Source organism: Furfurilactobacillus milii (assembly GCF_021654115.1).
Taxonomy (GTDB): domain Bacteria; phylum Bacillota; class Bacilli; order Lactobacillales; family Lactobacillaceae; genus Furfurilactobacillus; species Furfurilactobacillus milii.
Window position 1 is genome coordinate 1 of the sequence record NZ_JAIWJF010000008.1, and the last position, 57,671, is coordinate 57,671.

A 57,671-nucleotide genomic window follows, 5' to 3' on the forward strand; every position below is an offset into this window, starting at 1 on the left:
CTAGAGAAGTGCTGCTTTTACCGGTCAGGTACTCAGTGACCACCTTTGTACGAAACTCGAAAGTGAATTTAGACATAGTAAAACCCCCAAGGTTGAATTTGTTGTCCAACCTTGGGGGTTCACTTCAGTTGTGTTAAATCTTTTTTTATCGCATTAAGATTAATAGTCCAGTCAAGATCAGCAGAATAAGGACAAACGCGCCATCGCGTCCATGAAATTGCTGAATTCGAAACTTGGTTCGGTTGGCTGTCCCGGAGTAACCACGTGCTTCCATGGCAGTACCAAGTTCATCTGCTCGGCGAAAACTGGTCACCAATTGAGGAATTAACAGGGGGATGAGCGCTTGCATTTGTTGAAAGACATTGCCCTCGCCAAATTCGACTCCGCGTGAACGTTGAGCGGCCATTAATTGACTGGTTTCATCCATGAGGTTAGGGACAAACCTGAGTGCCAAAGCAAGCATGAGTGCCACTTCGTCTACTGGAAAACGAAACCAGCGCAAGGGGCGCAACAATGATGCTACGGCATCTGCCAGTGCTAATGGGGCAGTGGTCAGCGTCAGCAGTGTTGAGACAAATACAATAAAGACGAAACGAAGGAACACGTAAAGCCCATTTTGAAGTCCAGTTTGTGAAATGATCAGCCAGCCCCATTGCCAATAAACAGTGCCGCCATGAGTAAACAGTAGCTGCATAGCAACTGTAAAGATGATGAGCCAGAACATTGGCCGCAGACCTCTGAAAAAGAAGCGCAAGCTGAGTCTAGCACACAACACCCCAATCAGAACAAAACTGTATAGCAACAAATTCGTTTGCCAGTTATCGGCTAGAAAAATGATTAAGATGAGGTATAACGTTGTCAACAGTTTGACTCGCGGATCCAGCCGATGGATGATGCTGGTTCCGGGAATAAAGCGGCCTAACAGAAGGGCGTTACTCATGTATCGTGCCTCCCTTCATCGGAAAGTAACAATTCTGCTAGGATTGACGATTTAACAATGAACTGGTGAGTTGTGACAAGATGGCGCGAACGGGCATGTCCGGCAATTTCTCAATGGCAGTTAATGCAGTGTCGGTGTAATCTTTGGCTAGCTCTTGTGCCTTAACAACACCACCGTGGTCACGAACGAGTTGATCAACTGTTTTAGCGTCATCGTCTGTCATTTTTAGTCGTTTGCTAAGGTATGGTGCAAAGGCATCGGGCGCTTCACGTAAGGCGAGAATCAGGGGCGCTGAGTAAACACCTTGGCGCATGTCTTCTTGGACAGGCTTGCCAAACTGACTGCTGCTGGCAGTGTAATCGAGGATGTCGTCCAACAACTGGAAAGCAACCCCAATGTTGAGACCAATCGTTTGAGCATTGCGGGCAAAACGTAGGCTGTTGCCAGATTCATACGCACCGAGAAAGGTACTGAGCGCGAATAACTGGCCTGTCTTGCCGGAAACTTGGTTCAGGTATTGGTCGATGGTGATAGCCATGTTATACCGCGTGGACATTTGTGCTAACTCACCGTTTAAAATGGCTTCCATGTGTTTGCCATCCTGTTGCACACTGCGCAGATCACTGGCATAACCGGCCAACAGTTTGAAGCAGACGGTAAAAAGGTAGTCACCCGCATAGACGGCGGTATCTTTACCAAACGTTGCTTGAATAGATGGTAGTCCACGACGCATGTCAGATTCATCGATGATATCGTCGTGAATTAACGTTGCAGTGTGTAAGGTTTCGACAGCAGCGGCCAATGCAATTATCTTGTGACGATCCGTTTGCTTAAATTGTGAAAATAAGAGGCAGTACGCTGGCCGTAACATTTTGCCGCCGGCGTTAATCATGTCTAAAATAGCGTCTCTTACCGGGACGTTATTGGTGGTAATGTTCTGATCAATTAAAGTTAGCACCTGTTCAAGTTCCGTTTGGAGAGCCGGGTACTCACGCCACATTGGGTGAATTTTCATGATTGGTTCCTCTCTAGTGAGTGTTGATGGTCGTACCGAAGTCGACTCAGTGTGTCGACATGTTCAAATAAAAAGTTTGCGGTAATACCAATCGCAATTCCGGCAAGAATACCGATAACCGCTAGAATTGGTAGGTAGAGCATGACGGTCCAGCTTTGTGCGACCAAACTGGCAACAGCTAGTTGACCGACATTAAATAAAATTCCGCCACTGGCTGAAATGCCAATCATGCTGACCCGTTTCTCACCGAGCTGTTTGATTAACAGCATGCCCAGCCAAGATAGAAGGGCACCAGCTGCACTATACATAAAGGTAGCCACGGTACCACCAAGCAAGGTCGTCAGTAACAAACGCATACTCATGAGTAAAAAGCTGTCGCCAACAGGCATTGTGAATAATGAAACCAGGGTGATAATGTTTGAAAGGCCTAATTTTGCGCCTGGTGCGAATGCAAACGGAAACGGGATCATTCGTTCAAGTAAACCGATAATCACGCCCTGAGCGCACAAGAGGGCAATGTAGATGTACTGTCGTGTTCTTGATGACTGAACATTCATGGTTTAACAAGTCCTCCCGTAGAGTTGCTGTGTGTGGCACCGTTTGAACTCTTCACTTCTACCAACACTTTGTGCGGTAGACAAACGATGGTTTGACCAGGTTTGCTGATGGCTGAGTGGTGAACACAAATTTGATCGGGACAGTTGGCATCACTGATTTGAATACGATTATCAGTAACCAACGTGTCGTTATAGGCACCGTGACCCATGGTGAAATGATAATGTGTTTTACCTTGATGCCCAGTCAGTCGAATCCGTTTAAGTACGTGACCATTGTGGGAAACCACAGCGGTATACACTTCGTGACTTTTGGCCGTTGTTTGAGCGGCTGCTTGATGATGTTGGCTAGTGGTGAAGACCATCAGGGGGATGAAGGATCCGATAATCAGTAGGGTCACGATGATGATGTCAAACGGTCGGATCATTTTCAAATACCGTTTGACTGTGGGAGAAAGCTTCACGTAATCACACTTTCTTTCATTATTAAAACCGTTACATATTTACCTATAGTAGTTGGACGCCTGTCGTTACTTCGGTCAGAGATGCCGTTCCATGGGACCGGTTTGAGCCCTGAAAAGCGGTCTCGCACCTCGACTTTGAGCCCCAACACCGGTCTCAAAGCTCGTCCAGCACCACTGAGTAGCCCAAAGCGCTACTTAGTGGTGCTATCACGGAACTCTACCTCTGACCGAATCCACTACTTTGAGGCATATCAATTAATCAGTAGCATCAGACCGAAAACGGGGTTAGTGGTACTAAAAAGTAGCGACATATTTTTCATAACGCGCTCTCAAGTCGGACTTGATCACGTTTACTTTTCAAAAAAGAGCCCTAGGGCAAGTCTACCCTAGAACTCTACCACTGACAATATAAGCTATGAATGATTACTTCATGACATCGCTGCCATACAAGGCTTTCGGAGTTCCATATCGCCACTTACCGAAGACCCGTTGTAGGTAAGGCACTACCCACTTGTCGAGGCCAAATGCACGACCGGAACCATTCATGCAGGCAATTGCGACGAAGAAGATCCACATGTTAACCCAGTAGAACATGCCACTAAGACTGAAGACAACAACCATGGCTGCTGAAGCAGCTGACATCACCCAAGTGAACAAACCGAGAACCAAACAAACCCCAATAAAGATTTCAATAATGGTCATAAACTTTTGCATGAAGAAGGCTGTTTGTTGGTTTGGAACAAATACTTGAGTTACAGCTTGGAACCAGTGTGGCATCTTGGAGAAGACCATCTGTGGGTCATGACCGTAATCGTAGGAAAGAGAGAACATTGTTGGATTTGCAGTAGCTGTGGTGCTTGCTGCGCCACTTGCACCGCTAGCTGCACTGGTAGCCGTAGCACCGCCACCGCCAGATCCAGCAGCACTAGCACCGCTAGTTGTTGCTGGCTTTAACCATGCGAATGGTAACCGCAGCTTAGGTAAGAACCATGAGCCTTTACCTTGAATCTTTGGCCAAATATCAACCAACCACATCATACCTAGGAAAATCCGTGCAGGGACAGTCCACAATACGTTACCTTGACGAGAAATGTGACCGCGGAAGAGATTCCGATTATGACGGGTCCGGAAGAACTCGTGCATACAGTACTGGAAGAGGTAGTAGGCTGAGTAAACTTGAATGAAGTAGAGGATATTAACCAAATGCTTCATCAAAATGGCCCAGAAGTTAGATAGGTGAATCTTACCCATCAAATTGGCAACCCCATATTGAGAACCCAAGGAAACCATGAAGCCTGAATAGTTTGGCTTGAATTCGACTAATGGTTTGCCATCCTCTGTGTTAATGATGTTGGAAACGGCAGCTTGAGCTGTTTCTTCAGCACCTTGGACAATTTGTGGTTGACCTTTACCGGAACCGTCTTCGTCAAGTAAAGACACGTCACCAACGACGAAGATGTTTGGATCTTCTGATTGAGTGTACTTATTAACCTTGATTCGGCCGGCACGACCTTGTTCCAAACCGAAGTTGGCGGCCTGATCAGTTGCTTTAACCCCGGCAGTCCAAATTAACGTGCAAGTTGGGAAGGTGGAGCCGTCTTTGAGGTCAACGTGATCTTCATGGACACCGACAACACCGGTGTTCTTCATGATCTTGATACCACGTTTGGTCATGTAACGTTCCGCTTTATCGGCATCGCGGCGGTCCAACATGTTCATGATGGTTGGCGCCATTTCCATCAAGGTAAACTTGATTTCAGTTGGATCAAGTTTGTTATCCTTGGCCAATTGATCACGCCAGTCACGCATTTCACCAATCGTTTCAGTACCAGTGAACCCGGAACCAACGACAACAAACGACAGTAATGCTTTACGTTTGTCTGGATCGGTTTCGATAGCACCTGCACGAACAGATTTTTCAATGTGTTCTTTAAGGGCTACGGCTTGTTCCCAAGAGCCAAGGGTGAACCCATGTTCCTTAACGCCAGGTGTACCGAAGTCGTTTGGCTGTGACCCAATGCCTAAGATGACATAGTCGTAATCAAACGAACCGTGTTCAGTAACAACTTTTTTATCGGTTCGGTTAATTGACTTAACCGTATCCGTCACTAACTTAACGTTCTTACGACGGCAGAACAAACGCTGTAAATCGTACTGAATAGCGGTAGCATCCACCCGGTTGGCGGCAATTTCATGTAACTCCGTCATGTAGGTGAAGTATGAATGCTTATCGATCAGCGTGATCTTAACGTTGGAATCTTTTTTGAAATGCTTGGCCAGATGCTTGGTGGCGTAAACGCCAGCGAAGCCGGCACCGACGACAACAATATCCTTTTGGGCCATTTCCAACAACTCCTCTGAGATAATATAAAAGTTATAAATAAGTGCATTAACTATGAAACAATTATAGCGTTTACATTCGTCGATTGTCTAGACCTTCAGGAATATATTCACAAAAAGAAGTCATTTATTGTACACAATTATGTTGAATGTAGAAACCGTTTACAAGATTGACAAACAAGGGGGCGAATAAGAAATGCTGTTTAGTATCAATTTTAAACAAATTGAAAAAATACATTTTTCGTAATATGATTCACAAACCGAAACTTTACTGCTAAATCGTGATGGGGTGAGTGATGAATGCGTGTTCTGGCTAAGAAAGCAGTAACTTAAGGCGTGGCGTGACTAATGAATATGTTTTTTGGCCGCTATTGGTAATGCATTCAAGTTTCCGATATCATGGAAGTGAGTTGTTGTGACCGTTGCAAAAGATCGAGACGGAATGAAAGGTCGTTCTGGTTTTGCAATGGACGAAGTTTAGGGGGAAACTATGGGATTATCATCTTTCGGCGAACTGGTGGCGTTGCGAACAAAACTCGCCAGTATTTTGCCGTTTCTAGTGGGTGTTCTTTTCGCTGTCAATTTGGGGTATGACATAAATTGGGCGAATACAATTATTTTGTTTGTCGTGACATTGACGCTGGCGATGGCGACTACTGGTATCAGTAATTTAGTGGCCTATAACAAGTCACAAGGATCAGCGAGCGCACAGTCGCAAACAGTTATTGGTAAACGTCAGCTGCCATTGTTATTGGTTCAACTCATGCTCGTGGTGATGCTGACACTGGCCACCTGCCTTGGTATCTGGCTAGTTTGGCGCACCAACTTAATGCTTTTACTATTAGGAATTGTTGGGTTTGGCATCGCCATCTTTTATACGATTGGTCCTGTGCCATTGTCACGTTTACCACTGGGCGAAGTATTCGTAGGCGGTTCATTGGGATTATTGTTACCGTTTACGGCTGTCTATGTAAATGTGCCGTCACAGAAGCTGATTGGTATTATTCTGCACTGGCCGGGGATGCTTGTTATGGGCAATTTGTGGTCGTTAATTGCTGTCGTGTTGCTTTGTTTACCGTTAATGGCAACGACGGCTAATTTAATGTTTGCAGAAAACATTGTTGGTTTACGTGATCAGACGATTGATGAAGATAAACACACCTTGCCTGAGTATTTGGGGCAGCAGTGGAGTCTAATTGTTTACCGTAGTTTCACCGTTATTGGTTTTCTTGGTATTATCATCGGCATGGCGACAGGAATGTTATCTTGGTGGTTAGCGGTCATGCTGATAGCAGTTCCTGCTGTTGTACTCAACGACCGTCATTTTAAACAAATGGTTGAGGAAAAAACAACATCGACTGCTGATGATATAACGACATCAGCACATAACGGTTTGTTTCAAAATGAGTTATGGCCAGCAATCAGTAATATCCTTTGGGTCAATGGATCATTATTACTGAGCTTGATTTTGGAAATGGTGGTGCAATAAATGAAAACAGATTATAAACCGTTAACGTGGCCACTGTTTTTGGAGCTTATTCGTTTGCCAGCCAAAACAGCCAGTTTGCTGCCGTTTTTATTAGGGACATCGTACGCATATTACGCCTATGGTCAATTTAACTGGCTGAACACGCTGATTTATTTTATCGGACAAATGAGTATTGCGTTTTTCGTGACGGGTTTTAACAATGTTCAGGATTATTACAAAGCCAAAGATTTGGCTTACCGTGGTCGGGATAACATTTTAGGACGGGAGCATTTGAACCCGCGTCACATGATGGCGTTAATGATGGTGTTTTTGATCATCGCATGCAGCATGGGAATCCTTCTGATAATCCGGACAAACTTAGTGTTGCTCTTTATCGGTGGGTTAGCCATTTTGATTGCAATCACATATACGGCAGGGCCAGTACCATTATCACGAATGCCATTAGGAGAAATATTAAGTGGTTTATGTGAAGGTTTCGGCACAATCTTTATTGCGGCTTACGTAAACATGCCTAAACAATTGCCGATAGCGATGTATTTTGATGGTTGGCATTTTGTAATTACCGCTAATTTGGCCGTGATCCTGACATTGTTCGTGATTGCCTTGCCAATTGTGATTTTAGACGGTGGGGTTATGTATGCCGATAATATTTGTGACCTTCAACAAGATATGAAAAACCAACGTTTTACGTTACCTTACTATTTAGGAAAACAACGGGCCGTAAAACTTTATCCGTTCGTGCCCGGAATGGCATTTGTCTTTGTGATTATTGGAATCTTGCTTGGCTGGTTACCGTGGTTAATGATTGTTGTGTTCGGTTTGATTCCAGTTGTGATCCAGCATACGAAGGCCTTTCTCGCGGTTCAGGATAAAGGTAAAACATTTATTACTGCGATTCAGAATTTGTTAAGCGTTGCTTCTGTAGAAGTTGCGGTGTTAGTGGTGATGGATATAATCAGATTATTAAAGTCATAATTAAATAATTGCTATTACCAAAATGCTTTTATTCAAAGAAGTAATAGTCTTAAAAAATAAAATACGCCCGCTTTTCAAATCTTGATGACTGCTACCAAGAATGCGAAAGGCGGACGTATTTTAATTGTATGTGTCAATTGATACTAAACAATGTTACTGGGTGATCTTTTGAAATGAGCTTGTGAACAATTGATGCGTAATTTGAAAGACCTGATTCTTGTTGGCATAATCGGCGCCTAACACAACGGTGATTACCCGATGATGATGCTTTTTGGCTGTGCCAACAAAACAATTGCCTGCACCTTCTGAGGAACCGGTTTTCAATCCATCAACAGGGGTGTCGTCAAAGTGATCGGGTTGAGTTGGCAACATTCGATTCTCGGTTGGGAAGGAGCCTGATAGATCGAAATTTACGCGTGGTTCACTTGCAATACTCAATAATTGATCACCGTAGTGACTTAAGGTCTGTCTAGCGACTGTCGCAACGTCTTGTGCACTCATCTTATTTTCCGCATCTTCTGGTGTACCAGGGACGCGTAAATCGCCAATTAAGTCATTGTTTAGGCCGGTCACGTTTACAAGTTGGTAATGTTTCAGATGCCACACGTGTGCCTGATGGTTTATTTGCTTAACGGCTTTTTCTTGACTCCCAAACATTTTTTGAGCAAGTAATAATACGGAGCTATTGGCTGAATGAATGAGTGACGTGTATAACAAATCGCGAACTGAATACTTCTTGCCAGCTTGGAGCGGCACGTTGGCGAGTCTTGAATCTTGGGATAGGCTGGCAATATTTTCTGGTGCCATAACTGTATCCGTTAACTTAAGTTTTCCCTGATGGATCTTTTGCAAGGCAAAATAAACGGTAAAAAGTTTAGAAATGGACGCAATTGGGCGAACGGTTGACGCATTTTCTTCCTGGTATACATGACCGGTTTTAGCATCAAGGGCCAGTTTGGATACTGGCATTGTATCTGCTTGAGCTGATATTGCCGGAGAGATAATCACGCCGCTCAAGCCTGACAGACATAGTAGTATTAGCAAACAGCGTTTCATAATTGTTGTGACCTCCGTAATTGCTGATAACGTTGAATGACTAGAACGATGAGTGTAACGATTAACATGATAAAAATAGACAGAACAATGCAGTAGAATTGTTAAAAAATCGTACAATAAGTATAGCAAGAACATAAATACGAGAGAAAGCAGACAGTTATATAATCACTGATACTTTTTGGAAAAAAAGTTTAATTTGAAAGGTTAGTTTATCAACGAAGTCATTATTGGGACTTCCACTGAAACAAGAACAAAGGGTTCAAACTGGATTATTAGTTCTTGTTCGATACATTATTTATAGAATATCATTTTTATAACAAACAGAAACGATTGAAGTGGAATTTTTGCAAAAATTAAAAGCCAACAACTCTTAACATTGTTGGCTTTGTCAATGCAATTTAAAAAACGAAAAATGTTCTTATTCTTTTAAACAAAATCTGTTCATAAAATACATTTCAGTGCAATGCAGCAATAATCAGACAGACGATGACTAACCCTAGAACAGAGTAGCCACTGTAAATACGCATTAGACGAGTGGAACGGTGTGTTAGTCGAGTTGCGACGTAACGAGCTACGTTAAGAATCGTTAAGATGATAAAAATCCAGAACAAAGTCCATAAGAATGTCATGGTGATGCCCCCCTCAGCGTGGCTTGTTCCACTGACAAAGAATTTCGCCCCTTACTCAAATTGGCAAAAAGCATCGCAATAAAGGACAGTGGACGCTGCACGTTTGTTATTGTTCACCTTTATTGTAATCGCTTTATTTATGGATTGATAGTTTTATCACCGTTCTTTCCGGGGTGACGTTTATACTGAAAAACGTATAATGAAAGTAAACTATCTATCCATAGATGGGAGGTGTGGAAATGACAATTCGGTGTGCGTGGGGTCAAGAACCAGGGTTAATGCAGACTTACCATGACGTGGAATGGGGCAAGCCGCATCGTGATGATCATGCGTTGTTTGAATTAATGTGTATGGAAATGTATCAAGCCGGACTATCGTGGCGCACAGTATTAAACAAGCGCGCAGCATTTAATGAAGATTTTGATCATTATGACATTGAAAAGGTGGCGAACATGACTGAAGCAGATTGGCAGCCGTTCTTGCAGGACGCTCGAATTATTCGTAATCGGGCTAAGTTGGCCGCCACGGTAAGCAATGCGCAAGCCTTCATCAAAGTTCAAAAAGAATTTGGGAGTTTTGCACGTTACTGGTGGGCCTTTGTAAACAATCAACCACTTGTAAACGACGTGGTCACGGAAGATGATGTGCCTGCCAAGACAGCACTGTCTGTCAAAATTGCTAAGGACTTAAAGTATCGCGGTTTTAAGTTTATGGGACCAGTGGCTGTCTACGCGTTTATGCAAGCCAGCGGACTCGTAAACGATCATCTTAATAACTGTGCGTTTAAATAGATTAGTCCCTTGTTGCGGAATGCAAAAAGGATGACGGCAAGAATAAGAGACAATATAGGAGGAGCGATTAAATGGCAATCCAGCATAAAGAAACGATTCCAGATAATATTGAAGTGCGTGGTGCACGAGTCAATAATCTTAAAAATGTGAATGTTGATATTCCGTTAAATGCGTTTGTCGCCATTACCGGGAGATCGGGTTCTGGGAAGTCATCGCTGGCGATGGGAGTTTTATATGCTGAAGGGGCACGACGGTATTTAAACGCATTGTCTACATATACGCGACGACGAATCAGTCAGGTCGGCGCGGCCAATGTTGAGTCAGTGCAATACTTGCCATCTGCATTAGCGTTGCGTCAACGACCACAGGTGCCAGGTGTTCGCTCAACAGTGGGTACAATGAGTGAGAGTCTAAATGTTTTACGATTGATGTTTTCACGATTGGGCTCCACAGTCTGTCCAAACGGTCACCGTGTGCCACCCACCATTGAAGTGGCGGAAAATGATGGTTGGATTGTTTGTCCAACATGTGGCGTTCGATATCGTGGTCGTGGTGCCGAGGATTTTGCTTTTAATGCAGGCGGCGCGTGTCCAACGTGTGGCGGGGTTGGTGAAGTTCGCCAAATTGCTGCGGATCGGCTTATTGGAGACGAAAATCTGACTATCCGTGAGGGTGCAGTGGCATCATGGCATTTAGCCGGTCGCAACTTCATGCCATTGGTAGCGGAAGCAGTGGGAATTCCCATCGATGTGCCTTATAAGGACCTATCTGATGAAGCAAAGGATTTAGTGTTACATGGCAAAAAGCAGCCTTACGCCATTAACATTCCGAGTTCGAAGGGCAAAATCTTCCATATGGATAATGCAATGTACGAAAATGCCTTCAATGCCGTGGAGGATTCAATGGCCAACACGACTAACGAGCGAGCGATTGAACGGCTCAACAAGTTTTATGTGTTTGATACATGTCCAACGTGTCATGGCTCTCGTTTTGATCCAGCACTGTTAAATCAGCTTGTTGTAGGACACAACATTGCGGAAATCACCAAAATGGACTTGGATCAACTAATGAAGTTTGCGGATACGATTGTTCCTTGGTTGCCCAAACGCGTTCAGCACTTGGGGACAGACCTTGTTAAAGAATTTAAAGACAGTTTGACGCCACTCACGGATTTAGGACTCAATTACCTGACGTTAGATCGTGCCGGTAACACATTGTCGACGGGTGAATTGCAACGAATCCAATTAGGACGCACGTTGCGTAGCGAGACCACAGGCGTTTTGTATGTTCTTGATGAACCCTCTGTCGGTTTGCACCCGGCAAACGTTACTGGACTGATTAAAGTTTTCCATCAGCTAGTTGAACAAGGCAATTCGCTGGTGGTTGTGGATCATGATGTTAGTATCATTGCTGCCGCCGACTATGTTATCGAAATTGGTCCTGGAGCAGGCAAGCAAGGCGGACAGATTGTCAATCACGGGACTGTTGCCACGATTCGTAAGCATGAGTCTTCCTTAATTGCACCATTCTTAAATGGCACGGCACCAATTCGAGAACGACCGCAATTGACTGATAAACAGCTTTTTGCGAAAGGCAAATTATCAATTGAAGTTACCAATCGTTTTAATATTAGTGATGTTAAAGCCCAATTTCCCAAAAACCGGTTATCTGTCGTGACAGGGATGTCTGGAGCTGGGAAAACAACGCTAGTGCTAGATAGTCTGATTCCTGGGATTCTTGCGGATGTCAAACATCAACAACTGCCAAAGCAGGTCAAAAAGCTAGACCGAGCTAAGATTCATAATGTGGTCATGGTCGACTCTGTACCAGTGGGTAAAAATGTTCGTTCAACCGTTGCGACTTACACGAGTGTGTTGGACACTGTTCGGACCTTATTTGCCAATACCAAAGAGGCACAGGAAAAGGGATGGACAGCCAGTCATTTTTCTTACAATTTAAATGATGGTGCCTGCCCATTATGTCATGGCACTGGCACAATAAGCATGGACGTTCAGTACTTACCAGATGTCGAGGAAGTTTGTCCTCAATGCCATGGTCAACGCTATAATCAAGAAACATTGAGTGTGAAGTGGCACGATCTTTCAATTGCTGATATTCTGGCGTTATCCGTTGATGACGCGCGCAACTTGTTTGTCGATGTACCAAGCGTGGCTAATACGTTGGGTGCGCTACATGACATGGGTCTAGGCTACCTTGAACTTGGCGAGAGCACTCCAACGTTGTCCGGTGGTGAAGCACAGCGTTTGAAGCTGGTATCACGAATGGGTCGTCGCCAGAGCGGTACGTTATTTGTTTTTGATGAACCGTCTGTGGGACTTCATCCATTAGATATTCAGCAGTTGCTGAGAGTGTTTGATCAACTCATTAATGAGGGCGCCACGGTGATTGTGATCGAGCATGATCTGGACGTCATGGCTAACGCTGACTACATTGTTGATATGGGCCCTGAAGGTGGTACGAAGGGTGGTCAGTTGGTCGCTGCCGGGACCCCAGCTGAGGTAGCCCAAACGAAGACCAGTGTTACGGGACAGTATCTCAAGGAGAAACTGGCTGGCGGACCTGTCACGGCTTAATTATTAGCTGCCTTTTGTGGTTGTTAACATTGGTACCGTTCTGCTTATATGGTTGCAGATTCCATTTGACACGTAACAACTTTTTTGTAAATAGTCGGCTAGGTTGTGATAGGAGTGAAGCTGACCGGAAACAGAGTTCCATGTCGGCAACACTTGGCGGCGAGAATTTGGCCGCTTAGTGTTGCGGAATGACTTATGAGACGTGTACTTCGGCTCATAATCAAGGGTGAAAATCGCGCTTTTGGCGAGTTGAACTCGGTCCCAAGAAACGGCTTTTCCGGTCAGCGTAACGTCAGAATCCGGATTGCCAGTTATTTAAGTGTTTTTAAACTTAAGACAGCGTAAACAAAAAGAGGCGCTTTCCAAAAAAATGGAAGGCGCCTCTTTCAATTAAGTAGCGGTCAATAAATTAGGCAAAGACTAAGATTAAATAGGTGATCAGTTCGAGCACAATATAAACTGCGGCCGTATATTGTGCCTTTAGATTAGGGTAGTTGATGCTAAACCAGAACGTTATAATCACAACCGCCATCGCCAACACACCTAACAATGAAAAATGGAAGAATAAAATGGCTGCAATTAACAACACACCAGTTACCGCAGTGGCGATGACACGTCGTTTGCCTTCAGTTTCAAAAATTGGCATCATAAAAAACAATTGACAGGCTACCAACGGAATTAGCTGGATTAAAAAAGTTATTGAAAGAAAACGGTTTTGGAAGAAGAAAATGGCGCTACTGATGGGAAAGGTTGATAGTAAGGCGTAAATGATGAGGCCCCAAATGTTTTGTAAGTTCAACCAGCGCATTTCGACCACTAACCAAAACGCGGAGAACATGAGTAACATAATCAAGATTTCTAAGTTACCACGAATAATGCCAGAGAAGGCAAGAATTAGACTGATTAAAATGGGGACGTGTGCCCATAACGATTTAAAGTTGGCCTGAAACATCAAAAAAGTTGTGAGACTCATGACGACTGTATAAGCCAATAACAGTAGTTGATTGCCATGAAAGGCAGCCCCAGTAAGTCGGCCGTAATGGATTGGAAAGCTCCACCAGATAAAGTTTTGAGCAATTGTGAAGATAAGTAGTGGTTGCCAGGGCATGTTATCTAAAAAACTTGTGGCATGACGCTGCTTGCGAGTTTGCGTGGGCATAAGGGCCTCCTTTCTCAAAATGACATAATATGTTTCTATGCTAATCAACTTTGTGAGCGGGGTCAACGAAATCACGTCTTTTTAACCGGTTAGTAACGTGTTACCATAAGTAAGTTATGAGTTTCGTTCCCGATAGGATAAACAGGGAACAGTTACGTCAAATTCTGATGATGTAACGGTTCTTTTTGTTTAGAGGCCTTGTAACCGGAATTTATTAGATGGGGGAAATCTTTTATGCAAGAACGTCATTTATTTACTTCTGAATCTGTTTCAGAAGGACATCCGGACAAAATCGCTGATCAAATTAGTGATTCAATTTTGGATGCAATTTTAGCTCAGGACCCACAAGCGCGTGTGGCCTGTGAAACGTCTGTTACTACTGGGCTCGTCCTCGTGTTTGGTGAAATTTCCACCTCCGCATACGTTGATATTCAAAAGACGGTACGGGACACGATTAAAGGGATTGGCTACACCGATGCTAAGCTTGGTTTTGATGGCGACACATGTGCTGTCCTTGTTGCAATCGATGAACAGTCGCCTGATATTGCCCAAGGGGTTGACGATGCTTTAGAGCGTCGCGAAGGTGATGAAGATCCTCTAGACAAGATTGGTGCTGGTGACCAAGGCATGATGTTTGGCTATGCGATTGATGAAACACCTGAATTGATGCCATTGCCAATTGCTTTGAGTCATGCATTAATGCGTAAGATTGCGCAGTTACGTAAGGACGGCGTCATTGATTACTTACGGCCAGATGCTAAGGCACAAGTGACCGTTGAATACGACGATGATGGTCAACCGGTTCGTGTTGACACAGTGGTGCTTTCCACACAGCATAATCCAGACGTTGAGCTGGACCAAATTCGCCATGATGTGATTGAACAGGTGATCAAGGCCGTTATTCCGGCTCGTTATCTGGATGAGAACACGAAGTACTTGGTTAACCCAACTGGTCGCTTTGTTATTGGTGGCCCTCAAGGGGACGCTGGCTTGACTGGTCGGAAAGTTATCGTGGATACGTACGGTGGCTTTGCCCGTCACGGTGGTGGTGCATTCTCTGGGAAGGACGCCACTAAAGTGGACCGTTCTGCTTCGTATGCTGCGCGGTACATTGCTAAAAATATTGTTGCTGCCGGCATGGCTCACCGTGTTGAGGTTCAGTTGGCATATGCAATTGGTGTAGCGCAACCAGTTTCTATCTCCGTTGATACGTTTGGAACTGGCAACGTGTCTGAACAAACATTGACCGCGGCAATTCGCCGAGTCTTTGACTTACGTCCTGCTGGCATCATTAAGATGTTGGATCTCCAACGGCCAATTTACAAACAAACGGCCGTTTATGGTCACTTTGGTCGTCCTGATTTGGATTTGCCATGGGAAAAGACCGATAAAATTGATGCATTGAAGCAAGCTGTTGCTGACGCAGATGTTGTTGTCAACGAAAGCAAGTAGTTATTTAATTAATACAATAGTGAGACTCCCGGTGGACTGGATTACGATCACACAGACACCAGGAGTCTTTTTTTGTAAAAAACATAGCGTAAAAAGGAATACACAATGAAAAATAATAAAACCAATGTCGTGTTGGTAACCATTGCACTGTTTGTAGCGACGTTTATGTCGGCAGTTGAGGGGACGATTGTGTCTACGGCGATGCCGACCATCGTTGGCGAACTGCACGGCGTGACCTTAATGAACTGGATCTTTTCAATTTATCTACTGACGAATTCGTTGGCCACGCCGATTTATGGCAAACTGTCTGATCGGATTGGTCGTAAGCCAGTATTTTTGTTCGGGCTGGCTGTGTTTACGTTTGGTTCAATGATGAGCGGTCTCTCCAACTCTATGCTGACACTGATTTTATGGCGTGCTGTGCAAGGTATTGGGGCCGGAACAATTATGCCGGTTTCCTTTACGATCATTGCCGATATTTATCCATTTGAGAAACGGGCACAAATTATGGGGCTGAATGGTTCTGCATGGGGCATCGCCTCTGTCGTTGCACCGTTACTGGGTGGTTTTATCGTTGATCAGTTAAGTTGGCATTGGGTTTTCTTCATTAATATTCCGATTGGACTCATCACGATGCTACTAATCGCATTGTATTTGCACGAGCCTAAGCAAGCGGCTGCTTCTAGTCCGTTAGATGTAGCAGGTAGTGTCTGGCTGTCGGTTGCCTTATTGGGGCTAATGTATGGTTTTCAAGTGGTGGGTGAGCGACACAGCAACTTTTTGATTGTTGCCATCTGTTTTATTATTGCAGCTGTTGGGTTATGGTTATTCATCCGTCAAGAGCGTCGTGCCAGTGATCCGATTATCGATCTCAGTTTATTTAGCAACCGGACGTTTGTGATTCAAAATGGTGTAGCTGCACTCATTTCGGGTTTTCTGATTTGTTTTAATGTTTACATTCCGACATGGACTCAGGGATTATTAGGGCTACAGGCTGCTCAGGCCGGTTTCGCGGTTACACCAAGTTCAGTGATGTGGATCGTCGGTTCGTTTATCGCGGGCCGAGTTATCGGCAAATTACGGTCACAAAAGATTTTGTTTGCCAGTATTACAACAGTACTAATTGGCGCAATAATCTTGGTCCTGCTACCAGGTCAAACACCATTCTGGGGATTTTTGTTAATTTCAGCAGAACTCGGCGTTGGTTTTGGGCTAACCATTACCAGTACCACGGTAACGACACAACACTTAGTTGATCCATCAATTATTGGGATGGCGACATCCTTCAATACACTGGCACGGAGTTTGGCTCAAACAATTATGCTGGCTGTTTATGGGATCGTGATGAACGCAACCTTAGCACATGGGGTGGCACAGCATCACGACATCAATTTACGCATGCTTAACGCGTTGATTAATCCGCATACCGCGAAAAATTTACCTGTTGCATTATTGCCAACATTGCGGCGTGTATTGGCTAATGGTGTTCATAACGTATTCTTGGTGGCATTATTGCTAGTCATTGTTGCACTACTGGTCAACGCTCTGGATCACCGGAAAATAAGATAAAAATGTTTAATAATTAAGTGTATCGATATTTATTTTCTGAAATTGCTTTTTTTTGATTACTCTATGGGAACAATATGTTATGCTTTCAACAGTTAAACGGATTGTTGAATTGGGTGGAAACATGACAGAAAAAAAGCAAGACTTAGAGTTAATGCAAGGCTACATTGAAGAATACTTGTTTGTGGGCAAGTATTTAAACGAATTTGCCTCCGGACCAGCGAGTGATTTTGGAATGTCGTTTGATCAATGGTTGATTTTGACCGAAATTGCGCAAGCAGAAACACTGTTAAGCGTAATGGATCTGGCCGACATGCACCGTGTTACTCGAAGCGCAATTTCCCGTCAGGTAGCGGGATTACTTAAACAAGACTATGTCTACGAAGAAGATGACATGGCCGACCGTCGCCACAAGACACTTCACTTAACGCCTAAGGGTAGTGAAGTTGAGGATAAGCTATGGGATGTTGCGCAGGACCGTTTCAAAGGTTGGTTGGATGTTTTTGGCCGCGGTAAGTTCCAAGAGACACTTGATTTTATTCGTGATTTCGAAGAGAAAATCGTTCAACGTGATCGTTGGGGATCCCGAATCAAGAAGTCTCACGAAGGTTAGACTGTGCGAATTCAAAATAAGGTCGTTGATGGTAACTAATGGATTAGTTATCGTCAGCGACCTTATTTATCGTTTTGCATGAACCGAAGTTGTTTTGAAAAAGAGGTAACGTGACGCAAGCAATTCAGACCAGGCGAGGGCGCTTCCCGCCAAAACGTCACTGGGAAAATGAACGCCGAGGTACACGCGGCTGAGACAAATGGTAATGATGAGTAACGTTAATAGTGTGTTAAAAGCTGCTCGTAAATGCAACCGGTCAACATACAGATTACACAGAATAATCAGTGAGCCATACATCAACGTGACATTCATTGAGTGACCACTAGGAAAACTAAATCCTCCAGCGGCAACTAAATGTGTAATGATTGGTCGTGGTCGTTCAACCAAGCTTTTAAGAATCGTATTTACGGCAAGTGCAAACACGCCAACGTTAACAAAGAAGAAAACGGCGCCTTGATATTTTTTGCGCCACCAGAGGCCGAGTGAAAAGACGACCATCACGATCATAGTAAATTTTACATTGCCGAGCCTTGTTATATTGCGAAAGAACCACGTTCGTTCCTCGGTCACTGGGTGGCGGACAATATGGGTACCGAATTGATCGAGTTGATGCAGCCAGCTTGCATCCGTTACGACACCGGCTAACAGGATTAAAAAAATAATAAAACAAATAATGGCAATGAGATTTCTGACGCGCTGCCAGTGCGTTTGTGACAAAACAAAGATAGTGATGACCTCCGAAGTTATTTTAAAGCCAGTATAGCATTCTAAAGCGGATGCTGACTTGTAAAGTCGCGCTTATTTTGCTATGCTATGGACAATATTTTAACAAGTAAAAGTGACGGATTAGTAGTTGTGTTGTGATCTTAAGCGAACTGACGGGTGGTGCAAGTCAGTGTTGATGACAGAATGAACTCACCGATAATCACTAAGATGGTGAACGACGTTATCATAACGTCAGTAGCTGTTTTCGTTTGTCAGCGTTACCGACTTTAAGTGTTTACCACGGTTGTTGTGGTAAGAAGATAGGTGGTACCGCGATCCGCATCGTCCTATCGGTTGTCGTTATTGATTTAACAGTGACGATAATCGACAGGGCGTTTTTTATTTGTTAATTAATTTTTTCTGGGAGGGCAAAACATGCCGTACGATCATACAAAAATTGAAAAAAAGTGGCAAAAGTTTTGGTCAAAGAACGATACGTTCAAAACGCCAGACTTTTCCGATAAGCCAAAGTATTATGCATTAGATATGTTCCCTTATCCATCCGGTCAGGGACTGCATGTTGGTCATCCAGAAGGTTACACGGCAACGGATGCCATGAGCCGAATGAAACGGATGCAGGGATACAATGTGTTGCATCCAATGGGTTGGGATGCTTTTGGGTTGCCAGCGGAACAGTATGCACTGAAAACCGGTCATAATCCAAAAGGCTTTACTGACCAAAATATTGATGTTTTCCGTAAACAGGTTAAATCGCTAGGCTTTTCTTATGACTGGGATCGCGAAGTCAACACGACAGATCCTTCATACTACAAGTGGACGCAGTGGATTTTTGAACAATTGTACAAACGTGGTTTGGCCTACGAAGACGAAATCATGGTCAACTGGGCTCCTGACTTTATGGGTGGCACGGTTGTTGCCAATGAGGAAGTCGTTGATGGTAAAACGGAACGTGGTGGTTATCCCGTTTACCGTGTCCCAATGCGGCAGTGGGTATTGAAGATCACAGCCTATGCTGATCGTTTGCTGGATGACCTAGATGATCTTGACTGGCCAGAAAGTATTAAGGAACAGCAACGAAACTGGATCGGTCGTTCTGAAGGTGCCAGTGTTCAGTTTGCTGTTGACGGTCACGAAGGCACGAAGATCGAAGTGTTTACTACCCGTCCTGATACGATGTTTGGTGTTTCTTACCTTGTGCTGGCACCGGAATACGACCTTGTTGATCAGATTACAACGCCTGACCAAAAAGCAGCCGTTGATGCTTATCGCAAGCAAATCGAGTCCAAGTCAGATTTGGAACGGACGGATTTGAACAAAGATAAAACTGGTGTCTTCACCGGCGCTTATGGGATTAACCCAGTTAACGGTGAACAGGTGCCAATTTGGATTGCCGACTACGTGTTGGCCTCATACGGTACTGGGGCTGTGATGGCTGTGCCAGCGCATGATCCACGTGACTACGAATTTGCTAATAAATTCAGTTTGCCAATCAAGCCTGTTATTGAAGGCGGCGACTTGGATAAGGAAGCCTTTACCGGCGATGGTACGCACATCAACTCTGGTTTCTTGAACGGGATGGATAAGAAAACGGCCATCTCAGCAGCGATTGACTGGCTAACCGAGCATGATGCCGGTGCCAAAAAGGTCAACTACCGCTTGCGGGATTGGATCTTCAGTCGCCAACGCTACTGGGGTGAACCAATTCCAGTGATTCACTGGGATGATGGTGAAACAACCTTGGTTCCAGAAGACCAGTTACCACTAACACTGCCTGACACGGACCAGCTGGAACCATCTGGAACTGGTGAAAGTCCACTTGCTAACATTGACGATTGGGTCAACGTTACGGATGAAAATGGCCGTCATGGTAAACGTGATACGAACACGATGCCACAGTGGGCCGGTTCATCATGGTACTTCTTGCGTTACATCGATCCACATAATGACAAGGCTTTGGCAGATCCTGAAAAATTGAAGTATTGGTTGCCTGTTGATTTGTACATCGGCGGTGCGGAACATGCCGTGCTTCACTTGCTGTATGCCCGTTTCTGGCACAAGGTTCTTTATGATCTCGGTGTCGTGCCAACAAAGGAACCATTCCATAAGCTGGTTAACCAGGGGATGATTCTTGGCGACAATCACGAAAAAATGTCGAAATCTAAAGGAAACGTTATTAATCCTGACGAAATCGTTGAAAAGTACGGTGCAGATACGCTTCGTTTGTACGAAATGTTCATGGGTCCATTGGAAGAATCCAAGCCATGGAGTGAAGACGGCATCAATGGTTCATACAAGTGGATTCAACGCGTTTGGCGTTTGCTGATTGATGAAAACAATCATCTGCGTGATCGTGTAACAACGATCAATGATGGCAAACTGGACAAGGTGTACAACGAAACGGTCAAGAAGGTTACGGAAGATTATGGCCGGATGCACTTTAACACAGCCATCTCTCAAATGATGGTCTTCGTTAACGAGGCCCATAAGGTGGATGATCTGCCAGTTGAGTACATGGAAGGTTTCATCAAGATGTTGTCACCGTTGGTTCCTCATGTTGCTGAAGAATTGTGGAGCTACTTCCATGAATCTGACACCATCAGTTACCAGCCTTGGCCAACTTATGACGCTAGCAAGCTGGTAGAGGCCACGATTGAAGTGGTTCTGCAGGTTAATGGTAAAGTTAAGAGTCATGCCACGGTTGATAAGGACATCAGCAAGGACGATCTGGAAAAGATTGCGATGGCTGATGAGCACATGCAAAAGGCCATCGACGGTAAAACGGTTCGTAAGACAATCGTTGTGCCAGGCAAGTTGGTTAACGTGGTTGCTAATTAGCGTGGTCTTAACGTAAATAATGTGTCACTAATTGTTTTTTGGGTGTTAAGCCAACAATTAGTGGCATTTTTTGTTGAATTAGATGCGGCAATCTCTGTATAATCAATGGTATTACTGCGTTTTTACGTGAGGCTAGTGTTGGCTTAAAGGAGCCAGTGTCAGGCAATTCAATTACATATTGGCGCTAGAGTCAGTAATCTGTCGGCATACTAGGTTTTTAATTTTCAACATTAACTAAGGTTCATTAAAGCTTGGTTTAATAATGACATTTAAGGTGTTTGAAACTGCTACAACGCGGTACACTAATAGTTTAAGAAAACAATTTACGCATGTTGGAAACTATCCAAATCGAAAAAAGAATTGAGAGTTTTTATGTCAAAGGAAGATCCACAAAACGAAAATAGTCAGGCAATTCCGACCAGAAAACAGTATCGGCGGCGCCAACGTCGTGAAGCGTTACTAAGCAAACTGCACTTGCAGGGGGGCCAATCGGAAGCTTCTTCAATGGCCGATTCGACAGCCACAGTTAGCTCTCAGAATGAATCAGTTACTGCCTCTGCGACGAGTCACGTTGCTGAAAGTGAGATGGCGGCTGATTCGATGGCTTCAGTGTCGAATGTGACTCAGTTGAAGTCGAGCGCACAGGACAGACACGTCGTTGACAGTGCTCAGTCTGAATTTGCTGAAGAAAACACGAGTGCAACATCTGAGGCGGAAGCCAAACCGCAATCACAGACCCAATCAGAGACTGAGCTTGAACGGGAAGTTGAAAAAGAAGAAAGGCCACTGCACTTAGTTTCCAGCCGTTGGACGGCTTATCCCGATTCATCAGCAGAGTCCACGATGGCTAGTGCTGATGAAAATAACGCTGATAAACGTAGTGCTGAAGCTGAATCTTCCCAAGCGGTGCCTTTAGAACGGACCATTCCTGTTACACGTGAAGAAACGACTTCTGCCCAAGCAAAATCTGATAATAGTGACAGCGAAGACTTGGGTGAGATCGTTGAACATCCGGGCTTTGAATCAGGAGCCGTATCCGATCAAGAGCAAATTCTGCGTGGCACCGGGTGGATGACAGCAGCCAGCATCACATCGCGGGTATTAGGCGCGTTGTACATTATCCCGTGGGTCGTTTGGTTCGGAACCTTTTATAATCAAGCCAATGCGCTTTTTTCAAAGGGATACAACGTTTATTCCATTGTTTTAATGATTTCAACTGCTGGGATTCCGGCAGCCATTTCTAAGCTGATTGCTCATTACAACGCGCTAAACGAGTATGGTGTTGGTTTCCGTTTGTTCAAACGCGGGTTATTGCTATCCTTAATTACCGGATTAGTAGCGGCTGTCCTGTTGTGGTTCATGTCACCGATGCAGTCATTGACTACCGGTGATCCAAACGTTATTCCGGTCCTTCGCTCACTCACTTTGGCAGTGTTTGTTTTTCCAACATTATCCATGATGCGGGGGATGTTCCAGGGTTATCACATGATGGCACCTAGTGCGATCTCGCAGTTCGTCGAACAAGTTGTCCGAATTATTTACATGTTGTTGACTGCTTTTCTGATTATGCGGGTTGGCACGGCACCAGCTCATAATTGGCCACGAGCTGTTGTTCAGTCAACGTTTGCCGCCGGTTTGGGTGCTGTTGCCGGCGTGGCTGTGTTGGTCTATGAAATGTGGCGCTATCGTCAATATTTCCGTAATAAGATTGAAAACGCAAAGGGTGGTTTGGCCATCACCACTGGCCAACTATTGAAACAAATTATCTGGCAAGCGATTCCGTTTACCATTGTGCCGAGTGCCATTGCGATCTATCAGTTATTTGACCAAGTCACGTTCTTTAGAATCATGCACGTGACTTCAAACTTAAGCTATGCCGTTCAAAACACGCTGTATGCTTACTTTGACTTCAATGCCAACAAAATTATTATGATTACGGTATCGCTAGCGTCTGCGTTAGCGGCCACTGCAATCCCGATGTTAACTGAGGCTCATACATTGAAAGATGGTGCTTCAACGAGTCGCCAAATTAACTTCACATTAGAGCTGTTTAGTTTCATCATGATTCCGTCTGCTTTGGGAATGGCGGCAATTTCTGTGCCACTTTATACATTTTTCTATCACTACTCACTGGCTGGCTCATTAATCCTCGAATTTTCATCGTACCTGTCCGTCTTGTTTGGCCTGTTCACGGTGCTGTCAACGATTATGCAAGGGGTCGATCAAAACAAAGCAGTGATTTGGTATATGCTGATTGGTCTGATTGTTAAGATGGCGTTGCAATTCCCGTTGGTAGCGATAGCACAACCATTGGGACCGTTGGCGGCAACGTTAATTGGGTTTACCGTTTCCAGCGTGCTGATTTTGCGGAATTTGAATCAACATTTTGAGATAGATTGGGATGGCTTGTTGCATCGACTCAATCAAATCATTGTGTTCTCACTGGTCACGTTCATTGTGGCGCGGTTGTCTGTTTGGGGCCTTGATCACGTCATGAACACCCAGTTTAAAGTAACGGCGTTCATTGAATTACTGATTTCCGTTGTTCTCGGTGGTGGCGCGTACGCTTACCTTAGTCTGCGGTTTAGACTGGCAGATAAGATGCTTGGTAGTCGAGTGGAACGGGTTCGCGCGCGTTTTCACATTAAATAATTGATAGTTTCGGAGGTAACACTGTGTCCAAAGGCATTCGCTTAGATAAATATTTAAAGGAAATGCGGGTGGCAACGCGAAGTGAGGCGCATACGCTCATTCGTGATGGTCATGTGAACGTTAATGGTGTTGTCGCGAAGCAAGGACGTCAGTCAATCGATCCGGATCAGGATACTGTTTTAGTCGGTGGGCAACCTGTTGTTTACCAACGGCATTTTTACTTTCTGTTGAATAAACCTGTCGCAGTGGTTACAGCGACTACAGATAAAACTGCGCAAACAGTAATGGATTTGTTTAATAAGGCCGATTATCGTGATGATCTGTTCCCGGTCGGACGTTTGGATAAAGATACAACAGGTGCATTGCTGATCACAAATAATGGCGAGTTAGGGCACCGGTTGACCAATCCCAAACATCACGTGACGAAAGTTTATCAGGCCATTGTAACTGGGACGCTGACTGAAGATGATGTTGCGCAAGTTGCGGCTGGCGTTACGTTAAAAGACGGTACGGTGTTGAAGCCGGCTGATATGAAATTGGGCGCGTACGACTCAGTGTTGGATCAAACAACGATTCAGCTTACCTTGACAGAAGGTAAGTACCATCAGGTCAAACGGATGGTTGGTAGCTTTGGACAACGGGTCGTGCGGCTGGAACGCTTATCATTTGGGCCGCTTAAGCTGTCCACTGGCTTGTTGCCAGGTCATTATCGGGCACTATCAGAGGAAGAGGTTAACGCGCTTAAGGCAGCGGCTGACCTCACTAAGAATTAAAATAATAAAAAAATGAGCATCACTTTGACCTGCCAAAAGTTGGCGGTTGAGTGATGCTCATTTTTAAATTTTAGTAGATTGGGGTAACGAATATTGTTTCATATACCAAGGAATTTCTTTGCTGATTTGTGTCGGTAGAACAACGTATGCATTGTGCGCCAAGTCATCAGCAATCTGGCTGTGAATATAAACGGCTGACAGGACGGCATTCAATTGGTCCGCAAACTGAGCGGTGAAACCACCGACCATACCAGCCAGAGTGTCACCCATCCCACCGGTAGCCATTGCGGGTGTGCCGCCAGGATTTTCAAAAATTTGGTGGCCTGCGTAGACTTGGGTATGATGTTTTTTAAGTACAACAATGCCACCAAGTTTTGCGACAGCTTGTTGATTATTGTCTGGGGTTTGATCCTTGATTGTGATACCGGATAACCGTTGCCATTCCATTTCGTGAGGGGTGAACACAAGTTTAGCGTTTGGCAATGGCAGATCGTGTTTGGCCACTAAATCGATGGCAGAACCGTCAATTGTGAGCGATTGTTGTGGTTGAACGGTCGCAAACACGCGTCTAAGGGCAGTTAACCCCGCTTCATCTGAACCGAGTCCAGGGCCGACAACGATACTGTTGGCGCTACTGATCAATTCGGTTAGGGTTGTCTCATCGTGAAAATCGGTCACCATTGCTTCTGGCATACGGGCGTGTAACGCTGTGATGTTAACAGGATCGGTCAACGTTGTGGTTAAGCCAGCGCCGGAGTAAATACCTGCTGTTGTCGCCATGATGATGGCGCCGCCAAATTGAGCATTACCGCCGACTAAAGTTAGTCTGCCATATGTGCCCTTATGGCTATTTTCAGGACGTGGCTGAATTGTTTGACGTAAAATTGTTTCTGTTATTGGTTGAATGGACATAAGCAACCTCCTTGGTCCGCTTTCATAAAGTATAGCATGTCCTGACAAAACAGCGGGCTAAAACAGGAGCCGTAAGAGGGTGGATATGCTAGACTGTAACTAGTGTTTCAACCTTAATGAAGAAACGGAGAGACGATGCATGACTGATTGGAAAGCAGAAGTTGATAAACGAAAAGCGGATCTAATGACGGATCTGCAAACGATGTTGGAGGTGCCCAGCGTTCGTGATGACAGCAAAGCCACTGATGATGCACCTTTAGGCCCTGGCCCTAAGGCCGGCTTGGAAACGTTCTTGGGCATTGCTAAACGTGACGGCTTCCGCGTTAAGAATATTGATAACGTTGTTGGTTACGTTGAACTTGGTGATCCTGATGCAAAAGAAACATTGGCCGTTTTAGCACACGTGGACGAAATGCCCGCTGGAACAGGTTGGGATACTGATCCATTTACACCAACCATAAAAGACGGCAAGTTGTTCGCCCGTGGTGCGTCCGACGATAAGGGGCCTGGGATGGCCGCTTACTATGGTCTGAAGATTGTTTCTGAATTAGGTTTGCCACTCAAACGTAAAATCCGTTTCATTGTCGGCACAGACGAAGAATCAGATTGGACGGGGATGACCCGTTACTTTGAAGTTGAACCAGCGCCAACACTTGGTTTTTCTCCTGATGCAGAATTCCCAATTATCAACGGTGAAAAAGGGAACATCACGCTGAAAGCTAGTTTTGATGGCAATCAAAATGCGGATACAGTGAACACGTTAGTTTCGTTTGCCTCTGGTGAACGTGATAACATGGTGCCTGCTGAAGCTGATGCTGTTGTGACCAGCAGTGACAATGAAGCATTTGTTGCTGCTTTCACTGCCTTTTTGGATAAAGCACCAGTTACCGGTGAAGTCACCACCGATGGCGATGGTATTCATTTGCATGTTGATGGGAAAGCCTCACATGGCGCATGGCCTGAAAACGGGATCAATGCCGGGACTTATCTAGGTGCCTTCTTAGCGATGCAAACATTTGATGGTGCGGCAGCTAACTTCGTTCAATTTATTGCAGATGATGTTCACGACGACACTGTTGGCGCGCATTTAGGCGTTAAGATTACTGATGACGTGATGGGTGCGTTGTCCATGAATATTGGGATTATGAACTTTAAGGATAATCATGGTGAAGTAACCCTGAACTTCCGTTATCCAAAGAACACGTCTGCAGAAGAAATCACGGCTGCTGTTGTCAAAGGTGCCGAAATGCATCATGGAACAGCGGTTGCAGGACGCGCGATGGAACCACATTACGTTTCTCCCGAAGATCCCATTGTAAAGACGTTGCTCAACGTTTACCATGATCAAACTGGCCTGCCAGCTAAAGAAGAAGTTGTTGGTGGTGGTACTTATGGCCGTTTGATGAAACGTGGGGTAGCGTTTGGGGCGATGTTCCCAGGCGTTCAAGACACGATGCATCAGCCAAACGAATTTATTCCGGTTGATGATATCTACCGTGCTTCAGCGATTTACGCGCAATCAATTGCTGAATTGGCCGCCCAAACGGATGACTAGTTAGCGTCTCACATAAGTAATAAAAATACCGACCAGAAAGTTGCAATCTTTCTTGGTCGGTATTTTGGTTTAATTGCGGATACTCTTCAAATGTTCATCGATTTCGCCAAGAACTTCGGTGACATTTTTAGGATCTTCAAGATTGTATTTTTGTAAGTCAACTTTCATTTTTGGAGAGGCATCGTAATCGCGATACCATTCCTTGTAAGCTGACCACATTTTATAGTAGTAGTCACGCAGGGCAGGGTCATTGTCGAATTGTTCGTAGTCACGACCACGTTTTTTGATTCGGTACAGGATGGTCTCAAAATCGGTTTCTGAGTAGACCATCAAATCAGGCGCTTTTTTAGGCAATTCCTGAAGTTCATTCATCATGTTGTCTAAAAGGTTGAGGTACACTTCGAGCTCAGTGTCTGAAATGTTACCTTCCTTGTTATTTTCTTTGGTGAACAAGGCATCTTCATAAATGGAGCGATCCAGCACATTGTTATCATCTGCCAATGCCTTTTTGATCATTGAAAAACGTTTGTTCAAAAAGAAAATCTGTAATAGGAACCCGTATTGTTTAGGATCCTTGTAGTAAAGCGGCAACACTGGGTTGTTACCAACGGGTTCAAAGAACGCCTTGGTATGTAAGTGGTCTGCGATTAAGCCTGTAAGAGTTGTTTTACCAACCCCAATCATTCCTGCGGTAATTATCACCATGGATATCTCCTCGCTCAAGTTTTTTAGCGCTACAACATATGGTACAACATTTTGGCTTGTCATACTGCATCTATTGCAAACAACTTAGTCAATTGTAACCATCAAAAAGCGCCGAGCTGTGAACTCGACGCCATAAAAAAATTTAGGCTTGTGGTCCCTCGTCATGATTGTTTGATGCCTTAAGCTCATCACGAATTTCCATCAGTAGATGTTCAGTTTTGGTTTCCTTCGGTGTAACTTCCTTCCGTGGCATGATCTTATTAATTGCCTTAACCAATAAGAACACGACAAACGCGGTGATCAAGAAGGAAATAACTGAATTAATGAAACTGCCGTACTTGAACTTGGCGGAGCCAACCGTGTAGGCCATTTTTGAAAAATCGATGCCACCGATGAAAATCCCGATTAACGGATTGATTAAGGTGCTAACCAGTGATTTAACAATTGCCGTAAAAGCAGATCCGATAATGACCCCAACAGCTAAATCAATCACGTTTCCACGCGTGATAAATGCTTTAAACTCTTTCCACATGTGTCTCTTCCTCCGTATATGTAAATTGCAATAACAAACGCTAATTCATATTTTAGCGAACATTTTGCGTGCATAAAAGGGGCCTTGCCACATACGATAAAATAAATTTTAGAAAATTAATTCTGTAAACTCAAGCGTTGACGATGTGCTTAGGTTGCTCACCCTGTTCGACGGCAATGACGTTTTCTGCCACGATGGTTGCCATGGCATCACGGGCTTCAACCGTTGCGTTACCAATATGTGGTGTCAAAGTGACATTGTCCAGTGTTTTATAACCCTCAGCAACCTTAGGTTCATTTTCATAGACGTCCAGGGCAGCTCCGGCAATTTGGTGTTGTTGTAATGCTTTAAGTAGGGCGGCCTCGTCGATGATGGGACCACGAGCAGCGTTAATGAGAACGGCGCTAGACTTCATTTGCGAAATGGCAGTCGCATCAATAAGGTGATGCGTATTGTCAGTCAATGGTGCATGGATGGTGACGACATCCGATTGGCTCAACAATTCTGGCATAGTCACGTAGGTTGCGTTTAAGGCCAGTTCCTGGTCATTTGCCAGTGGGTGACGCTGTGTGTATATGATGTGCATGCCAAATGCGTTTAAGCGTGTTGCGACAGCTTGACCAATGCCGCCCATCCCGATAATACCAACGATCTTTTGATTGAGTTCGTGACCAAGGAAAAAGCGTGGTGCCCAGCCAGAGAAACCGGTTGCCCGCATCAAACGATCACCCTCAGCGACGCGACGTAGGGTGCTTAAAATCAGGGCAACCGTCAATTCTGCCGTTGAAATAGTTGAGACAACTGGGGTATTAGTGACAGGGATATGACGCTGTTTTGCTGCCTGAACATCGATGTTGTTAAAACCGGCACCGTAGTTAGCAATTAACTTTAGTTTGGGAGCTGCCTGGATTAAATCAGCATCGACCATTGTAGACAATGAGGTAATTAAATAATCTGCCGTCTCGAGGTTCTTTGCTAGTGTTTCCCGATCAACAAGTCCTTTGCCGTCATAACTGTTAACGGTTAAACCAGCCTCGGTCAACATTTGTTGAGTCTTGTCAGGAAATTGAGCTGATAAATAAACGTTTGCCATGTCATAGACTTCCTTCTATACAAATATAGTGAATCATACCAACTTCATCTTACACCGTTTGGAAATCGTTTACATGATTGTCAAACCGCCTTTTTTTCGGTATGGTAGTGACAGAAGTAATACTCGTTGCTAACTCTCATTTTATCTCATGACAGTAGCGAATGGGTGTGCGCTTAAGAAGAGCGATGGGCAGACTTGGCGTATTAAAGTGATGACCTATCTGATGGGAGACAGACTGTGATTAAAATTATTGCGAGTGATTTGGATGAAACATTATTGGATACGGATGGTTCATTAAATCAGAAAAACATTAACGCCATCAAAGCTGCCACTAAGGCGGGCGTCTATTTTGTACCAAATTCAGGTCGCGGTTATGAATCCTTCGAGGATAATTTAGTTGATCTCGGACTAGCACAACAGCCGCACCAATATAAAATTTCTTATAATGGGGCCGCTATTTTGGAAAATGCACATGACCGTGTGATTGCAACAAATGGTATTCCCTTTAACTTAGCAAAGGGCGTATTTGATGCCGGACGGACGTTTGATCACGTCAGTTGTCATGTTTACTTATTGGATCAGCTCTATATTTATCACCAAACACCAACGGATGCTGCTTATATGGCGTCACGCCAAGTTCCGTTTACCAAATTAGAACAGCCAGACATCAACTTTTTGAAAAATCGCCCAATTATGAAGGTGATTTTCGAAACACCGGATGTTAAGCGTCAGCACGAACTGGCAGATCACGTTATGGCCACTTATGATGATGGCGTGGATGTGACCTTTTCGTCTGGTCGCTACATTGAGTTCAACAAGAAGGGTGTGAACAAGGGCCGTGCCTTGTTGCAACTAGCTGATTTACTGGGTGTAGATCATGAAGATACGATGGCTGTCGGCGACAACTTTAATGACTTGCCGATGATCAAGGCGGCTGGTGTTGGCGTCGCGGTGGCCAATGCTGTTCCAGAAGTTGCCAAACAGGCTGATGCACAAACTAAGGCCACTAACGATGACGGCGCGATTGCTGAATTGGTCAATGAGTATGTACTGAAGGGATAATGTGAATGACGGATATTGAGACACAACTGGCCACGGCCCAAGACCGTGGTTTATTAATTGCGATTTATAATTTTATAGATGAAGAAACCTTCTCTGTCGGTTACGTGGTGGCTCAAGATGCGACTTCAGTGTGTTTGCGGGTAATTGATCCTAACGGTGCTGTAAACGGCATACAAATCATTCAGAAGGCATTTATTACTAAGATTCTGTTACGTTCCGATTATTTGCGGAGCACGGAAGTTTGGCAACAAACGGCCATCGCTCAACATCGTGAAGACCCGTGGCGGATTGCACAGTGGACAGATACATTGACACTAAATCCCGATCATTTACTGGCCTCGGCGTTGCAAACTGTACTTAACCACAAGTGGATCATTAACCTTGGAACGTTACGTCAAATTGATGATGAGACGGCAGAGGACGCGGATTTCACTGGTTTCTTAGGTGATTTTGTTGGTGACACATTGGCCCTTAATTATTTGAACCCGTGGGATTTAAGTGACGCCTGGCAGTTGGACATGAAGTTGGATGAGATTAATTATATCCGCATTGGTGCAGGCGTCTGCGTGAATATGCAGGCGCTGTTTGAAGCGTATACGGACGAGCGTTTTTATTAGATTTGTGTTAATCATGAAGGGAGAAAAATGAAGTTGAGCAAAAGGTTAAATTTGGTGGTTAAGGTAATTCTTTCATTGTTTTTGGCATCTTTACTGATAGTTGTGGGTAACCCTCAACGAGTTTATGCATCGCGTAGCTTTAGTCCAGAAGACATCTCAGAAATTAAGTCAGATTTCTTCAGAGACGTGAATTTATTGAGACAGGCGAACGGAGAAGTGAATTTAACTAACTTGGACGGCCAGAATGATACTCGTCGAATAAACGGCCTAAGTTTGTCTGAGTACACAGTGGCCGAAGTAAACAGGCAGGTTCAATATGATTCATCTGGCGCAGGTATTAGTCACATTAATACAAGCGCGTCTAAAATAAATGGGCAATATCCCACAGACGCGCAGGAAATAGGATCTGCTGGTTATTTAATGGCGGCTTCTAACATTGCTCAGCTGACTAATGTGAGCGATGGTTTATCGAATGAGCAAGTTGCACGAACTTTGCTTTTTTCTTTGTATGATGATTCCAACAATGTTGGGATTACGACTGACAAACAAAATGATTTTGGTCACAGAAAAAATTTATTGAATCCGTATGTCGATGCTTCAAGCGTTGCTGTTACAACGAATGCGAATTCGATTTTTCTTGTACAATCGTTAGTGATTTCCAAAATTAGTAGTCAGTTTACACAAACACAAATAAATGCAATTAATGATTATGCAAACTACACATCTTCATTAACAAGCGGGCCAAAGAGTGAATGGTACTATCCGTCTTGGTTGATGACGCAGAGTGTTGAACAAATACCTAGCATGACGACGGTTAGTGAGCCAAAGTGGCCTGCTGAGCCTGCAACGGGTTGGTCGAATAACAATAATCAGTGGAAATACGTGCTTCAAAATGGTGCTACAGCGTACGGTTGGCAATGGATCAATGGTGCTTGGTATTATTTTAATGGCTCAGGTGTAATGGTTACAGGCTGGCAATGGATCAATGGTGTTTGGTACTACATGTATGACAACGGTGTAATGGCCACTGGTTGGCAGTGGATTAACGGCGCCTGGTATTATATGTATAACAGCGGTGTAATGGCAACGGGCTGGCAGTGGATTAACGGTGCCTGGTACTATATGTATAGCAATGGCGTAATGGCTACCGGGTGGCAATGGATCAACGGTGCTTGGTATTACATGTATAGTAATGGTGTAATGGCCACTGGTTGGCAGTGGATTAACGGTGCCTGGTATTACATGTATAACAACGGCGTAATGGCCACTGGTTGGCAGTGGATTAACGGTGCCTGGTACTATATGTATAGTAACGGCGTAATGGCCACAGGCTGGCAACGAATCAATAATGAGTGGTATTACATGAATTACAGTGGTCTTATGATTACGAATTGGTGTTGGATCAACGATAGCTGGTACTATATGTCCAGCAACGGTGTAATGACCACAGGTTGGCAACGAATCAATAATGAGTGGTATTACATGAATTACAGCGGTCTCATGGTTACGGGTTGGCAATGGATCGGTGGCGCTTGGTATTATATGTACGATAATGGCGTTATGGCAACTAACGGTAATGTATCCGGTTGGAATATAACAAGTTCTGGACAGGCCTATGCTTAGTTAGAATTTTTACACAGCATTTTGTTCTCCTAAATGTGGTTTTGCATAAAAAGCGCTTGCCGTCAGAGTGGAGGTCGTGTAAACTAGTATCTTGTTGAGGGCGAATAGCCTTTAACATGCCCCTGTGGCGGAATTGGCAGACGCGCAGCGTTCAGGTCGCTGTTCACCTTGGTGAGTACTGGTTCGAATCCAGCCAGGGGCATAAGAAAACATCAGTTATAAGAAGACCGTTTCTATGTGCTAATTTATTGGCATACAGAAACGGTCTTTTTATGCAGAAAGCAGTGTGTTATGAAATCTAAAAGCAGAATTTTTAGTCAATTTTATCAGCTATTCATCATTATTTTGGCGGTTATCTCTGTGGTGCTAACGCTCTTCGATCTTACTGGCGAAATTAATTTATCTTTGGCACCATATTCGATTGTTGATGCCGCCATTTGGTGTATTTTTGTTGCCGATTATATCGTTGGCCTTTTCAGTGCAACATCTAAGCAGCAGTATTTCAAAACGCATGTAATGGATTTACTTGCGATTATTCCCGTTAATGCTGTGTTTAATCTGTTTCGTTTTGCCCGTATTTTTAAGATACTTCGTTTATTACGGATATTTCGAATGGCTGGTATTATTGGCAAACTGCAGGATAAGCTTAGGAATTTCTTGCAAACAAATGGATTCATTTATTTGCTTTATGCCAGTATTGCAATTTTGCTTGTTGCTGCTTCGGTGTATGCCACTGTTGAAAAGATTTCCTTTGGCAATGCGTTATGGTGGGCGATTACGACCGCTACAACAGTAGGATACGGTGATATTTCCCCGCATACTGTCATTGGCAAAATTGTGGCAATCACATTAATGCTGATTGGAGTCGGTTTTGTTGGCATGCTGACCAGCACGTTGACGACTTATTTCACTAAAAATACACGGCATAAAAATGAAGTTTCGAATGCGCAATTACTAGTGGAACTTAAACAATTACATAAGGAAAATCAGATTATGCAACATCAAATCGACGAATTAAACGCATTTATTAAACGTTGAAATTAACGGGAATTGCGTGACAACGTTGCGTTCATCTTTCCTTTTGTAAGGATTATCTAAGAATTTAAATGCAATTTTTTTCGAATGCTTTTGATTTTGTCTTACTTTGTGCTCCTTTATTTCGAATTTAATGACACTATGCCTATTGAATATAAGGTTTGAACTTTCCATGGTTAAGAGAAAAGTTGCATTATCGCCGATTGATATTTTGAAGTAAATTTATTATTTTTTACTTTTATATTCGTTGATGTTAAACCATTTTTTTCATATACATATTGCGGTATGCGATGAATTAGCTAGTACATTGCATGGCGGTGTCGGGTAACATTTTGGACGACTGTTGTTTCTCTGAGCACATTTTATTTTGTCAATCGTAGAGAAATAGGTTATATTCCGAGTTTGGTAGTTTAAAATTAGTTGGTGTGAAACAAATGTTTGACGATTAGGGTAAAGCGGGTTGAGATTCGCACCGATTTTTTACAAATAGCTAAAGTAACAGAAACGACTACAAGCAAAATAATCCTAGAAAATGGGGACTGATAAATGGGCACACAGCCAGTTGGAACGTTAATTATGTCAGTGATGGATGAGGCTGACGAGACAGCAAGGCTAGCACGATTACAGGAATATGATTATCTTTTTAAGCGGTCAGTAATTAAGAAAAATGGAGACTTGCCCAACGTGACAATTACTTTAGAAAAGGTTAGTAAGGAAATGGATACACTGAGCGTTGTTGACTCGGAGGATCACATTTCAGAAGCTTTTCTGGTGTTACGTATGCCACAAATTAACCTAGATATTGAACAAATGAAAGTATTAAATGTTCAATCAGAATTATTGATTAATAGGGAACGCTTTTACGGACTAAAGGACAAAGCCGGCTTAGAGTCCGTGTTAGCATTAACTAATCAAGCAGCTTTCGGGCGTGAATATCATCCTACATTAGTGGATAAAGCAGCACATCTTTGGTATAGTATTGCTACAAAACAGCTTTTTAGTAATGGAAATAAGAGAACTGCTTTGCTAGCAGCTCGATATTTTTTGAATATAAATTTGGTTTATTTTAAAATCCAAAATGTTTCAGAACTATATAATGTCTCGCTTAATCTTGCCAACGGAAGTATGTCGGTGGAAAGCTTGCAACAATATATTCGTCATAATGCTGTATTGGATGTCGAGCTAATGCGCAATTCTGTTGGCGCTAAAAATTGGCCTGCACCCACAGTAAGGGACAATAAGTTGCTTTTGTTCTAAAAACGTCGTAGTATCTGTGATTGTGAAAGGGGCGATTATATGGCTGAACAAGAAAATAAATTTAAATTAGATAAAATTGAATTAGATGTTTTGAAAGGAAAAATAGCCCAAGACAGTTCATCCATTGTGGAAAGCTTGCGTAGTGGTGCCCTTAACAATATTAAAAATGACAAAAATCTAAAAAAAGCTTTGAAAAAGCTAGCAAAAGTTTAGTCTACAAACCAAAAATTTTCATATAAAAAGCATAAGCCATAGCCTCAGGATCAGAGGTTAGGCTTATTTTTTCGCTATGAAAACATTAAAATCGAAATCTCGGCATGTGGAAAAACTCCAGAATCCAGTCTGATAACTTTTGCTAGCTTTCGAATGGTTAACAGGTTTCATGGAATTGTGTTCTTTAAATGTATCGTGACAGCTATTGATCGCCGTGACTAGTAAGTAATTAAGGTACTCGGCGCGGCTTGATACATAATGTGTCTGAAGATGCTAATACTAAATATTCACTACCTCTCTTAGAGAGGCAGAAATCAATACGATGGGGAGAGCATTCATCAGGAATTTTATTTTTAAGCATATTGTGTTGACTTTTATATTATACGACATATAATATAGTCACAAACAAAGTAGGAGACCAAAAATGTTTAAAGCACACAACGCTTCAGTTAGGAGGCCAGGCTCATGAGCATTCAAGTCAGTACAGAGTTGCTAGATGGGATGGTGCTTGCGTTGCTTGATCGAGAAGATCTATACGGTTACGCATTAACTCAACACATCCAATCATCAATCACAGTTTCTGAATCGACCATGTATCCAGTGCTCCGTCGGTTAAAAAAGGAAGCGTGGTTGACAACGTATGATCAACCATTTCAAGGCCGCAATCGACGGTACTATAAAATCACGACAACCGGCAAGAAACGGTTAAAAGAGATTCTACATGAGTGGGATGCCTATAAAGACAGTCTAGATGGCATTTTTAATCCACCAGCGCATATGCAAAACAAAACGGAGGGGACAACTGATGACAACTGACGCCTACTTAAAAGAACTACAACGACGCTTGCACGGGCTAAGTGACAGCGAGCGTTCAGATGTAATGGATTTTTATACCGAATATGTGGAGGACGCTAACTTGACATCGGGGGATGCCATCGTTAGTAAATTGGGGACACCAAAACAACTGGCTCGCAAAGTCCTCGCCGACTACTCTATTAAGGAAAATGAGACAGCTGAACAAAAGGGTGAGCGACGCACACCACGTTCCAATGCCAACATGGTATGGATGATTATTTTGGCGATTCTGTCAACGCCAGTGACCATTCCAGCGGCCATTGCGATCGTTGCTGTGCTGTTCACCGTAGTCGTCGTCATGGTTGCACTCATTGGGTCTGGGATTGTTGTAGCAGTGGCCTTGGTTGGTGGTGCTATTGCGGTCGCTGGCGTCTCACTGTACACCGGCGCCTACATGGTCTTTACAAACTTCTTTGTCGGCATTGCCTATTTGGGAGTTGGTCTGACTGGTGTTGGTGTCATCCTGATTTTGATCCCATTATGCTATTACATCATTCGTTTCCTGATCCAGATTTCTGCAAACTTTATTCGCTTCTTGTACCGTAAATTTTCAAACCGGCGTCAACAGCCGAAAGGAGATCATTAATCATGAAGAGAACTTTAAAAATTGGCATCGCAGTGCTCATCGTTGGTTTGATCATGGTTGCTGCCGGTGCTTTTACTCACAGTTTTAAAGACGTTACGTTTAATCATCATGGACGACCAGAACTAAGAACGACGCAAACAGTCAGCAAGAAAGTGAAGGATTTTGACGCGATAAGCGTCGACTTGAAAAGCGATCAGATTCGTATCAAGGAAGGCGACACCGCTCGTGTCCAAGTTAGCAGTACTAAAAAGGCCATGCCAACAGTTAGATCGGTGGGGCACAAACTGGTTATCGAACAAAAACGTGCAGACAATTCGATGACCGGCTGGAGTTTTGGTGACAATCCCGAAGGTACGTTTGGTTTTGGAACATTCTATGAGTCTAAACACCCCGATCGGACCGTTGTTGTAACAGTTCCACGGGGGACTAAGCTCAACAATATTAGTATTAAAGAACGACAAGGCGCCATTCGGATTACTGATGTTTCAGCAGACACAGTCAGTATCAGCGCCCATGATGACGTGATGTTGGAGCATATGACAGTCACACAGCCACTGAAAGTTAATAGTCATGACGGGAATCTTTATGTGACGGGGATGACACTAAACACACCATCCATTAAAACTGATGACGGTGCGGTTAGTCTACGAGATGTTCAATTGAACCAAGGTTCCATTCAGTTGACTGGTGGTATGTTCAACATGACAAATGGTGGGTTTACTGGTGCCGTTAACGTAACCAATGATGACGGCGATAATGAGATTGTTAACGCTGATCGGAATAAGGGTTACATTCTTCATGGCGACGATGAGAATAAGTTGTTTGAGCAACATAATGAGAATGGCGGCACGTTGCAACAAAATGAAACGGTGCCAGACATTATGCACTTAACTACCAATGACGGTGAAAATTCCGTACAATGAAATTAACGATAATCAAACGAATAACGGGGAGGATGAGTAACGATGAAAAAGAAATTAACGAAATCTAACGATAAGGTTCTGGCGGGGGTCTTTGGTGGTATTGCGGAGTACTTTGGCTGGGACATCGCCTTGACACGGGTGATTGGTGGGATTCTGATTGCCGTTTCGTTTGGCCCTGGGATTGTTGCGTATGCGATTGCTGCGCTGGTTATGCCCGACGCTGAGGGGCATCATTTCTCAGCGGATGCATCTTACGAACGAACAGAGGACGATCATCGTAATTCATTCGATGGTGAGTTCACAGATCCAGAAAGTAAACAGAAACACGATGATCAATAATTAATTGTCATCGTATAAAAAAGGCCGTTAGCGCTTGACGAATTGTCAGGTGTTAGCGGTCTCTTTTAGTAATCTGAATCTAATGCATCATGCTGAGGAGTTGCGTAATCGCAACTGCGTTAATCATGAAATGAACCATGATGGAATTAAATTGTTTGTGCGTTTTTTGGTACGTAAACGCTAAAATGGCGCCCATCATAAAGTAGAGCAGGAAACTGATTGGATTGCCGGAAATGTGGCCACTGGAGAATAACACGCCAGATAATAACACTTTAGCCCACAGGTTATTTCGTTTGAAAAAAATGTTGGTAATGACACCGCGAAAGACGAGTTCCTCTAAAAAAGGTGTTAGCAATACGGCTGCTACGCCGAAGCCAACCATGGCCACCGGACTTGTTTTCATAATGGAACTGATGGCCTGATTGTTTTCAGTCGATTGCGTGTGGTACAGCACCTGTTGAAGCTGCATTAATACAGCTTCACTAAAGATAATGGCCAGATAGGCCAAGATAGCAATACCAATGTCTCGTAGTTTAAAATCATGAAACAACTGTTCACCAGACCAATGGCGAAAGCGACGATAGGCGATCCAAATGCAGATTAGGAAGGACCCCCAGAAAGCAGCGAGGAGAATGTACCCGCTAGCGTTGGCAAACGTTGTTTTACTGGCAAAGGTCAAGATGGTAGGTGGCAGTTGAACCATAATCCAAAGTGATGCCACTTCCAAAACGCGCGGCAACCACGAAAATAAAAACGGTCGATTATCGTTTGTCATTGGGACCTCCATCTTTTGTTTGCTGTAAACGTAGTTGCCAGACCTTGATGAGGGTCACCAACACGGTTGTTAAGATGAACGCACCAATCCACAAGGCGAAAAGGGTGACGCCGGTTAGGTGTTGGGCTTCAGTGAGCCACACAACGCCGCCGAAGATGACAACGGCAAGTATGATAATGCTGCTGGACAGAATTCTTTGCATAGCAAACTCCTCGAATTAAGATGGTCCAATTGTATCACAGTGGTGATTTGAACATCATGGAAGCATGACTAAGACATAGTTCGCCAGTTTAACAGCACTTTCACGGTTTTGTTTAAATGTTGCCGCCCTCCAGCTGACTATGTTGGCCATGTATGTTAAATCGTTCTAACTATCAATTTTAATCAGAAAAAATATGTAAGCTTAAAAAAGCGGGTAGCCTAATGAGTGCTAGACTGTCCGCCGAGTACGATGTGAAGGATACTGCCCGCTACTTTGCCAACCCATTGCATTGGCCTGCATCCTACCTAAGCAGGACATGAACCGTTGCGCCAGCTCGGTTTAGAACGGGTCCGCCATGTGGTGGTCGATCTTTTGTCAAACGACTCAACCGGCTTTCATCACTTGGTGTTCCTTCTTGAGGTTAGTGTAATCTAATTTGGAGAAGAAGGGCGATTAATGTGCCTGTGGAATCAGGTAGATTATGAGGGAGAGGTACTGAATTGCCAGATTACGCGTTTGATTACTTGGTAATGTTTTAGCTTTTATCTTCCAGATGTGCTGACGCTTTCCCACTCTACATAGCGATAACACGTTCCAGCCCGCTCCTAGGGGACTGTCATAAACGTGTTTACGCCCCCCACAAGCCTGCGCATAACCCAAATTGCCTGCTGTAAGGGCAAAGAGCGCCCTCACAACAGCCAATTTATGTTATTGCTCGGCTTGCAATCAGGGACGTTCACACTCTCACAAAAAAGCCGCCACAACTTTCGCTGTGGCGGCACGGAAGGACAAATCCTGATCAGCAAGTGGTTTTGCCGCCTGCTGATGAACGAACGTGTTTTAACATCGTGAGAGCCTCAGCGACCTTCACCATGGCTCATTAGTAGTGGCCTTTCAGCACGATGGTTGTCAACGACATGAACCGTGCGCCGATTCACGTGACGTTTGAAACCCTTGACCATCACAGCAGGGATAGGGACAACAATCGGATTAACCGTTTGATTTAGACAACGAGCACGTTCCAGGACTGCGACCAACCAAGATCGTTCAACACGAGGCACTGTTGATCTGCGCTAACTTCCGCTCAGGATGGCGGTATCAACGATTGTGATGTGAAACATCGCCGTTGACGATCGGAATTAAAGTTTCCGACATGACCGCGGATCCTCTGTGAAAGCCTTGTTCCTTCTGATGGTTATAGTATATATCCATTTAGAAAAGCACACGCAAAATAGCGATAAAATTGAGACCGAATGATGTCACTTTTGTGGGGCTCGATTGCTAACTTGTTAAACAAACAATGGCGACCTAACGGTGATAAAACAAACTGCACCACACTAAGATGGTGCATGTGATAAGATGAGACTTGATATTCACACAGACGATCGTTGGTTCATGATTATATATTGGACCACGTATTAATTAAGGACGTGACTAATTTAATGGGTAAAATTCGTATTAATAATATGCAATTTCATACGTATAATGGCGTTTTTCCGGAAGAAAAGAAACTTGGTCAACGGCTGGAAATGGACGTTGAGCTGAACTATCCAATTGAGACAAAAGTGCATGACGATGACCTAACAACGACCATTCATTACGGACATGTCTATGACGATATCGAGTCGTTTGTTTCGAATCATTCCTACGACTTAATTGAATCGTTGGCTAACAACACGTTGACGATGCTTCAGGAAAAGTATCCCGAAGCTACCGGCGTTACACTCCGCGTGCGCAAATATTCGGTCCCAATTGCCGGAATTTTTGATAACGTTGAAATTGAAGTGGCTGGTGGTGATGCGCAGTGACCATGGCTTATTTAAGTTTGGGATCAAACGTTGGTAACCGACGCAAACACTTATTGTATGCGTTAGCGCAATTGCGCGCGGATCACGCGACTGTCTCAATGAAAACGGCACATTTTTATATCACTGAACCCGTTGGTGGCGTAGTTCAAGACAACTTCCTGAATACCGCGGTTGCCATTGATACCAAACGGTCGGCAGAATCTTTGCTGACATTGATTCATCAAATCGAACAAGCGCAGCACCGTCATCGTTTCATCCATTGGGGACCACGCACAATGGACTTAGATATCATCTTTTATGGTGATGAACACATCAATACGACAACGCTCACAGTGCCACATCCTGAAGCACCAAATCGGCGGTTTGTGCTCGAACCCATTTTAGAAATTAGTGGGGATGATCGCGCAATTCAGCGACAGGTCAGCGATTGGTTAGCTGAAACGGATGATCATCAACAAATCAACAAATTATCGTAACATCTTTGAATTATCAGCATTGTTAGTCATTAGGCTAACAATCTTACATAAGTTTGTTATTTAGAAATTGTTTTAAAGGAGACATGCACTAATGACAGATGAACAACAAGCCACAATTGAAGGCGCTGTTCGCCAAATTTTAACTGCAGTAGGGGAAGATCCAGACCGGGCTGGTCTTGTCGAAACGCCGGCACGGGTGGCGCGTGCGTACGCCGAGATGTTTTCTTCGCTGGAACAACCGACATTTAAGGATTACAAGCTATTTCATGAAGAGGATAACGCCGACATGGTTGTCGTCGGTCAAATTCCGTTTTATTCGATGTGTGAGCATCATTTACTACCATTTTTCGGTCGTGTCAGTGTTGCCTATGTACCCACAAACGGGACTATTATCGGTCTTAGCAAGATTCCTCGGCTCGTTGATTACGTCAGCCGCCGTCCAACAGTACAAGAAAACATTACGAACCAGGTAGCTGCTGAACTAGAAAAAATTTTGAAGCCGGCTGGAGTGGCCGTGAGCGTTGCTGCGCGACACATGTGCATGGAAATGCGCGGTGTTAACAAGACGGGGTCTGTTACGCAGACAGCGACATATTTGGGTGAGTTTAAAACAAATAATGCATTACGCCAGGAATTTTTAATGAGGGCCGAACATGGCAACATTAACGTATGAGACATTAATTAATGAAATGAATCAAGCAATGCTTGCGGGCGACGAGGATCGTGTGCCGTTATTGCGCCAAGTATTAGCGGCGGTCGGACAACCCGATGCGCAAGCGCCGATTATTCATGTGGTTGGCACAAACGGCAAAGGATCTACCGTTACTTTGATGGCCGATACATTGATTGCTGCTGGTCATAAAGTCGGTGTGTTTATGAGCCCTGCTATCTCTGATCAGCGTGAGCAAATTGTGATTAACGGTCAGATGATTGGCAAGGAGGACTTTGTCCGTTTGTACCAGACACTGTTGCCGACCGTTAAAAAGATTGTGCCGGACGATTCACCACTAACCATTTTTGAGTGGGAAGTTGTCATTGCGTTGACGTGGTTTGCTGAACAACACGTGGACTGGATGATTATCGAAGCTGGACTCGGTGGCTTGATGGACGCTACTAATGCGATTACATCCCCACGATTCAGTGTGTTTACACACGTTGCGTTGGACCATACCCGTATCTTAGGCGACACGATTGCAAAGATTGCACGAAATAAGGCGGGCATTATCAAACCGAACACGACGGTAGTGATTGCGCCCGGTCAAAATGATGATGCAAAACGGGTTATTGAACAAACATCGGCGCGTGTTCATGTGCCAGTGATGCTAGCCGGTAAACAGACATGGTTTGACAATCCTCAATTTGGCTTGGACGGAACGACGGTGGATGTTCACTGGTCCAGCAAGGCCATTTGGCATCACGTTCATCTTAATTTGGCTGGACAGCATCAATTAGCTAATGCGGCCACTGCACTGACGGTGCTAAAACAAGTCGCCGAACATGACAGCCGCATTGATGAAGATGCCGTGCGAACGGGCTTTAATCAGGCAGCTTTGCCTGGACGACTGACGACGTTAGCAGCGACCGATAAACATCCCCGATTGCTGGTCGATGGTGCTCATAATCCAGATGGGATTCAATCGCTGGTTCGGTTGTTAAAACAGGTGGCGCCAACACGTCGGTTTACGTTTGTACTTGGCTTTTTAGCGGATAAAAACGTGGCGGGGATGTTGGCAGAATTGCTGCCGTTGGCCAAGCAAGTTGTATTAACGGTTCCAGATCAGCATCAGCGAGCACTACCGATTGATGCATTAAATGAGATGGTGGGTGATACATTGGCCAAACTACAGTTAAATGACGTAGCGGTGTTTTCAACGGCAACTGCGCGTGATGCTTTAGCTTGTTTGCGCAAGCGTAGCGTTGAACCACCAGTGATTGTGACGGGGAGCTTTTACCTTATCCGGGCGTTGCGGGAGGCTGGTTTAAATGACTAATCCACTATTTGTCGCAGCAACTAACAATCGACAAAAATTTGCCGAGTTGGCACGGACGTTTGCCTTTTTTGGTCAGACGATTCGCCCTTACTGGACTTATCTTGGTCGATTACAATTTCCCAAAGAAGGAACCGCTGATTTCAAAAACAATGCCGAAGGTAAGGCGACGTTTATTCAACAACGCTTGCCAGAAGCGACCGTCGTGGCCGATGACAGTGGTCTGTTTGTCGACGCATTGCCAGACCACTTTGGGGTGACAACGATGCGCGAACTGTCCGCTCATGCGCATGATGATGCGGCCATGAATCGTTACATTCTACGTTTATTGGGCACACAAACGAATCGCCATGCGACGTTGACGACAACACTGACAGTATTTAGTCACGATGGTCAGTGGCTCACGGCGACAGGGCAGCGCCGGTTCCAGATTCCGTTTGTGCCAGTTGGCCAGTACAGTGTCGGCTTTGATCGGATTATGTGGGATTCTAAAACAGGACTAACGCTGGCTCAACTGCCGAATCAGGCGCGCATTCCGTTTACGCCAAGGGGCATTGCGGTCCCTAAATTATTGACACAGTTGCGATAGTGGGAGGATACGACATGAAAGTTACAGAAATAACCGCTGACGACCTCAGTCAAACTAATGGTCTGGCCGAGGCTGCTTTGCTAGATGCCATCAAACATCAGCGCCAGCTGGCATTGATGTTTGAACTCGATAATGCGGATGATCGAACCAGACTGGTCAACTTGATGGGCAATCTTGACGCCGTGGTCACAGTGGCTGGTAATACTGTGCGAACATTGGTTAATGAGGCCGCTTTGCCAGTTTTGGAACAGCAATTAAGTCGTCAGTTTGATAATAATGTGCTGGCAAAAGGCGTTGGCACGATTCGGCAGCAACGTGAAATTCATTGGCAGGCAGGGCGTTTTGATTTTAATGTGACCGCCAAACCACTGATCTACGGAATTTTAAACGTCAGTCCCGATTCATTTTACGATGGTGGCCGCTACCATGATATGGATTCCGTGTTGAAACGGGCGGGTGAGTTTGCCCAAGCAGGTGTGCCCGTGGTTGAAATTGGTGGTCAGACGACGCGACCACACTTTACGGAGATTACGCCAGAAACTGAAATTCAACGGGTTATGCCTTATATTAAGGCCATTAAGTCGCAATATCCTGATTTGGGAATCGCGGTTGACACTTATAAGTTACCGGTGATGAAGGCAGTATTGGACGAGGGGGTTGATATCATTAATGACGTTAACGCCTTTACTGATAATCCTGACAAACTGCCGCTACTCGCCTTGAGTAATGTTGGTCTGTTAACGATGCATGAAAGTCGTGCCCGCGAATACGATAATTTAACGACGGCAATGACAGATTTCTTTAAAACGAATTTGAATGCGCTGAAACACGCTGGCATTGATGAGCAGCGGATTGCTCTGGATGAAGGAATTGGGTACGCCAAAGTGGCTGATGGCTACCAGGATTTCACCATGATGCGCAATATCAACCAGTTTTTGCCGTTTGAACGACCGATCATGATTGCCATTTCGCGAAAGGGTTTTGGTCATAAACTGTTCGGTTTGGCAAAGGAAGATCGCTTATCCGTAACGTTGATTGCCGAGGCCTATATGTATTTGCATGGTGGCCGTATTTTGCGGGTTCACGATATCGAAGAAACTAAACAGTTAGTTACGTTACTGGACACGATTGAGGGCAGTTACTGGTTCCCAGACAGAACAGAAATGCACCAGTAACTTTTTTTCTGACACCAATGTCGTAACTAACTAAAAAAGAATACTTAAGGTTTAGTCAAAGCTTTAGTTGTTAAGAAAAATGGCGGCGTTGGTTGATAGTTCTGGTGTATACTGGATATTCAAGAAAGATAAAGGGAAGTTTGGGAACGCATGGCGAAATTACAATTATCAGCATCAGAAATTTTGACGATTTTACGTGAGCACCATTTGTTGACCAACGTGATAAATGCCAATGATCAGTTAGTAGTGACCGATGTCACATACGACTCACGAACGGCAAAGCCGAATGGCTTATTCTTCTGTAAAGGTAACTTCAAGCCGGAGTATTTGACTACGGCGGTTGATGCCGGTGTTACGGCCTATGTCTCAGAAGTTGCGGCTAAAGAGTGCAAGGCCACTGGCTTTATCGTGGCGGATATTCAAAAAGCAATGTCACTGTTGAGCGCTGCTTTTTTTGGCTACCCACAAGATGATCTATTTATTGTGGCCTTCACTGGGACGAAGGGGAAAACAACCTCTGCTTACTTTACGCGAGGCATTCTGCAACAGACGACGAATAAACATACCGCATTATTTTCAACCATTGACCGGATTTTAGGACCAAAACCAGAGCAAGAATTTAAGTCTGATCTTACGACACCTGAATCACTCAATTTATTCCATGATATGCGTGAAGCCGTTGATTCTGGCATGACGACGCTGGTCATGGAAGTGTCTTCACAGGCGTACAAGAAGAACCGTGTGTATGGCTTGACGTATGATGTTGGAATTTTTTTAAACATCACGCCAGATCATATCGGGCGCAACGAGCACCCAACGTTTGCTGACTATTTGCACTGTAAATTACAGCTCTTAGTCAATTCTCGCCAGTGCATTATTAATGCAGAAACGGATCACTTAGAAGATATTTATATGGCGGCTAAGGCGACGACAGAACCTGAGGATATCTATATGTATGCTCGTGATGGCTACAAGCCAAGTATTGATGTGCCAATCGACTTCCGCTATCACAGCAATGAAGATACCCTGAAAGATGCTAAATTTACGGTGTCGCATACAGATCTAGCGCCAGCCAAACTGAATTTGGATGGCGAGTATCAATTGGCATTGCCTGGCGATTACAATGAAAATAACGCGGTGGCATCAATCATTGCCGCTGGTCTAGCCGGAGCGACAGCTACCGAAGCCCAGCAAACATTGCCGGATATCACGGTACCCGGTCGGTTTGAATCAGTTGCCACCAAGAATCACGGGATGGTGTTCGTTGATTATGCCCACAACTACGCCTCCGTCAAAGCTTTGCTGTCGTTCTTACGGAAGCAGTATGCTGATAGCCGGATCATTGTGGTGGTTGGTAGTCCTGGTGATAAGGGGATTTCGCGACGAGAAGGGTTTGGTAAAGCGTTGAACGAAGAGGCCGACGTGGCTTACTTAACTGCTGATGATCCTGGTTTTGAAAATCCCGCTGACATTGCCCAACAGATTGATGAACATATTGATCACAACCGGGTTGATGTTCACGTTCAGATTGATCGACCAACCGCCATCCGTGAAGCTATTAGTGATAGTCATGCTGATGATGTCGTTGTGTTGGCAGCAAAGGGTGAGGATCCTTATCAAAAGATTCGCGGGGTAGACACACCATACCCGACTGACATGGCTGTTGCCAAACAAGTGATTGCGGATATTGAAGCGTAATATTATCTCATTTGTAAGATTAGTATTGCTAAAGCTTGGGCCATTGTTGCCCATGGAAGAAAAGATAGCGACAAAAAAGACAGCTCACTTCAAAAATGTGAGCTGTCTTTATATGCCATGACAAATGAAAACGAGCTTTCCATTTGTCACGGTAAGGATTGTTTGTGTTCTGATGATTAGGCAGTCAAACTGTAAATGGTGTAGCCGAGGATAATGGTGTCGGCAAACAGCAAGCCGAGGACGACATACAGCCAGGGAGTGACGTGGGTTTCTTGCTTTCTAGCGAAGACGATTTCAACGACGCCGATAAGCAGAATTGCCAATGCACCTTTTAAAATCGTGAGGATGGGAACCGTTGACCAGGTCTTGGTTGCGGCAATGAAACCAGTGATAATCATCACCATGTAGAGTAGTCTGCTCCACATTAGCCACCATTTGACGCGTTTTTCTGTTTTACTGAACACGCCAGCGAGAACTGTCAGAACTAGTAAAATGGCAATCCAAAAATGACTGGCAATTAAAAAATTCATATTTTTTCCTTTCTGAATCAAGTTTTTTGAGTGAATCAACTTGACATGAAACTGAAGCTATCTTAGCATTGTTAAACCGTGTCGTTAAGCGGTACAATCAATGTTTATACAGGCCTTAACATGCGTCACTAAAATGAGCAGGCCTGACAATTTTAAGGAGGGGTCACGTGCACGATTTAACTGAGGGGAATCCAATCAAATTAATATTTTTGTTCACGATGCCCCTACTTATTGGGAATTTATTTCAGCAATTATACAACATTTCAGATACGTTGGTCGTTGGTCAAACATTGGGCGTCAACGCATTGGCCGCAGTCGGTTCAACCGGGTCCATTAGTTTTCTAATTATCGGGTTTGCCCAAGGACTGACGGCCGGTCTCTCGATTGTGACAGCGCAACGGTTTGGCGCACGGGACTTGAAGGGTGTTCGTGAAAGTTTTGCAGCGAGCATCTGGATTAGTTTGTTTGTAACCGTTGTTCTGACAGTACTCTCGCTGGCGTTTGTTCATCCCATTTTACATTTGATGCAGACACCAGTAGCAATTTATCACGATGCCCTAATTTTTATCTCCATTATTTTTGCTGGTATCTTTGCCTCCGTTGCCTTCAACCTGTTATCAAACATGATCCGTGGGCTGGGTGATTCACGGACTCCACTATACTTTTTGATCGTTGGGACGGTCGTCAACGTTGTGTTGGAATTAGCGTTTATTCTAATTTTTCATATGGGCGTTGCCGGTGCAGGGTTGGCTACCGTTATTTCTCAGGTTATTTCGGCCGGTTTATGTTTGATTTACATCTGGCGCCACGTACCATTGTTGCGGATCAACCGTCAGGACATGCGTGCAGGGGCTGGTCAGTTGTGGGAACATTTCGCAACGGGGTTACCGATGGGCTTTCAGATGTCAATAATCGCGATTGGCGCCATTGTTATGCAGGCGGCTTTAAACAGTTTAGGAACCGCTTCGGTTGCTTCTTCAACAGCTGCTAGCAAGATTGACCAAATTGCCACAATGCCGATGTCCTCGTTTGGGGTAACCATGGCGACGTTTGCGGCCCAAAACATTGGGGCTGGTAAGTATAACCGCATTATTAAGGGAGTTCGTCAGACGCTGATTTTATCCAGCTCATTCGCGATTGTGATTGGCGCGTTGGAAATTATCTTCGGTAAGGCGTTAGTGAGTCTCTTTATTAGTGGGCATGATCCAGCCGTCATGAGGTTGTCGCAAACCTACTTCAACGTGATTGCTAGTTCATACGTGTTACTGGCCGTGCTGTTCATTATTCGTAACACGTTACAGGGTGTTGGTCAGCAAGCAATGCCGACCTTTGCCGGCATTGCGGAACTCGTGATGCGTTCTTTCACAGCCTTTTTCCTAGTTGGACCATTAGGCTATGCCGGAGCCGTGTCAGCGGAGCCATTGGCTTGGCTAGGATCCTGTATCGTTTTGATTCCGTCCTACCTGCGCGCTATTCGACAGTTGCATAATTTACAATACATGCATGATCAAAATGAGCAGGCTAAACAAGTGACGGCGGAATCCGGGACGGGTGATCACACAGAAATCGGTGTCCCAAATTCGACACAAGCCCCGCACGGGTTAAGTCGAGCTGGACAACACAGTACGAAACAGGATAGTTAAAGTTCGAAACATAAGACTTGAAATCCAGTTGTTTTTTTGATAATATACAAACTCGTATGCGTTGGGCATAAGACCAGAATAACCCGTTTATCTTCTTGCCGAAGAGAACGGGAATTGAGGTGAAATTAATGGCTGAATTACATGTTGGTGATGTTGTCACTGCGAAAAAGTTTGGACCGTTTGAACACAATTTCGGTGGCGAATTAGAAAAAGTTTATGAAAATTCGGCACTTGTATTGATTGATGATTACAATGACGCTGACAGCATGACTGTCAGTGAAATGAATCGTCGTGCCGTCGTTAAGAACGGTGATATTAAGGTCATTAAAGCTGCACCAGTGCCAGAACCGGATCCGGATGAAGAAAATGCCGATGATGCGGAAGATGAGAAAAAATAATAACTGCTAGTTCGTGAGTTCTGTTAGCAGATAATTTAAAGTGATTCCTGTGGTGTATAACCCGCAGGAATCTTTTTTTATGACCGGGATCAAATATGAAAGTTTATTTTGAAGTAGAAAATTCTTTTTGAAAAAGTTTGCCTTATAGTTGCTCGAAGGGGGTAAAGTAGTAACAGTTAGTTAGCTACCTTCAATCGGCTAACCGAAGTTTTAAGAACTTGAACATGAAAGAAGCGAATCTTTTTTGAAAAATATTGATCAACAGCAATACGTTGGTGAACGGCCATTATTCAATGCCGCTAATTTAAATATTACCAACACAACTTTTGCAGATGGGGAATCACCACTTAAAGAGGGCCATCACCTGACACTAGAACACGATACGTTTGAATGGAAATATCCACTTTGGTACTGTACGGATGTCAGCGCAGTTAACACGACACTACTTGAAACGGCACGTTCAGGCATTTGGTATACGCACAACATTGATATGAAACAGTGTTTAATTGAGGCACCGAAAACATTTCGTCGTGCCAGTGGCATTCACTTGACCAATGTGCAGATGCCAATTGCTCAGGAAACATTGTGGAGCTGTGACGACATCACCTTGGACCATGTATCCGCTAAGGGCGATTATTTTGGCATGAACAGTCAAAACATCGTTGCTCATGATTTTCAATTGTCTGGTAACTATTCGTTTGACGGTGGACGGAATATTGAAATTCACAACGCCACGATGCTATCAAAAGACGCCTTTTGGAACTGTGAAAATGTGACCGTTTATGATTCCACCATCATTGGTGAATATCTAGGTTGGAATTCAAAGAACATTACGTTTGTTAATTGTCGGATCGAAAGTGAACAAGGGCTTTGTTACATGGATAACTTGGTCATGAAGAACTGTTCACTGATCAAAACCAACTTGGCGTTCGAATATTCATCCATTCACGCTGATATCACGACTAAAATTGACAGTGTCAAAAATCCTGTTAGCGGTGAAATTACAGCACCAGCTATTGGTGAGATTATCTTGCAAGAGGACCAAATTGATCCTAGTAAGACAACAATTACGGAAACTGGGGTGACAGTGAAATGACATACGACTTTACAACGGTTCCTAATCGACGCCACACGAATTCAGTAAAATGGGATGTGGCCGACAATGAGTTACCGATGTGGGTAGCTGACATGGATTTTCAAACGGCACCAGAAATCAAGGCAACGTTAGCCGATAAGGTTGCTAAGGGGATTTTTGGCTATTCCATCATTCCAGACAACTACTATCAGGTAGTGGCAGACTGGTGGCGTAAGCGTCATGGCTTTGCTGTGCAAACGGACTGGATTTTATTCTGTAGCGGGGTTGTGCCAGCCATTTCGTCAACTGTTCGGCGGATGACGAATCCAGGTGAACAGGTTTTAGTCCAAGCACCTGTTTACAACATTTTCTATAATTCGATTATTAATAATGGTCGGCGTCAGATTTCCAGTGATTTGGTCTATGAAAACGGTCAGTACCATATTGATTTCGATGATTTGGAAGCCAAGTTGGCAGATCCATTAACGACGATGATGATTCTCTGTAATCCAGCTAACCCTGTTGGCAAAGTGTGGTCGCGGGAAACTTTGCAGCAGATTGGTGAATTGTGCTTGAAACACCATGTGCTAGTATTGTCGGATGAAATTCATTGTGATATTGTCACGGATCCAACGGTTCAGTACACACCGTTTGCATCGATCAGTAGTGATTTGGCCAACAATAGTATTACTTGTGTATCACCGACAAAGACGTTTAATTTGGCGGGTGTTCAAACGTCGAGCATGATTATTCCTAATCCGGCCATTCGCGAACGGATTGATCGAGGCATTAATAACGATGAGATTGCTGAACCAAATATTTTTGCAATCGATGCTGCAGTAACGGCATTTACTAAGGGGGAACCGTGGTTAAACGAACTATTAAAACAATTAGCCGCAAACAAACGGTCGGTGACAACCTTTTTGAGTAATGAACTGCCAGAGGTAACAGTTGCCAGTGGTGCAGCGACTTACCTCATGTGGTTAGACGTGTCCGCCGTTGCCAATGATTCGGTGGCACTTTGTAACTTTATTCGCCAAAAAACGGGATTATTCTTGTCTGATGGTGTGGAATACGGTGGCAATGGCAATTTATTTGTCCGGATGAATGTGGCTTGTCCTGACGCTGAACTTCAAGATGGTTTAGAACGTCTGAAACGCGGTATTAAAGCTTTTTTAGCTCAAAAATAAATAAACATGCTACCATTAGATAGTGGCGATTATCTGAGTGTTTCTTGAAAAAAGTGGTTGACACTAAATTTATTTCGCTGTATCTTGAATTCAACGTTAAGAAAACATTAGATAAACATTAAGCGTTGAGGAGAAGAGTAATCGCTCGACAGTTGATAAAGAGAACCCGGTTGGTGAGAAAGGGACAACGACACAGTGATGAAGATGAGCTCTGAGCGATTCAGTTGGTTCACGCCGACCGAACGGTTGCAACCGTTAACTTGCCGGGTATCAACAGGTACCGTCGAGGCATCATTTGTGAAAATGATGTAAATAAGGGTGGTAACACGGTTAAATCCGTCCCTGATTGTCAGAAGTGACAGTTAGGGACGGATTTTTTTGTTTATCAATGTTTTTTAATTAAAAATGCCGCATACAGCGACAACGTCTTTCAGGAGGCTTTTGAATATGAGTGAAGCAATTTCTTTTTCTAAACGGACCAAGTCACCATTTCGGTATGATATTGTCGGCAGTTTCTTACGACCAGAAACCTTGAAGCAAGCGCGGGCACAATTTGCTGCAGGAAAAATTGATCGTGCTGCATTGACGGCAGTTGAAGACACCGAAATCATTAAATTAATCAAGCAGGAGGAAGCTGCTGGCCTCAAGGCGGCCACAGATGGTGAATTTCGTCGAAGTTGGTGGCACCTCGACTTTTTCTGGGGCTTTCAAGGCATCTCGTATAAAGTCCCTGAACATGGTTATTTCTTCCATGGTGAAGAAACGCGTAAAGCGACCGTTACGGTAACCGATAAAATTGATGGTCACAACCATCCGTTTGTGGATCACTTTAAATTTACTCAGGCTCATGTCAGCAAGGGTGTTCAGGTCAAACAAACTTTGCCGGCACCAGCGCAATTGTTGGTTGAATTATTGAGCCCAACTAATTTGCCCGAGGTTCGGAAGATATATCCGACTGATGAGGCACTATTCGCTGATATTACTAAGGCTTATAAACAAGTTATTACTGATTTGTATGACGCTGGTGCACGCACCATTCAATTGGATGACTGTACTTGGGGAATGTTGGTGGCAACACTGCCAAAGGACTTTATTAATGGCCTTGCGGGTGGTGAACCAACCACTGACGACGAACTAAAACAATTATATTTAAGCATTAACAATTCTGTGATTGACGGATTACCGGCAGACTTAACTGTCAATACTCACATTTGCCGTGGTAACTATCACTCAACCTGGGCTGCCGCTGGTGGTTACGACAAAGTTGCAGATCCATTGTTTAATCAGGAACATGTTAACGCCTATTATTTGGAATATGATTCAGACCGCTCAGGTAGTTTTGATCCATTGGCAAAGGTTAGCGATAACAAATTGGTTGTGCTGGGATTATTAACATCGAAAGATGGCAAGCTCGAAGATCGGCAAACGGTTATTGATCGTATTCATGAAGCCGCAAAGTTTGTCCCGTTGGACCGTTTATGTTTGAGTACACAATGTGGTTTTGCTTCAACAGAAGAGGGCAACATTTTAACGTCAGATGATCAGTGGGCTAAGATTGCGTTAGCTAAATCGATTGCCGAAGAAGTTTGGGGCGTCGATGAAAAGTAGGCCAGGCAACCGGTGAGTTTTAAACGGATTTATCAAAATAGTTATGAATGAGGGTAATCTATATCAAACATTCTAAAAAAATTCTAGTGGCTGTCGCCATTGCGGCGGGGCTGGTATTAGGATTAGGAACATCGACCGGTGCTAGTGCAAGCAGTGTGACCGTTGGGACACAGGGAACAGATGCTCAAATTTGGCGGCACATTGCTAAATCATCAGCGGCTAAACAAGCGCACCTCACAATTCACGTTAAAGAAGTAACGGATAGTGTTCAGTTAAATCAGGCTACTGGCGATGGGACGATTCCGGTCAATGCATTTCAGTCATTTAGCTATATGCAGGCTTATAACAAGGAAAATCCGACGAAGAAGTTAACGGCAGTTGGTACGACCTATCTAGAACCAATGGGATTGTATTCGAAGAAGATTAAGCATTTAAAACAGTTACCAAAAGGGGCAACCATTGGCATTCCGGAAGATCCAGCTAATTTAACTCGTGGCCTGAAGCTGTTAAAAATGGCTGGATTAATTACGTTGAAGCCTAATTTCAATGCACTTGGTAATGTGAGCGGCATTAAGAGTAATCCACGTCAATTAAAGTTTCGACAAATTGATGGTTCGACTGGACCACGGGTTTTATCAGATGTTGATGCTGTCTTAATATCTAATACAGTCGCACAAGATGGCGGTTTGAACGTTCTTAAGGACTCATTGGTCCATGAAAAGGTCAACCGTGAAACGAACCAAGATGTTAACATTTTGGCAGCAGGTGATAAGTACCGGAATAATAAATCCGTTAAAAAGTTGATTAAGCTCTATCGTAATAAGGGCATTCAGCGTTATATTAAGAATGAATTCCATGGCACGAAGGTTGAAGTTATTAAACCGATTAGTGCACTAAAAAAATAAGGGAGTCGAGTAGATTATGGCAAAAGTAGAAAGTTTTACATTGGATCACACGAAGGTTAAGGCGCCATATGTTCGTTTGATTACAGTTGAAAATGGACCTAAAGGGGATGCCATTTCCAACTATGACTTACGTTTGGTACAACCTAACACTAATGCGATTCCAACTGCCGGCTTACATACCATTGAACATTTATTAGCTGGTTTGTTACGTGACCGCATGGACGGTGTTATCGACTGTTCACCATTCGGTTGCCGGACTGGTTTCCATTTAATTATGTGGGGTGAACACTCTACAACAGAAGTTGCCAAGGCATTGAAGAGCTCATTGGAAGAAATTCGCGACACGATTGAATGGAAGGACGTTCAAGGCACTGACAAGTACAGTTGTGGGAACTACCGTGACCACTCTTTGTTCTCAGCCAAGGAATGGTGCAAAACTATTTTGGATCAAGGTATCAGTGACGAACCATTTGAACGTCACGTGATCTAAATGTTGTCTGTTCTGACTGACGCTTGCGGTTGTCAAAGATGAATGTTGCTGTGGGACCGGTTCAAGCCTGCTGAAGTTCGAAGTCTTTCACCTCGTTGACAAGCCTCGTGGAGTGCCGAGTCTTTTCAACCGTCCTGTGTTGTAAATCCGGCAAAAAACGCCTGATTAACAACACGTTCACGGCTTACATTCATCTTTGACGGCCCTCCAGCTCAGGGTGTGTGGAAACATTTGAAAAATCGTCGAAACTTTTAAAAGTCTCGACGATTTTTTCTTGGTTTTGATTCTTTGATTTTTAGTCGAAACGCATAAATCGATAATGACAGATTGAGGGCGCTATGCTACACTATAAAAGTTGGTTCAATGCGGGTGTAGTTTAGTGGTAAAATTCAAGCTTCCCAAGCTTGTGTCGCGAGTTCGATTCTCGTCACCCGCTTAAAAATGTAATATATTTGATTAACGCTTGGCATCTTTTACGATGCCAAGTGTCTTTTTTTGTTTTGCACCTTGTCATTAATGTGTATTATCAATTTAATCTTTTGGTTAGAACTTAAACTAGCATTGAATTATGAGGTGCTGATAGTGACAAACTTAGCATAGTGATCAGTTAACAGCATATTGATAATGTTTTCATATTATTGCTAATAAGCTTGCTAGATAATTTACCGCTTTTAACTCTTTTTGACGAAAAAGGACTTGCATATTCACTTTGCAAGTCCTGATTTGGAGCTATTTATTTAGTGTTCCGGTACAACGATTTACGCTGCGTAAAATAATAGTAAGCACAGATACCAACGTATATCGCTATGGTCAGAACTGTGACAATGATATTAGTGGAGAAAAGAATACCAAAGAAGACAAGCACTAATGCAATTAAAGAAAAGTACGATGTCCATGGGTACAAGCTGACGTGGTAGGTAGTGTCATCAAACTTATAGCGACGACTGCGGATATGGCCCAGACAAAGCAGAATCCATATCACTAAAATTGTATAACTAATTGAGCCGACTAAATAATCAAATAATGTATTACCAATAAAGTAGGTAAGTAGTACACCGGCAAATAAAGATAGTGAACACATAAGGACGGCCATGTAAGGAACAAAATGTTTATTCAACCGGGTTAAGGCAGTTGTAACCTTCGTTTGACGTTTGTTGCGTTGGTTTTGAACGAATAAGAGCCGTGATGCTGAGTAAATACCAGAATTGATGGAGGAAATCAACGCTAGAATAATCACGAAGTTAACGATGTCGGAGGCAAACGGAATGTTTAATAACCGAAACACTGAGACAAATGGACTGACTTTATCCGTTAATTGGTCCCATGGAAATAGGGTGACGATGATGAAAAAAGGAATTAGATAGAATGAAATGATCCGGAACATGATGCCGTGAACTGCGTGCGGGATGACTTTTTGTGGATCCTTCACTTCGCCTAGTGTAATCCCGATTAATTCTGAGCCGGCAAATGAATAAATTACGATCAACATAGCGCTTAGGAAGCCAAAAGCACCATGAGGGAAGAAGCCACCGTGAACGGTTAAATTAACAAATGCATGGTTAGTGGTCATCATGTTTCGAGCAATTAGGAAGATACCAGCGAAGATGAAGAAAATAATAACCGTAATTTTCATAATAGCTAGCCAGTATTCCGTTTCGGCAAACCAGCGGACTGAAAGTAGATTAATGCCAGAAATGACGACCGCAATGACTAAAACAATTAGCCAGGTAGGAACGGTTGGAAACCAGATTTGAATAAAACTGGCCGCTGCCACGGCTTCAGCTGTTAAATCCACAAACCACATCGTAAAGTAGGCCCAGTCTACTAAATAAGCCGCAAAGGGACCAAGAATTGGTTGTAGCAAACCTGAAAAGCCGGTGGCGGATGGATTATTTGCGGCCATTTCGGCCATACCTTGCATGATAAATAGCAGAATTAAACCACCAAGCAGGTAACATAAAATAACCGAAGGGCCGGCAGTATGGACGGCGTTGGCACTGCCTTTAAACAGACCAGCGCCGATAGCACCTCCTAATGCCAGCATTGTAATATGGCGGCTTGTTAATGATCGTTGCAGATGAGCGTTGTCGTTGTTTTTGTTTTCGTTTGTCATTGCAAACTCCTTTTCTCTATATCTGACTGTTTTGATTTTTAAAATGAAAAATAAAAACGTCCTTTGAATCAACATGGATTCAAAGGACGTTTACACGTGGTACCACCTTTGTTCGAACAACAGGCAATTTGGCTGTTGTTCCTTACTGCACACGAATATGCAGTTTACGATAACGGGTAACACCGGTATTTCTCATAAAAAATACGCTCTAATGGGTCTTTAGTTAATCAGTCAACGCACCGTTCCAGCCGTTGGTGCTCTCTTTAGATCACTAATTAACGCATCCACCTCATCAGTTCAGCAGAAAAATTAAGTTAAAAACATATTAAACGACAATGAGAAACATGTCAAACGAAATTTATAAGATGACTACTCCAAAACTTGTTACCTAATGTGCCAACAGGGTTTTCTTTAGTAAGACAATGTTTTAATGATGCCAGCGAATAAAAATGATAATTATGGTTTTAACACTGTGACATGGCGAATATCGTCAAGGCGTAGAAATCCATTCTCTTCAATATAAACACTGACATCATCGTAGCCCTTCACATGACCGATGATGTCAGCAGAGAGTTTACCCTCACTATTATGGGCGTAACATTGGATGCTGACACGATAAATATTGGCATATGCTGTGGCCAACCGCTGGCTTATTTCGGTCATAGATTGCAGTGGCTTGGGTTCAAAGTGACGCTGCTTTTCTTCTGCTTCTTTGTTTAAAGCGCTAGTATGATCCGATAAATAATAACCTTGCCACTTGAGCATGCCACGATCGACATAATGGTTGTCGAAAAAGTCTTGCACAATTTTAGGATCGTAATCAGGATACTTTTCATCACTCATCCCAATGCTTCTTTCTTTGGATGATCCGTTGTGATTTTGGCCAATGCTGACCAGTAAAACCTTCAAACTGAATGCTCAATTGGGTGTGCTTTTGAATATCGTCAACAAGCTCCTCAAGATACGTTAGATCATAAATGGTGACAGTATGTAAGGGGACAGATTTCTCTCGATGAGCCTTTTTTAGACTGTCAAAGAAAAAATTATACGTTTTGTCATAGGGATCATCGACGATCTG

Annotated in this window: 54 protein-coding genes, 2 tRNA genes, 1 riboswitch and 1 other annotated feature (1 of these 58 running past the window's edge); of the genes, 37 read left to right on the plus strand and 19 right to left on the minus strand. The window is 43.9% G+C overall.

From position 1 onward, the window contains the following. Positions 1-145 precede the first annotated feature (145 nt). From LDK34_RS09835 to LDK34_RS09855, 5 genes are all read right to left on the minus strand, one after another. Complete coding sequence (locus LDK34_RS09835) at positions 146-940, minus strand: energy-coupling factor transporter transmembrane component T family protein (protein WP_178942709.1); 795 nt, start codon at positions 938-940, stop codon at positions 146-148. Positions 941-977: 37 nt separating this feature from the next. Beyond that, on the minus strand, positions 978-1,955 hold the full coding sequence (locus LDK34_RS09840; protein ID WP_236941805.1) for a polyprenyl synthetase family protein: 978 nt from the start codon (positions 1,953-1,955) through the stop codon (positions 978-980). Further along, positions 1,952-2,512 (minus strand): Gx transporter family protein, encoded by a 561-nt coding sequence (locus LDK34_RS09845; RefSeq protein WP_178942707.1) that lies wholly within the window; start codon positions 2,510-2,512, stop codon positions 1,952-1,954. Before LDK34_RS09845 ends, LDK34_RS09840 begins: the two co-directional genes overlap by 4 nt. Further along, entirely contained in the window at positions 2,509-2,973 is a 465-nt protein-coding gene (locus LDK34_RS09850) for a NusG domain II-containing protein (RefSeq protein WP_178942706.1), read from the minus strand. Before LDK34_RS09850 ends, LDK34_RS09845 begins: the two co-directional genes overlap by 4 nt. A 423-nt stretch (positions 2,974-3,396) precedes the next feature. After that, positions 3,397-5,316: an NAD(P)/FAD-dependent oxidoreductase gene (locus LDK34_RS09855; RefSeq protein WP_236941806.1), complete on the minus strand. Its 1,920-nt coding sequence runs from the start codon at positions 5,314-5,316 to the stop codon at positions 3,397-3,399. A gap of 487 nt (positions 5,317-5,803) precedes the next feature. On the opposite strand from LDK34_RS09855, the gene LDK34_RS09860 reads away from it, so the two are divergent. Together LDK34_RS09860 and LDK34_RS09865 are read left to right on the plus strand one after the other, a co-directional pair. After that, positions 5,804-6,802, plus strand: a complete 999-nt coding sequence (locus LDK34_RS09860) for a UbiA prenyltransferase family protein (protein ID WP_178942705.1) — start codon at positions 5,804-5,806, stop codon at positions 6,800-6,802. Next, positions 6,803-7,777, plus strand: coding sequence for a prenyltransferase (locus LDK34_RS09865; protein ID WP_178942704.1), 975 nt, complete (start codon positions 6,803-6,805; stop codon positions 7,775-7,777). Positions 7,778-7,930: 153 nt separating this feature from the next. Here LDK34_RS09865 and LDK34_RS09870 read toward each other — a convergent pair whose 3' ends face one another. Next, positions 7,931-8,833: a D-alanyl-D-alanine carboxypeptidase family protein gene (locus LDK34_RS09870; protein ID WP_178942703.1), complete on the minus strand. Its 903-nt coding sequence runs from the start codon at positions 8,831-8,833 to the stop codon at positions 7,931-7,933. 455 nt (positions 8,834-9,288) lie between these two features. Further along, a complete protein-coding gene (locus LDK34_RS09875) occupies positions 9,289-9,462 on the minus strand; it encodes a hypothetical protein (RefSeq protein WP_178942702.1) in 174 nt (57 codons plus the stop codon). 239 nt (positions 9,463-9,701) lie between these two features. On the opposite strand from LDK34_RS09875, the gene LDK34_RS09880 reads away from it, so the two are divergent. Then, complete coding sequence (locus tag LDK34_RS09880) at positions 9,702-10,253, plus strand: DNA-3-methyladenine glycosylase I (protein WP_178942701.1); 552 nt, start codon at positions 9,702-9,704, stop codon at positions 10,251-10,253. A 71-nt stretch (positions 10,254-10,324) separates the two neighbouring features. Next, positions 10,325-12,847, plus strand: a complete 2,523-nt coding sequence (locus tag LDK34_RS09885) for an excinuclease ABC subunit UvrA (protein ID WP_178942700.1) — start codon at positions 10,325-10,327, stop codon at positions 12,845-12,847. A 409-nt stretch (positions 12,848-13,256) separates the two neighbouring features. On the opposite strand, the gene LDK34_RS09890 is transcribed toward LDK34_RS09885, so the two are convergent. Further along, positions 13,257-14,006 carry a hypothetical protein gene (locus LDK34_RS09890; RefSeq protein ID WP_178942699.1) on the minus strand — a complete coding sequence of 250 codons (750 nt, stop codon included), beginning with the start codon at positions 14,004-14,006 and terminating at the stop codon, positions 13,257-13,259. A 109-nt stretch (positions 14,007-14,115) separates the two neighbouring features. Next, a riboswitch (SMK box riboswitch) is annotated at positions 14,116-14,243 on the plus strand. Here LDK34_RS09890 and metK point away from each other — a divergent pair. The 3 genes from metK (at position 14,241) to LDK34_RS09905 (ending at position 17,637) form a co-directional block, all read left to right on the plus strand. After that, complete coding sequence (gene metK / locus LDK34_RS09895; RefSeq protein WP_178942698.1) at positions 14,241-15,458, plus strand: methionine adenosyltransferase; 1,218 nt, start codon at positions 14,241-14,243, stop codon at positions 15,456-15,458. Its footprint overlaps the riboswitch before it by 3 nt. 105 nt (positions 15,459-15,563) lie before the next feature. Continuing rightward, positions 15,564-17,027 (plus strand): MDR family MFS transporter, encoded by a 1,464-nt coding sequence (locus LDK34_RS09900; RefSeq protein WP_178942697.1) that lies wholly within the window; start codon positions 15,564-15,566, stop codon positions 17,025-17,027. 79 nt (positions 17,028-17,106) lie between these two features. Then, positions 17,107-17,637 (plus strand): MarR family winged helix-turn-helix transcriptional regulator, encoded by a 531-nt coding sequence (locus LDK34_RS09905; protein ID WP_178942696.1) that lies wholly within the window; start codon positions 17,107-17,109, stop codon positions 17,635-17,637. Positions 17,638-17,703: 66 nt separating this feature from the next. Here the strand turns inward: LDK34_RS09905 and LDK34_RS09910 are convergent, their stop codons facing one another. Beyond that, positions 17,704-18,354, minus strand: coding sequence for a phosphatase PAP2 family protein (locus LDK34_RS09910; protein WP_225439099.1), 651 nt, complete (start codon positions 18,352-18,354; stop codon positions 17,704-17,706). 115 nt (positions 18,355-18,469) lie between these two features. After that, positions 18,470-18,695 (plus strand) — a binding site (T-box leader). An 82-nt stretch (positions 18,696-18,777) separates the two neighbouring features. Here LDK34_RS09910 and leuS point away from each other — a divergent pair. The 3 genes from leuS to LDK34_RS09925 all read left to right on the plus strand — a co-directional run bounded on the left by leuS (position 18,778) and on the right by LDK34_RS09925 (position 24,623). Then, entirely contained in the window at positions 18,778-21,198 is a 2,421-nt protein-coding gene (leuS, locus tag LDK34_RS09915) for a leucine--tRNA ligase (protein ID WP_178942695.1), read from the plus strand. Between the two features lie 372 nt (positions 21,199-21,570). Then, positions 21,571-23,850 carry a polysaccharide biosynthesis protein gene (locus LDK34_RS09920; protein WP_225439098.1) on the plus strand — a complete coding sequence of 760 codons (2,280 nt, stop codon included), beginning with the start codon at positions 21,571-21,573 and terminating at the stop codon, positions 23,848-23,850. A 35-nt stretch (positions 23,851-23,885) separates the two neighbouring features. Next, positions 23,886-24,623, plus strand: a complete 738-nt coding sequence (locus LDK34_RS09925) for a pseudouridine synthase (RefSeq protein ID WP_178943474.1) — start codon at positions 23,886-23,888, stop codon at positions 24,621-24,623. A 63-nt stretch (positions 24,624-24,686) separates the two neighbouring features. On the opposite strand, the gene LDK34_RS09930 is transcribed toward LDK34_RS09925, so the two are convergent. Beyond that, positions 24,687-25,529: an NAD(P)H-hydrate dehydratase gene (locus LDK34_RS09930; RefSeq protein WP_178943473.1), complete on the minus strand. Its 843-nt coding sequence runs from the start codon at positions 25,527-25,529 to the stop codon at positions 24,687-24,689. Positions 25,530-25,674: 145 nt separating this feature from the next. Between LDK34_RS09930 and pepV the strand changes: the two genes are divergently transcribed. After that, positions 25,675-27,090 carry a dipeptidase PepV gene (gene pepV, locus LDK34_RS09935; RefSeq protein ID WP_236941807.1) on the plus strand — a complete coding sequence of 472 codons (1,416 nt, stop codon included), beginning with the start codon at positions 25,675-25,677 and terminating at the stop codon, positions 27,088-27,090. A 69-nt stretch (positions 27,091-27,159) separates the two neighbouring features. Here the strand turns inward: pepV and LDK34_RS09940 are convergent, their stop codons facing one another. The 3 genes from LDK34_RS09940 to LDK34_RS09950 all read right to left on the minus strand — a co-directional run bounded on the left by LDK34_RS09940 (position 27,160) and on the right by LDK34_RS09950 (position 29,420). Then, complete coding sequence (locus LDK34_RS09940; RefSeq protein ID WP_017261623.1) at positions 27,160-27,795, minus strand: deoxynucleoside kinase; 636 nt, start codon at positions 27,793-27,795, stop codon at positions 27,160-27,162. 142 nt (positions 27,796-27,937) lie between these two features. Next, entirely contained in the window at positions 27,938-28,327 is a 390-nt protein-coding gene (mscL, locus tag LDK34_RS09945; RefSeq protein WP_017261624.1) for a large-conductance mechanosensitive channel protein MscL, read from the minus strand. Positions 28,328-28,457: 130 nt separating this feature from the next. After that, a complete protein-coding gene (locus LDK34_RS09950) occupies positions 28,458-29,420 on the minus strand; it encodes an NAD(P)-dependent oxidoreductase (RefSeq protein ID WP_178942693.1) in 963 nt (320 codons plus the stop codon). A gap of 237 nt (positions 29,421-29,657) precedes the next feature. Here LDK34_RS09950 and LDK34_RS09955 point away from each other — a divergent pair, with 237 nt between their 5' ends. The 11 genes from LDK34_RS09955 (at position 29,658) to LDK34_RS10005 (ending at position 37,930) form a co-directional block, all read left to right on the plus strand. After that, positions 29,658-30,482 carry a Cof-type HAD-IIB family hydrolase gene (locus LDK34_RS09955; protein ID WP_236941808.1) on the plus strand — a complete coding sequence of 275 codons (825 nt, stop codon included), beginning with the start codon at positions 29,658-29,660 and terminating at the stop codon, positions 30,480-30,482. Positions 30,483-30,487: 5 nt separating this feature from the next. Further along, positions 30,488-31,099 (plus strand): hypothetical protein, encoded by a 612-nt coding sequence (locus LDK34_RS09960; protein ID WP_178942691.1) that lies wholly within the window; start codon positions 30,488-30,490, stop codon positions 31,097-31,099. Positions 31,100-31,132: 33 nt separating this feature from the next. Then, a complete protein-coding gene (locus tag LDK34_RS09965) occupies positions 31,133-32,722 on the plus strand; it encodes an N-acetylmuramoyl-L-alanine amidase family protein (protein ID WP_178942690.1) in 1,590 nt (529 codons plus the stop codon). A gap of 118 nt (positions 32,723-32,840) precedes the next feature. Further along, a tRNA-Leu gene (locus LDK34_RS09970) sits at positions 32,841-32,924 on the plus strand. An 89-nt stretch (positions 32,925-33,013) separates the two neighbouring features. After that, the gene (locus tag LDK34_RS09975) at positions 33,014-33,760 is read left to right on the plus strand and encodes a potassium channel family protein (protein ID WP_178942689.1); all 747 of its coding nucleotides are present in this window, start codon (positions 33,014-33,016) and stop codon (positions 33,758-33,760) included. Between the two features lie 543 nt (positions 33,761-34,303). Then, positions 34,304-35,014 (plus strand): type II toxin-antitoxin system death-on-curing family toxin, encoded by a 711-nt coding sequence (locus LDK34_RS09980; RefSeq protein ID WP_178942688.1) that lies wholly within the window; start codon positions 34,304-34,306, stop codon positions 35,012-35,014. A 39-nt stretch (positions 35,015-35,053) separates the two neighbouring features. Continuing rightward, positions 35,054-35,227 (plus strand): hypothetical protein, encoded by a 174-nt coding sequence (locus tag LDK34_RS09985; protein ID WP_178942687.1) that lies wholly within the window; start codon positions 35,054-35,056, stop codon positions 35,225-35,227. A 465-nt stretch (positions 35,228-35,692) separates the two neighbouring features. Next, on the plus strand, positions 35,693-36,043 hold the full coding sequence (locus LDK34_RS09990; protein WP_017261629.1) for a PadR family transcriptional regulator: 351 nt from the start codon (positions 35,693-35,695) through the stop codon (positions 36,041-36,043). Next, the gene (locus tag LDK34_RS09995; protein WP_178942686.1) at positions 36,033-36,668 is read left to right on the plus strand and encodes a DUF1700 domain-containing protein; all 636 of its coding nucleotides are present in this window, start codon (positions 36,033-36,035) and stop codon (positions 36,666-36,668) included. Before LDK34_RS09990 ends, LDK34_RS09995 begins: the two co-directional genes overlap by 11 nt. Before the next feature lie 2 nt (positions 36,669-36,670). Next, positions 36,671-37,591: a DUF4097 family beta strand repeat-containing protein gene (locus LDK34_RS10000; RefSeq protein WP_178942685.1), complete on the plus strand. Its 921-nt coding sequence runs from the start codon at positions 36,671-36,673 to the stop codon at positions 37,589-37,591. A gap of 42 nt (positions 37,592-37,633) precedes the next feature. Then, on the plus strand, positions 37,634-37,930 hold the full coding sequence (locus tag LDK34_RS10005; RefSeq protein ID WP_161003350.1) for a PspC domain-containing protein: 297 nt from the start codon (positions 37,634-37,636) through the stop codon (positions 37,928-37,930). A 79-nt stretch (positions 37,931-38,009) separates the two neighbouring features. Here LDK34_RS10005 and LDK34_RS10010 read toward each other — a convergent pair whose 3' ends face one another. Beyond that, a complete protein-coding gene (locus tag LDK34_RS10010) occupies positions 38,010-38,705 on the minus strand; it encodes a CPBP family intramembrane glutamic endopeptidase (RefSeq protein WP_236941809.1) in 696 nt (231 codons plus the stop codon). Then, on the minus strand, positions 38,692-38,907 hold the full coding sequence (locus LDK34_RS10015; protein ID WP_178942683.1) for a hypothetical protein: 216 nt from the start codon (positions 38,905-38,907) through the stop codon (positions 38,692-38,694). Before LDK34_RS10015 ends, LDK34_RS10010 begins: the two co-directional genes overlap by 14 nt. 1,442 nt (positions 38,908-40,349) lie before the next feature. Between LDK34_RS10015 and folB the strand changes: the two genes are divergently transcribed. The 7 genes from folB to LDK34_RS10050 all read left to right on the plus strand — a co-directional run bounded on the left by folB (position 40,350) and on the right by LDK34_RS10050 (position 46,641). Next, on the plus strand, positions 40,350-40,715 hold the full coding sequence (folB, locus tag LDK34_RS10020; RefSeq protein WP_017261636.1) for a dihydroneopterin aldolase: 366 nt from the start codon (positions 40,350-40,352) through the stop codon (positions 40,713-40,715). A 2-nt stretch (positions 40,716-40,717) separates the two neighbouring features. Continuing rightward, a complete protein-coding gene (gene folK / locus LDK34_RS10025; protein WP_225439175.1) occupies positions 40,718-41,191 on the plus strand; it encodes a 2-amino-4-hydroxy-6-hydroxymethyldihydropteridine diphosphokinase in 474 nt (157 codons plus the stop codon). A 91-nt stretch (positions 41,192-41,282) separates the two neighbouring features. After that, on the plus strand, positions 41,283-41,864 hold the full coding sequence (gene folE / locus LDK34_RS10030; protein WP_161001484.1) for a GTP cyclohydrolase I FolE: 582 nt from the start codon (positions 41,283-41,285) through the stop codon (positions 41,862-41,864). Beyond that, a complete protein-coding gene (locus LDK34_RS10035; RefSeq protein ID WP_178942681.1) occupies positions 41,845-43,182 on the plus strand; it encodes a bifunctional folylpolyglutamate synthase/dihydrofolate synthase in 1,338 nt (445 codons plus the stop codon). The genes folE and LDK34_RS10035 overlap by 20 nt, the downstream gene beginning before the upstream one ends. Continuing rightward, on the plus strand, positions 43,175-43,768 hold the full coding sequence (locus LDK34_RS10040; protein WP_178942680.1) for a non-canonical purine NTP pyrophosphatase: 594 nt from the start codon (positions 43,175-43,177) through the stop codon (positions 43,766-43,768). The genes LDK34_RS10035 and LDK34_RS10040 overlap by 8 nt, the downstream gene beginning before the upstream one ends. 14 nt (positions 43,769-43,782) lie before the next feature. Beyond that, positions 43,783-44,943, plus strand: coding sequence for a dihydropteroate synthase (gene folP, locus LDK34_RS10045; protein ID WP_178942679.1), 1,161 nt, complete (start codon positions 43,783-43,785; stop codon positions 44,941-44,943). A gap of 150 nt (positions 44,944-45,093) precedes the next feature. Beyond that, complete coding sequence (locus LDK34_RS10050) at positions 45,094-46,641, plus strand: UDP-N-acetylmuramoyl-L-alanyl-D-glutamate--2,6-diaminopimelate ligase (RefSeq protein ID WP_178942678.1); 1,548 nt, start codon at positions 45,094-45,096, stop codon at positions 46,639-46,641. Between the two features lie 176 nt (positions 46,642-46,817). On the opposite strand, the gene LDK34_RS10055 is transcribed toward LDK34_RS10050, so the two are convergent. Beyond that, positions 46,818-47,171, minus strand: a complete 354-nt coding sequence (locus tag LDK34_RS10055; protein ID WP_178942677.1) for a DUF1516 family protein — start codon at positions 47,169-47,171, stop codon at positions 46,818-46,820. Positions 47,172-47,338: 167 nt separating this feature from the next. Here LDK34_RS10055 and LDK34_RS10060 point away from each other — a divergent pair, with 167 nt between their 5' ends. From LDK34_RS10060 to LDK34_RS10095, 8 genes are all read left to right on the plus strand, one after another. After that, on the plus strand, positions 47,339-48,814 hold the full coding sequence (locus tag LDK34_RS10060; protein ID WP_178942676.1) for an MATE family efflux transporter: 1,476 nt from the start codon (positions 47,339-47,341) through the stop codon (positions 48,812-48,814). 128 nt (positions 48,815-48,942) lie between these two features. Further along, positions 48,943-49,212 carry a hypothetical protein gene (locus LDK34_RS10065; protein ID WP_017261645.1) on the plus strand — a complete coding sequence of 90 codons (270 nt, stop codon included), beginning with the start codon at positions 48,943-48,945 and terminating at the stop codon, positions 49,210-49,212. A gap of 244 nt (positions 49,213-49,456) precedes the next feature. Next, positions 49,457-50,308, plus strand: coding sequence for a DUF3737 family protein (locus LDK34_RS10070; protein WP_178942674.1), 852 nt, complete (start codon positions 49,457-49,459; stop codon positions 50,306-50,308). Then, positions 50,305-51,477 (plus strand): MalY/PatB family protein, encoded by a 1,173-nt coding sequence (locus LDK34_RS10075; RefSeq protein ID WP_178942673.1) that lies wholly within the window; start codon positions 50,305-50,307, stop codon positions 51,475-51,477. The genes LDK34_RS10070 and LDK34_RS10075 overlap by 4 nt, the downstream gene beginning before the upstream one ends. Before the next feature lie 447 nt (positions 51,478-51,924). Beyond that, positions 51,925-53,085 carry a 5-methyltetrahydropteroyltriglutamate--homocysteine S-methyltransferase gene (locus LDK34_RS10080; protein WP_178942672.1) on the plus strand — a complete coding sequence of 387 codons (1,161 nt, stop codon included), beginning with the start codon at positions 51,925-51,927 and terminating at the stop codon, positions 53,083-53,085. Between the two features lie 47 nt (positions 53,086-53,132). Continuing rightward, entirely contained in the window at positions 53,133-53,990 is an 858-nt protein-coding gene (locus LDK34_RS10085; RefSeq protein ID WP_225439097.1) for a MetQ/NlpA family ABC transporter substrate-binding protein, read from the plus strand. A gap of 16 nt (positions 53,991-54,006) precedes the next feature. Continuing rightward, on the plus strand, positions 54,007-54,480 hold the full coding sequence (locus LDK34_RS10090; protein ID WP_017261651.1) for an S-ribosylhomocysteine lyase: 474 nt from the start codon (positions 54,007-54,009) through the stop codon (positions 54,478-54,480). A 365-nt stretch (positions 54,481-54,845) separates the two neighbouring features. Continuing rightward, positions 54,846-54,916, plus strand: a tRNA-Gly gene (locus LDK34_RS10095). Between the two features lie 297 nt (positions 54,917-55,213). Here LDK34_RS10095 and LDK34_RS10100 read toward each other — a convergent pair. The 3 genes from LDK34_RS10100 to LDK34_RS10110 form a co-directional block, all read right to left on the minus strand. Then, positions 55,214-56,593: an amino acid permease gene (locus LDK34_RS10100; RefSeq protein ID WP_178942671.1), complete on the minus strand. Its 1,380-nt coding sequence runs from the start codon at positions 56,591-56,593 to the stop codon at positions 55,214-55,216. A gap of 456 nt (positions 56,594-57,049) precedes the next feature. Beyond that, the gene (locus LDK34_RS10105; protein ID WP_161003332.1) at positions 57,050-57,436 is read right to left on the minus strand and encodes a hypothetical protein; all 387 of its coding nucleotides are present in this window, start codon (positions 57,434-57,436) and stop codon (positions 57,050-57,052) included. Next, positions 57,429-57,671 carry the 3' portion of a hypothetical protein gene (locus LDK34_RS10110; RefSeq protein WP_017261656.1) on the minus strand. The gene runs 78 nt beyond the window's last position, so 243 of the gene's 321 nt are visible here — the last part of the coding sequence; its start codon lies beyond the right edge, outside the window — the gene reads right to left on this strand; the stop codon is at positions 57,429-57,431. Before LDK34_RS10110 ends, LDK34_RS10105 begins: the two co-directional genes overlap by 8 nt.

Bases quoted from the DNA above. Each gene is read 5' to 3' on its own strand.
- mscL (WP_017261624.1), bottom strand. From the start codon at position 28,327: ATGTGGAAAGAGTTTAAAGCATTTATCACGCGTGGAAACGTGATTGAT.
- LDK34_RS09840 (WP_236941805.1), bottom strand. From the start codon at position 1,955: ATGAAAATTCACCCAATGTGGCGTGAGTACCCGGCTCTCCAAACGGAA.
- LDK34_RS09870 (WP_178942703.1), bottom strand. From the start codon at position 8,833: ATGAAACGCTGTTTGCTAATACTACTATGTCTGTCAGGCTTGAGCGGC.
- LDK34_RS09940 (WP_017261623.1), bottom strand. From the start codon at position 27,795: ATGGTGATAATTACCGCAGGAATGATTGGGGTTGGTAAAACAACTCTT.
- LDK34_RS09950 (WP_178942693.1), bottom strand. From the start codon at position 29,420: ATGGCAAACGTTTATTTATCAGCTCAATTTCCTGACAAGACTCAACAA.
- LDK34_RS10010 (WP_236941809.1), bottom strand. From the start codon at position 38,705: ATGACAAACGATAATCGACCGTTTTTATTTTCGTGGTTGCCGCGCGTT.
- folK (WP_225439175.1), top strand. From the start codon at position 40,718: ATGGCTTATTTAAGTTTGGGATCAAACGTTGGTAACCGACGCAAACAC.
- LDK34_RS09885 (WP_178942700.1), top strand. From the start codon at position 10,325: ATGGCAATCCAGCATAAAGAAACGATTCCAGATAATATTGAAGTGCGT.
- LDK34_RS10040 (WP_178942680.1), top strand. From the start codon at position 43,175: ATGACTAATCCACTATTTGTCGCAGCAACTAACAATCGACAAAAATTT.
- LDK34_RS10055 (WP_178942677.1), bottom strand. From the start codon at position 47,171: ATGAATTTTTTAATTGCCAGTCATTTTTGGATTGCCATTTTACTAGTT.
- LDK34_RS10105 (WP_161003332.1), bottom strand. From the start codon at position 57,436: ATGAGTGATGAAAAGTATCCTGATTACGATCCTAAAATTGTGCAAGAC.
- folE (WP_161001484.1), top strand. From the start codon at position 41,283: ATGACAGATGAACAACAAGCCACAATTGAAGGCGCTGTTCGCCAAATT.
- LDK34_RS10100 (WP_178942671.1), bottom strand. From the start codon at position 56,593: ATGACAAACGAAAACAAAAACAACGACAACGCTCATCTGCAACGATCA.
- folB (WP_017261636.1), top strand. From the start codon at position 40,350: ATGGGTAAAATTCGTATTAATAATATGCAATTTCATACGTATAATGGC.
- LDK34_RS10080 (WP_178942672.1), top strand. From the start codon at position 51,925: ATGAGTGAAGCAATTTCTTTTTCTAAACGGACCAAGTCACCATTTCGG.
- metK (WP_178942698.1), top strand. From the start codon at position 14,241: ATGCAAGAACGTCATTTATTTACTTCTGAATCTGTTTCAGAAGGACAT.
- LDK34_RS10015 (WP_178942683.1), bottom strand. From the start codon at position 38,907: ATGCAAAGAATTCTGTCCAGCAGCATTATCATACTTGCCGTTGTCATC.
- LDK34_RS09900 (WP_178942697.1), top strand. From the start codon at position 15,564: ATGAAAAATAATAAAACCAATGTCGTGTTGGTAACCATTGCACTGTTT.
- LDK34_RS09980 (WP_178942688.1), top strand. From the start codon at position 34,304: ATGGGCACACAGCCAGTTGGAACGTTAATTATGTCAGTGATGGATGAG.
- LDK34_RS10035 (WP_178942681.1), top strand. From the start codon at position 41,845: ATGGCAACATTAACGTATGAGACATTAATTAATGAAATGAATCAAGCA.
- LDK34_RS09920 (WP_225439098.1), top strand. From the start codon at position 21,571: ATGTCAAAGGAAGATCCACAAAACGAAAATAGTCAGGCAATTCCGACC.
- LDK34_RS10065 (WP_017261645.1), top strand. From the start codon at position 48,943: ATGGCTGAATTACATGTTGGTGATGTTGTCACTGCGAAAAAGTTTGGA.
- LDK34_RS09875 (WP_178942702.1), bottom strand. From the start codon at position 9,462: ATGACATTCTTATGGACTTTGTTCTGGATTTTTATCATCTTAACGATT.
- LDK34_RS09845 (WP_178942707.1), bottom strand. From the start codon at position 2,512: ATGAATGTTCAGTCATCAAGAACACGACAGTACATCTACATTGCCCTC.
- leuS (WP_178942695.1), top strand. From the start codon at position 18,778: ATGCCGTACGATCATACAAAAATTGAAAAAAAGTGGCAAAAGTTTTGG.
- LDK34_RS09995 (WP_178942686.1), top strand. From the start codon at position 36,033: ATGACAACTGACGCCTACTTAAAAGAACTACAACGACGCTTGCACGGG.
- LDK34_RS09880 (WP_178942701.1), top strand. From the start codon at position 9,702: ATGACAATTCGGTGTGCGTGGGGTCAAGAACCAGGGTTAATGCAGACT.
- LDK34_RS10090 (WP_017261651.1), top strand. From the start codon at position 54,007: ATGGCAAAAGTAGAAAGTTTTACATTGGATCACACGAAGGTTAAGGCG.
- LDK34_RS09855 (WP_236941806.1), bottom strand. From the start codon at position 5,316: ATGGCCCAAAAGGATATTGTTGTCGTCGGTGCCGGCTTCGCTGGCGTT.
- LDK34_RS10085 (WP_225439097.1), top strand. From the start codon at position 53,133: ATGAGGGTAATCTATATCAAACATTCTAAAAAAATTCTAGTGGCTGTC.
- LDK34_RS09835 (WP_178942709.1), bottom strand. From the start codon at position 940: ATGAGTAACGCCCTTCTGTTAGGCCGCTTTATTCCCGGAACCAGCATC.
- pepV (WP_236941807.1), top strand. From the start codon at position 25,675: ATGACTGATTGGAAAGCAGAAGTTGATAAACGAAAAGCGGATCTAATG.
- LDK34_RS09905 (WP_178942696.1), top strand. From the start codon at position 17,107: ATGCTTTCAACAGTTAAACGGATTGTTGAATTGGGTGGAAACATGACA.
- LDK34_RS10075 (WP_178942673.1), top strand. From the start codon at position 50,305: ATGACATACGACTTTACAACGGTTCCTAATCGACGCCACACGAATTCA.
- LDK34_RS09860 (WP_178942705.1), top strand. From the start codon at position 5,804: ATGGGATTATCATCTTTCGGCGAACTGGTGGCGTTGCGAACAAAACTC.
- LDK34_RS09975 (WP_178942689.1), top strand. From the start codon at position 33,014: ATGAAATCTAAAAGCAGAATTTTTAGTCAATTTTATCAGCTATTCATC.
- LDK34_RS10050 (WP_178942678.1), top strand. From the start codon at position 45,094: ATGGCGAAATTACAATTATCAGCATCAGAAATTTTGACGATTTTACGT.
- folP (WP_178942679.1), top strand. From the start codon at position 43,783: ATGAAAGTTACAGAAATAACCGCTGACGACCTCAGTCAAACTAATGGT.
- LDK34_RS09865 (WP_178942704.1), top strand. From the start codon at position 6,803: ATGAAAACAGATTATAAACCGTTAACGTGGCCACTGTTTTTGGAGCTT.
- LDK34_RS10005 (WP_161003350.1), top strand. From the start codon at position 37,634: ATGAAAAAGAAATTAACGAAATCTAACGATAAGGTTCTGGCGGGGGTC.
- LDK34_RS09990 (WP_017261629.1), top strand. From the start codon at position 35,693: ATGAGCATTCAAGTCAGTACAGAGTTGCTAGATGGGATGGTGCTTGCG.
- LDK34_RS09960 (WP_178942691.1), top strand. From the start codon at position 30,488: ATGACGGATATTGAGACACAACTGGCCACGGCCCAAGACCGTGGTTTA.
- LDK34_RS09890 (WP_178942699.1), bottom strand. From the start codon at position 14,006: ATGCCCACGCAAACTCGCAAGCAGCGTCATGCCACAAGTTTTTTAGAT.
- LDK34_RS09985 (WP_178942687.1), top strand. From the start codon at position 35,054: ATGGCTGAACAAGAAAATAAATTTAAATTAGATAAAATTGAATTAGAT.
- LDK34_RS10000 (WP_178942685.1), top strand. From the start codon at position 36,671: ATGAAGAGAACTTTAAAAATTGGCATCGCAGTGCTCATCGTTGGTTTG.